At 45.3% G+C, this 45,898-nt stretch carries 44 protein-coding genes and 1 other annotated feature; of the genes, 18 read left to right on the forward strand and 26 right to left on the reverse strand.

The features are described from left to right. Positions 1–244: 244 nt before the first annotated feature. From map to B4F99_RS11485, 5 genes are all read right to left on the reverse strand, one after another. Positions 245–1,006 carry a type I methionyl aminopeptidase gene (gene map, locus B4F99_RS11465; RefSeq protein WP_023467279.1) on the reverse strand — a complete coding sequence of 254 codons (762 nt, stop codon included), beginning with the start codon at positions 1,004–1,006 and terminating at the stop codon, positions 245–247. A 13-nt stretch (positions 1,007–1,019) separates the two neighbouring features. Further along, positions 1,020–2,210, reverse strand: a complete 1,191-nt coding sequence (locus B4F99_RS11470; protein WP_290758039.1) for an EAL-associated domain-containing protein — start codon at positions 2,208–2,210, stop codon at positions 1,020–1,022. A 72-nt stretch (positions 2,211–2,282) separates the two neighbouring features. Beyond that, positions 2,283–2,549, reverse strand: a complete 267-nt coding sequence (locus B4F99_RS11475; RefSeq protein ID WP_035412663.1) for a hypothetical protein — start codon at positions 2,547–2,549, stop codon at positions 2,283–2,285. 106 nt (positions 2,550–2,655) lie between these two features. Next, a complete protein-coding gene (locus B4F99_RS11480) occupies positions 2,656–4,215 on the reverse strand; it encodes a DEAD/DEAH box helicase (protein ID WP_214856487.1) in 1,560 nt (519 codons plus the stop codon). A 332-nt stretch (positions 4,216–4,547) separates the two neighbouring features. Further along, the gene (locus B4F99_RS11485; protein ID WP_214856486.1) at positions 4,548–5,402 is read right to left on the reverse strand and encodes a CvfB family protein; all 855 of its coding nucleotides are present in this window, start codon (positions 5,400–5,402) and stop codon (positions 4,548–4,550) included. A 233-nt stretch (positions 5,403–5,635) separates the two neighbouring features. On the opposite strand from B4F99_RS11485, the gene B4F99_RS11490 reads away from it, so the two are divergent. The 7 genes from B4F99_RS11490 (at position 5,636) to B4F99_RS11520 (ending at position 13,021) form a co-directional block, all read left to right on the forward strand. Next, positions 5,636–5,803 carry a hypothetical protein gene (locus B4F99_RS11490; protein ID WP_290758046.1) on the forward strand — a complete coding sequence of 56 codons (168 nt, stop codon included), beginning with the start codon at positions 5,636–5,638 and terminating at the stop codon, positions 5,801–5,803. Positions 5,804–5,928: 125 nt separating this feature from the next. Further along, positions 5,929–6,234, forward strand: coding sequence for a hypothetical protein (locus tag B4F99_RS11495; protein ID WP_214856484.1), 306 nt, complete (start codon positions 5,929–5,931; stop codon positions 6,232–6,234). Positions 6,235–6,272: 38 nt separating this feature from the next. Continuing rightward, on the forward strand, positions 6,273–6,530 hold the full coding sequence (locus B4F99_RS11500) for a hypothetical protein (RefSeq protein WP_023467272.1): 258 nt from the start codon (positions 6,273–6,275) through the stop codon (positions 6,528–6,530). A 78-nt stretch (positions 6,531–6,608) separates the two neighbouring features. After that, positions 6,609–7,307, forward strand: a complete 699-nt coding sequence (locus B4F99_RS11505) for a lysophospholipid acyltransferase family protein (RefSeq protein ID WP_214856482.1) — start codon at positions 6,609–6,611, stop codon at positions 7,305–7,307. A gap of 1 nt (position 7,308) precedes the next feature. After that, positions 7,309–9,210 carry an ABC-F family ATP-binding cassette domain-containing protein gene (locus tag B4F99_RS11510; RefSeq protein WP_214856481.1) on the forward strand — a complete coding sequence of 634 codons (1,902 nt, stop codon included), beginning with the start codon at positions 7,309–7,311 and terminating at the stop codon, positions 9,208–9,210. A 180-nt stretch (positions 9,211–9,390) separates the two neighbouring features. Then, positions 9,391–11,223 (forward strand): GGDEF domain-containing protein, encoded by a 1,833-nt coding sequence (locus B4F99_RS11515; RefSeq protein ID WP_290758218.1) that lies wholly within the window; start codon positions 9,391–9,393, stop codon positions 11,221–11,223. 10 nt (positions 11,224–11,233) lie between these two features. Then, positions 11,234–13,021: a GGDEF domain-containing protein gene (locus B4F99_RS11520; RefSeq protein WP_290758052.1), complete on the forward strand. Its 1,788-nt coding sequence runs from the start codon at positions 11,234–11,236 to the stop codon at positions 13,019–13,021. 53 nt (positions 13,022–13,074) lie between these two features. Here the strand turns inward: B4F99_RS11520 and B4F99_RS11525 are convergent, their stop codons facing one another. The 3 genes from B4F99_RS11525 to B4F99_RS11535 are packed head-to-tail and all read right to left on the reverse strand — an operon-like array spanning position 13,075 to position 15,345. Continuing rightward, on the reverse strand, positions 13,075–13,719 hold the full coding sequence (locus B4F99_RS11525) for a hypothetical protein (RefSeq protein WP_035412639.1): 645 nt from the start codon (positions 13,717–13,719) through the stop codon (positions 13,075–13,077). After that, positions 13,716–14,888, reverse strand: a complete 1,173-nt coding sequence (locus B4F99_RS11530) for a DEAD/DEAH box helicase (RefSeq protein WP_214856478.1) — start codon at positions 14,886–14,888, stop codon at positions 13,716–13,718. The genes B4F99_RS11525 and B4F99_RS11530 overlap by 4 nt, the downstream gene beginning before the upstream one ends. A gap of 28 nt (positions 14,889–14,916) precedes the next feature. Further along, positions 14,917–15,345: a hypothetical protein gene (locus B4F99_RS11535; protein ID WP_214856477.1), complete on the reverse strand. Its 429-nt coding sequence runs from the start codon at positions 15,343–15,345 to the stop codon at positions 14,917–14,919. Between the two features lie 339 nt (positions 15,346–15,684). Between B4F99_RS11535 and pflB the strand changes: the two genes are divergently transcribed. The 3 genes from pflB to abc-f all read left to right on the forward strand — a co-directional run bounded on the left by pflB (position 15,685) and on the right by abc-f (position 20,660). After that, a complete protein-coding gene (pflB, locus tag B4F99_RS11540; RefSeq protein ID WP_214856475.1) occupies positions 15,685–17,934 on the forward strand; it encodes a formate C-acetyltransferase in 2,250 nt (749 codons plus the stop codon). A gap of 34 nt (positions 17,935–17,968) precedes the next feature. Next, positions 17,969–18,688, forward strand: coding sequence for a pyruvate formate-lyase-activating protein (pflA, locus tag B4F99_RS11545; RefSeq protein WP_214856472.1), 720 nt, complete (start codon positions 17,969–17,971; stop codon positions 18,686–18,688). A 271-nt stretch (positions 18,689–18,959) separates the two neighbouring features. After that, positions 18,960–20,660: a ribosomal protection-like ABC-F family protein gene (gene abc-f, locus B4F99_RS11550; protein WP_214856471.1), complete on the forward strand. Its 1,701-nt coding sequence runs from the start codon at positions 18,960–18,962 to the stop codon at positions 20,658–20,660. A 70-nt stretch (positions 20,661–20,730) separates the two neighbouring features. Here the strand turns inward: abc-f and rsgA are convergent, their stop codons facing one another. After that, positions 20,731–21,780 (reverse strand): ribosome small subunit-dependent GTPase A, encoded by a 1,050-nt coding sequence (gene rsgA / locus B4F99_RS11555; RefSeq protein WP_290758060.1) that lies wholly within the window; start codon positions 21,778–21,780, stop codon positions 20,731–20,733. A gap of 273 nt (positions 21,781–22,053) precedes the next feature. On the opposite strand from rsgA, the gene B4F99_RS11560 reads away from it, so the two are divergent. From B4F99_RS11560 to B4F99_RS11580, 5 genes are read left to right on the forward strand one after another with little or no spacing between them, the layout of a single operon-like run. After that, positions 22,054–22,431 (forward strand): hypothetical protein, encoded by a 378-nt coding sequence (locus B4F99_RS11560; protein ID WP_023467260.1) that lies wholly within the window; start codon positions 22,054–22,056, stop codon positions 22,429–22,431. Positions 22,432–22,481: 50 nt separating this feature from the next. Then, positions 22,482–23,099, forward strand: coding sequence for a hypothetical protein (locus B4F99_RS11565; RefSeq protein WP_290758063.1), 618 nt, complete (start codon positions 22,482–22,484; stop codon positions 23,097–23,099). Positions 23,100–23,159: 60 nt separating this feature from the next. Next, positions 23,160–23,879 (forward strand): cell wall-active antibiotics response protein LiaF, encoded by a 720-nt coding sequence (gene liaF, locus B4F99_RS11570; protein WP_029340864.1) that lies wholly within the window; start codon positions 23,160–23,162, stop codon positions 23,877–23,879. After that, positions 23,876–24,901 carry a sensor histidine kinase gene (locus B4F99_RS11575; protein WP_056063588.1) on the forward strand — a complete coding sequence of 342 codons (1,026 nt, stop codon included), beginning with the start codon at positions 23,876–23,878 and terminating at the stop codon, positions 24,899–24,901. Before liaF ends, B4F99_RS11575 begins: the two co-directional genes overlap by 4 nt. Next, positions 24,898–25,527: a response regulator gene (locus B4F99_RS11580; protein WP_023467256.1), complete on the forward strand. Its 630-nt coding sequence runs from the start codon at positions 24,898–24,900 to the stop codon at positions 25,525–25,527. Before B4F99_RS11575 ends, B4F99_RS11580 begins: the two co-directional genes overlap by 4 nt. 99 nt (positions 25,528–25,626) lie before the next feature. Here B4F99_RS11580 and B4F99_RS11585 read toward each other — a convergent pair whose 3' ends face one another. The 11 genes from B4F99_RS11585 to B4F99_RS11635 form a co-directional block, all read right to left on the reverse strand. Next, positions 25,627–27,318 (reverse strand): b(o/a)3-type cytochrome-c oxidase subunit 1, encoded by a 1,692-nt coding sequence (locus tag B4F99_RS11585; RefSeq protein WP_251137987.1) that lies wholly within the window; start codon positions 27,316–27,318, stop codon positions 25,627–25,629. 1 nt (position 27,319) lies between these two features. Further along, complete coding sequence (locus B4F99_RS11590) at positions 27,320–27,790, reverse strand: cytochrome c oxidase subunit II (RefSeq protein ID WP_035412613.1); 471 nt, start codon at positions 27,788–27,790, stop codon at positions 27,320–27,322. A 12-nt stretch (positions 27,791–27,802) separates the two neighbouring features. After that, complete coding sequence (locus tag B4F99_RS11595) at positions 27,803–27,916, reverse strand: cytochrome C oxidase subunit II (RefSeq protein WP_155960209.1); 114 nt, start codon at positions 27,914–27,916, stop codon at positions 27,803–27,805. A gap of 232 nt (positions 27,917–28,148) precedes the next feature. Continuing rightward, on the reverse strand, positions 28,149–28,856 hold the full coding sequence (locus B4F99_RS11600; RefSeq protein ID WP_214856467.1) for a Crp/Fnr family transcriptional regulator: 708 nt from the start codon (positions 28,854–28,856) through the stop codon (positions 28,149–28,151). 163 nt (positions 28,857–29,019) lie between these two features. After that, entirely contained in the window at positions 29,020–30,174 is a 1,155-nt protein-coding gene (locus B4F99_RS11605) for a CDP-glycerol glycerophosphotransferase family protein (RefSeq protein ID WP_214856466.1), read from the reverse strand. 52 nt (positions 30,175–30,226) lie between these two features. Next, a complete protein-coding gene (gene tagD, locus B4F99_RS11610) occupies positions 30,227–30,616 on the reverse strand; it encodes a glycerol-3-phosphate cytidylyltransferase (RefSeq protein ID WP_035412608.1) in 390 nt (129 codons plus the stop codon). A gap of 16 nt (positions 30,617–30,632) precedes the next feature. Further along, the gene (locus tag B4F99_RS11615; RefSeq protein ID WP_290758222.1) at positions 30,633–31,802 is read right to left on the reverse strand and encodes a CDP-glycerol glycerophosphotransferase family protein; all 1,170 of its coding nucleotides are present in this window, start codon (positions 31,800–31,802) and stop codon (positions 30,633–30,635) included. A gap of 62 nt (positions 31,803–31,864) precedes the next feature. Beyond that, positions 31,865–33,247 carry an aldehyde dehydrogenase gene (locus B4F99_RS11620; RefSeq protein WP_290758070.1) on the reverse strand — a complete coding sequence of 461 codons (1,383 nt, stop codon included), beginning with the start codon at positions 33,245–33,247 and terminating at the stop codon, positions 31,865–31,867. A gap of 100 nt (positions 33,248–33,347) precedes the next feature. Then, on the reverse strand, positions 33,348–34,055 hold the full coding sequence (gene deoD / locus B4F99_RS11625) for a purine-nucleoside phosphorylase (RefSeq protein ID WP_035412602.1): 708 nt from the start codon (positions 34,053–34,055) through the stop codon (positions 33,348–33,350). A gap of 24 nt (positions 34,056–34,079) precedes the next feature. Beyond that, on the reverse strand, positions 34,080–34,784 hold the full coding sequence (locus B4F99_RS11630; protein ID WP_035412600.1) for a response regulator transcription factor: 705 nt from the start codon (positions 34,782–34,784) through the stop codon (positions 34,080–34,082). Then, positions 34,781–36,544: a sensor histidine kinase gene (locus tag B4F99_RS11635; RefSeq protein WP_290758074.1), complete on the reverse strand. Its 1,764-nt coding sequence runs from the start codon at positions 36,542–36,544 to the stop codon at positions 34,781–34,783. Before B4F99_RS11635 ends, B4F99_RS11630 begins: the two co-directional genes overlap by 4 nt. A 197-nt stretch (positions 36,545–36,741) precedes the next feature. Here B4F99_RS11635 and B4F99_RS11640 point away from each other — a divergent pair, with 197 nt between their 5' ends. Beyond that, complete coding sequence (locus tag B4F99_RS11640) at positions 36,742–38,031, forward strand: NCS2 family permease (protein ID WP_035412593.1); 1,290 nt, start codon at positions 36,742–36,744, stop codon at positions 38,029–38,031. A gap of 59 nt (positions 38,032–38,090) precedes the next feature. Here the strand turns inward: B4F99_RS11640 and B4F99_RS11645 are convergent, their stop codons facing one another. Beyond that, the gene (locus B4F99_RS11645; protein WP_056063563.1) at positions 38,091–39,371 is read right to left on the reverse strand and encodes an ABC transporter substrate-binding protein; all 1,281 of its coding nucleotides are present in this window, start codon (positions 39,369–39,371) and stop codon (positions 38,091–38,093) included. Positions 39,372–39,561: 190 nt separating this feature from the next. Between B4F99_RS11645 and B4F99_RS11650 the strand changes: the two genes are divergently transcribed. Continuing rightward, positions 39,562–41,022, forward strand: a complete 1,461-nt coding sequence (locus tag B4F99_RS11650; RefSeq protein ID WP_290758079.1) for a potassium/proton antiporter — start codon at positions 39,562–39,564, stop codon at positions 41,020–41,022. Positions 41,023–41,081: 59 nt separating this feature from the next. Here B4F99_RS11650 and B4F99_RS11655 read toward each other — a convergent pair whose 3' ends face one another. The 5 genes from B4F99_RS11655 to B4F99_RS11675 form a co-directional block, all read right to left on the reverse strand. Beyond that, positions 41,082–41,717, reverse strand: coding sequence for a DedA family protein (locus tag B4F99_RS11655; RefSeq protein ID WP_149426856.1), 636 nt, complete (start codon positions 41,715–41,717; stop codon positions 41,082–41,084). Positions 41,718–41,733: 16 nt separating this feature from the next. Next, positions 41,734–41,955: a hypothetical protein gene (locus B4F99_RS11660; RefSeq protein WP_058703665.1), complete on the reverse strand. Its 222-nt coding sequence runs from the start codon at positions 41,953–41,955 to the stop codon at positions 41,734–41,736. 167 nt (positions 41,956–42,122) lie between these two features. Then, positions 42,123–43,097: an aspartate--ammonia ligase gene (gene asnA, locus B4F99_RS11665; RefSeq protein WP_035412582.1), complete on the reverse strand. Its 975-nt coding sequence runs from the start codon at positions 43,095–43,097 to the stop codon at positions 42,123–42,125. A gap of 66 nt (positions 43,098–43,163) precedes the next feature. After that, positions 43,164–43,411, reverse strand: a binding site (T-box leader). Positions 43,412–43,554: 143 nt separating this feature from the next. Beyond that, positions 43,555–44,442 carry a carbohydrate ABC transporter permease gene (locus B4F99_RS11670; protein WP_035412579.1) on the reverse strand — a complete coding sequence of 296 codons (888 nt, stop codon included), beginning with the start codon at positions 44,440–44,442 and terminating at the stop codon, positions 43,555–43,557. Next, positions 44,439–45,326, reverse strand: a complete 888-nt coding sequence (locus B4F99_RS11675) for a carbohydrate ABC transporter permease (protein ID WP_052019165.1) — start codon at positions 45,324–45,326, stop codon at positions 44,439–44,441. The genes B4F99_RS11670 and B4F99_RS11675 overlap by 4 nt, the downstream gene beginning before the upstream one ends. Positions 45,327–45,491: 165 nt before the next feature. On the opposite strand from B4F99_RS11675, the gene B4F99_RS11680 reads away from it, so the two are divergent. Then, on the forward strand, positions 45,492–45,898 hold a 407-nt coding region (locus B4F99_RS11680; RefSeq protein ID WP_290758082.1), incomplete at its 3' end, for a formate--tetrahydrofolate ligase.

The following is a 45,898-nucleotide window of genomic DNA, read 5'->3' on the forward strand; positions in this document are numbered from 1 at the left end:
GTCTTTTCACGCCCTTTCCTCAGGCGAGACACAAGCCAGCTTTCCTGCCTTATTCAAGCAGGAAAGCGGGTCTTGTTTGTCTCTGACAGCGCAAAGATGCGCTTTTCCTGTAGGAGTTGCGTGAAACGCGTCATTCTTTTTGTTATGAGATAAGGGTGGCAGATTATCATTCTGCCACCCTTACTTTTGTGGAAACTGACTTTTGAGTCAGCCCCCTTCTCGTGTTTTACTATATGAGCTTTTCTTAGAACGATTCTTTGCCTTCGACTTTCGTCAAAATCTCATACCCGTCCTTTAAGACGACGACAGTGTGCTCAAACTGTGAGACAAGGCTCCGATTTGGTGTGTATAACGTCCAGCCATCCCGCTCATCTTCGATACAGAACTCGTCTCCTGTTGAAATGAACGTCTCGACAGCAATGACTTGCCCTTCCTTCAGCAGATCGTTTTCTTCACGATTGAAGTAGTTCGAGATGGATTCCGGCTCACCATGAAGTGTCTTCCCGAGACCATGCCCCGCTAAGTTACGGATGACGGTGAAACCACTCTTACGCGTTTCAGCATAGATCGCTTTTCCGATCTGATTGACCTTCGTTCCGGCTTTGACCTTCTCGAGTCCTTTTTCAAGCGCCGTCAATGATACTTCAACGAGTCGGACATCTTCCGGACGTTTTGCTTCTCCTGCGATGACTGTTTTCCCCGTATCCGAATAGTAGCCATTCTTCACAGCTGAGACATCGACATTAACAATATCCCCTTCTTGAATGACATATTTACCGGGAATACCGTGTGCTGCGATATCGTTGACACTGATACATGTCGCTCCCGGAAAATCATACATGACGATCGGGGCAGATTCTGCTCCCTGCTCCTTCAGAATACGTGCTCCGATGTCATCAAGTTCCTTTGTCGTGATTCCTGGTTTGACGGCATCCGCCATCTCGTCGCGCGCCATCGCGACGATGCGTCCAATTTCTCGTAATGCTTCATAATCATAATCTAACACTTTCATTTCCTCCTCATTCACTCAATCGTTCTTGATATAGATAATCTGCGGAGATATCCGCAAATAAGAACATGCCATTGCTGAGCGGCATACTAAACGTCCGCGTTTGTTCACTCGAGCTGAAGTCGACGTACCGTTCCGACAGATATCCGCTATGCCGTCTCTCCATTGCTACCGTCGTCCGGATAAAGTAAGGACGAAAACTCCAGTTGTATCCCTTGTAGAAGGAATACAGTTTCCACTCGCCACTCTTTTTACTGACATTCGAAGACTGTTGGAAGCCATTCGCGTCCGTGATGTAAAACCGGATGAATTCCGGCTCCATCTTCCGGGCGAGCATTAGCAACCATTGATCGAGATCTTGCTCCGACTTCAAGGACTGACAATACTCATTAAATCGGACTGTCCAGTCTTGCTCCAGTTGGAACAGGCGATTCATCTGTTCCCGATCATATTTATAGAACATTGGGACTTCATGGATCAAGACCTCCATTCCAGGACAAGTCATGACCCATTCCGGCGCAGCCTCTCCTAAAATATTCCCCATGTAATAGCGTCCACCATGCTGCCACGCATATCGAAGTTGACCAAGATGACTGATGTTTTTATACAAAAGTGGCGCTCCAAGCTGATCACAAAGGTGCTCCATCGTCTGTAAGAGATGCGGATATGATGCTGAGACGGTCTTTTTCTCAATCATTGAAGATAGATCGACGATCAACATATCCGGCGACATCGAAAAGACGCGTTCGAGACTCGTTGCTTCCGCGCGATCCAGCGCTACCTTCAGTCCAGAATTCTGATAGTACGCGACGATCCGGCCCAGACGATCAAAATCATCGACTTGAACATCCGTCAAAGTAACATACATCCGTTCTTTTGGAAACGACGAGTCGACCGTACGTAAAACATGCAAGAAATCTTCCCCACCGTTCTCAAACAACCAAGCCGGACGACAACGGATCAGGATGAACGCTTGTGTATCGGAGGGTACTTTTTGGAATGCTTGACGGACGACATGTCCCATGACTTCGAGCTGATACTCGATCGGAACATCATCTTCCTGAAAAAATGGTTTTAACGGTTCTCCACGAAAATGGGACTGGATTTCATACCCTTCCACCTTAAAAGGGGCAGCGCCTACGATCGGTTGAAACCACGCCTCTATCTCTTCGGGATGAACGATGACATCTAATGCGTCCATTCTATTCCCCCCTTGTACTCTTGTTCTATCTTAACAAAAAAGGAGCCTCTCTGTAACGAGAGAGCCCCTGTTTTACGATAACGTCGTATCTTTCCGCATTGCGATATACAAATACACACCGAATGTCGCCGTCAAGTAGATGATACTCAGAACACCGTATTGAATCCCAACAGCTCCGCCCTTACCAATGGCCAGCACAAGAAAGATGATGCCACCAAATAATAAGGTCGCTAACGGAATATAACGAAAATGTCCTTTTGTCGTCCGCTCACAAATCTTTTTCGTCGCGACGATCAGTGCAACGAGACAGACGGATGCTGCTACATAAATGGTATACACGAATGATTCAGCCCTCTCCCTATCGTTCATGGCTCATTTTATCATGACCGCTTAGATAAATCATAAAAAAGAACCGACTTGTCTGTGACAAATCGGTTCGAATCGTTTACTTTTCAAAACGTGGTTTGCGTCCACCACGGTTACGATCGCTTTCGCTACGGTTGCTACGTCCAGCATAACCGCCTTCACGACGATCTGATGAAGAAGATGAACGACCACCTTCACGACGATCGCCACCACGCGGGTTGTTTCCGCGGTATCCGCCACTGCGGTTGCCGCTTCCACTTCCACCTTTGTTTCCGTAAGGACGACGGTTTCCACCACCGTTGCTACCGAAACGTTTCACGCGGATTGGTTCGATTGAAGAGATTTGGACTGGTGTTGCATCCGGCTCTTTCGTCAATCCTTTAAGTGCTGCTGAAAGAAGTTCCACTGCTTCGTACTCTTCTAAGAGTTCTTGTGCAAGTGTCGTATATTCTTTTGAGTCTTTTGCTTCAACACGTTTAATGAGTTCTTGTGCAGCAAGCTTCAAGTTGCCTTCTAAGATTTCATCAAGTGTTGGTGCATGACGACGTGACATTTTTTTGTTCGTGACACGTTCGATTGTTTTAATTTGACCGAATTCACGTGGTGTAACAAATGTGACAGCCGATCCTGTTTTACCAGCACGACCTGTACGACCGATCCGGTGAACGTAGCTTTCTGGATCTTGTGGGACGTCGAAGTTATAGACGTGTGTGACACCAGAGATGTCAAGACCACGTGCTGCAACGTCTGTCGCGACGAGGATATCGATCGTTCCTTTTTTGAAACGACGGATGACTTGGTCACGTTTTGCTTGTGTTAAGTCACCGTGTAAACCGTCAGCTGTATATCCACGTTGGATCAAACCTTCAGTCATTTCGTCAACACGTTTTTTCGTACGACCGAAGATGATTGAAAGTTCCGGAGAATCCGTATCGATCAAACGGCAAAGGACGTCGAATTTTTGGCTTTCTTTCAATTCGATGAATGACTGCTCGATGTTCTCAACTGTCATTTCTTTCGCCTTGACTTTGATGTGTGTCGGAGTCGTCATGAAACGATCTGCGATTTTACGAATTTGTGGTGGCATCGTTGCTGAGAACAAGAGTGTTTGACGAGTTTCAGGAAGTGCACCGAGGATTTTCTCGATGTCTTCGACGAATCCCATGTTCAACATCTCATCTGCCTCGTCAAGGATGACCGTTTGAACGTGATCGAGGTTCAACGTCTTACGGTTCATGTGGTCCATCAAACGTCCTGGTGTTGCAACGACGATTTGTGGATTTTTGCGAAGTGCACGGATTTGACGATCGATTTGCTGACCGCCGTAAACAGGAAGTGCATGAACGCGTTTTACTTCACCGATCCGGTTCAATTCTTCAGCTACTTGGATTGCAAGCTCACGTGTCGGAGCAAGGATCAACGCTTGGATGTTGCGTGATTTTGCGTCAAGACGCTCGATTGTTGGAATACCGAATGCTGCAGTTTTACCAGTACCTGTTTGTGCTTGACCAATTAAGTCAACGCCGCTGAGTCCGACTGGAATTGTTTCTGCTTGGATTGGTGTTGCTTCTTCAAAGCCCATTTTTAGGACACCTTTGATAAGTGCCTCACTAAGATTTAATTCACGAAATGTTGTCAATGCTAAATACTCTCCTTTGTCATATGAAAAGCGTCTGCCACTAAACAGACGCTACCGTAACGAATACAATCGACTACCTATTATAACAGAATCTATCCCATAAAGATAGAGTGGTTTCTCTCATAATAATGTTTAGGGAAGTCACCATCATAATCGTTGCCATAAGGGCGAGGGAAAGGCGAAGTGCCCGGACCGTGCGATGAACGTCATCGCGTGCCCCCACTAGTGATGGGGTATATTCAGTAAATGGTCGCCGGTAATCAAACCAGCCGCAACCACCAAAATGATGAATTCCTTACTATCTATTCGAAACGCAGGCTTACTCGGTTTGATTATTGCGTCAACCGAATACCCGTTTCATTTTTTTCTATTTTTTTATCTTTCAACAGGCGACCGAGCGCTCGTTTGAATGCTGCCTTACTGAGACCGAATACTTCATCGATCGTCTCGGGAGCTGTCTTATCACCATACGGCATCTGACCATCATGTTCAAGTAGATGGTTCAGAATCAACTCCGCGTCTGTATCAATGGCTTCAAAGGCACGTGGTCGTGCTGAAAGTAATACTGTACCATCTGGTTTTACATTTGTCACTCGTAATTTCAAGACTTCTCCAAGACGCGGCCAACGTTCCATCTCGCGTTCATGCAAGAATCCGATTGACTGATCGTTGACCCAGACGTTGACGCCTGGTTCGCGTTGTGAGAAGACGAGACCTTCGACGTCCATGTTGTTCCATTCTTCTGGAGCTGGCTTCGCTCGTAAGTTGAAGTAAGCATATGGTGCAGGGTCTCCGAGTAAACGAAGCTTTTGATCATGTTTTAGACGAATGAAAAGTTGATCGCCTTCTTCCGGCCAGAACATCCGACGTTGCGGCAAATCGTCAAGTGAGACAAGAACATCTTTTTGAATCCCGATATTCGCGAACACTCCTGTGTTATAGCGTGTCCCATTGATCGTCGTCTTGACATAGTCCTCAAATGAAGCTTCTGGAATCGTCATCGATGATGCCAAACGTCCTTCATTATCTTGATACAAGAAGACTTCTACTTCATCATCAAGAGCTACTTTTTGTGTCTGTTCATTGTTATGCAACAACACATCTTCATTTCCATCTGTCAAAAACACTCCGAACTCTGCTTCACGTTCTACTTTTAATGTGACAACCTGTCCTGCGCGTAATCCCATTTCGGGTCATCTCCTCTCTCTATTTGAATTGGTTTAAGTTCATTCGAACCATCCTTCTGTTCTTTCCCTACCATACTATACTCTTTTTCTGTTCACCTCTGAAATCGACCCCACGATGACAGTTGTGACATATTTGTGAACGAAACACATTTGCGTGATTTTTTTGAAAAAAAGATATATGATTAAATAACAGGAAAAAGAAGGTTTAGTTTAGGTAAATATGGGGGATAAAAATGTTTCATAATATTCAATCGCGTTCGTTCGCTCGACGCTTCACGAAAACATTGGTTTTTGCATTTTTTGCTTTCCTTGCTACGATTGGAATCGTTTTTGCAGAAGGATCAAACAGTACAGATATGACTCCGAAGACACCAGCGCTTCAGCAAATCAATCGCCCTTAAAATCTACACCTTCCGTGTGGATTTTTTTATTTTTTCCGGACATTTACAGGACGATAAAGGAAAATCAAGTTCAACCTCGAATTAGATGAACACACCTATATTTTAATTTTGAGGAGGAAACGGACGTGCTCTTCTACTTATTCACGACGATTGCGGGTCTCATCACTACATACTTAAGTTTTGTTACCGGTTATTATACAAGTTCGATTGGTGTTTTCGTCTTTACGTTAGCGATTTGCCTATCGTTATCATCGATTCGACAGTTACTCCGTACGTCCTATCTGACTTACATTGAATACATTCAATACCGTCGCGTCAAAAAACAGTACGAACGCATGAAAAAACGAGAACAGTCTTTTCAAATTGCCTATCCTAATCGAGATTCGAGTACACCACTTGCATTCTCCGGAACAGACCAGCATGATAAATAAAGAACACGATTTCATCACCTAGGAGGAACAGATTCATTATGAACGAAATCCCTTTATCAAACGGTTGGACACTCCGCTACTCACCTGTCATCGACTTATGGTTGAAGGAAGATGGCGTACTGCTCGTAGATCACGAAGATAAGGTCCGCTTGACTCTCATCTTGGATGAAGAGACGATGGAAATCAAACAGATTGACAACACGAACGCTACGTTCTCCGTTGATCCGACGACACGTCGCCTCACTTTCGAACTTGGAGAAAGCGAAGAGGAATCTGAGCCTCGTTACTGGGAATAATCATGGAGACCGGGTGCGACACCTGGTCTTTTTTTGTACAATAACATCAGCAATGAAAAAAGGAGTTGTCACTTTACCATGATCCGCACTGTCATTTGGTTCATTTATTTTGGACTTGTCTTACCCTGTACCTTACCGTTTTTACCAACCGCAAAACGTCGAACACATCTCGTGCGCTACGCATTCGTTCAGCGTGTAGCGAGCGCCTGGGCGAACTCTCTCCTCCGACTCGCTGGCGTTCGTGTCCATGTGACGGGGCATGAACATATCCCGGCAAATGAACCTGTCGTGTTCATCTCGAATCACCAAGGAAACTTCGATGTTCCGATTCTACTTGGAAAAATCGATAAACCAAAAGCATTCATCTCAAAAATCGAAGTGAATAAAATTCCAATCGTTAATGTCTGGATGAATCTGATGGGGTGTGTCATGATTGACCGAAAAGACCGACGCCAATCACTAAAAGCGATCCGCTCTGGTGTCGACACGATCAAGGACGGACAATCAATGATCATCTTCCCAGAAGGAACACGTTCAAAAGGCGGACCGATGGCGGAATTCAAAGCAGGAAGTTTTACCCTTGCGACATCAAGTGGCGCACGCGTCGTACCAGTCGCGATTTCAGGTAGTTATCGTGTCATGGAGGAAACGGGTAAGATCCGTCCGGCTACAGTCGAAGTCACGATTTTGCCGTCGATTGACCCGAGCACGATGACACAGAAAGAACTCGTCCAGACGGTCGAACATCAAATCAAACAGATTGTAGAAGGTGTCTAATATGTTAATGAAAGTAGAAAATCTCAAAAAAGAATTTGCCGATAAAATTGTCTTCGAAGATGTCACGTTTTCCGTCTCTCCTGGTGACCGGATCGGTATCATTGGCGTCAACGGTACCGGTAAATCGACCCTCCTGCACATTCTAGCAGGCAAAGAAACAGCAGATGCTGGTACGATCCATCATCCAAATGATTATCGGATCCGTTTGCTATCGCAAACGACCGATTATCCGGAAGATCGGACTGTCATGGAAGTACTCCTGTCGGGTGACACACCAACGATCAACGCGTTGCGCCACTACGAAACGGCACGACTAGCGCTCGAACACGATCCGACAAGTGAGACGTTACTCAACCGCTTCATCACGGCGCAAACCGAGGTTGATGCCGCGCAAGCGTGGGACACGGAATCGCGTTTAAAAATGATCTTAAACAAACTCGGCATCCTCGACTTGAACGCGTTGATCGGCTCTCTTTCCGGAGGACAACGAAAGCGTGTCGGACTCGCTGAAGCCTTACTCGATGAAGCCGATCTCCTCCTGCTTGATGAGCCGACGAACGAACTTGATGCCGAGACGATCAGCTGGCTTGAGACTCAAATCAAGGAATACCGTGGTGCGATTCTACTAATCACTCATGATCGCTATTTCTTGAATCGTGTCACGAATCATATGATGGAGATCGCAAATGGAACAGCTTATTTCTATGTCGGAAACTATGAATCGTTTCTTGAAAAACGTGCCGAACGTCGTGAACGGACGGCTTCTATGGAGGAAAAACGTCAAAACATCCTCCGTCGCGAACTCGCTTGGTTGCGTCGCGGAGCAAAAGCACGGACGACGAAACAAAAAGCCCGGATCCAGCGCGTGGATGCTTTACAAGACCTTTCGTACGAGGAAGAAGAAGCGACACTTGAAGTACAGGTCGGTTCGACCCGCCTCGGCAAGAAAGTCATTGAAGCATATGACGTCTCGCACCGATTTGGTGAACGGACACTTTTTGAATCGTTTGACGCTCTGATCGGACGCAAAGAGCGGTATGGCATCGTTGGTCGAAACGGTAGTGGAAAATCGACACTTCTTTCAATTCTCGCGAAACGCTTAGAGCCAACAACGGGTGAGATCATTCACGGCGAAACGGTGAAGATTGGTTTTTACGGTCAATTCGCCGAATTCACGCATCCCGAACGCCGCGTCATCGATGAGGTCGAACGGATCGCAAAAGTCATTACGACACTCGCCGGTGAGGAGATCACAGCAAGTCAGATGCTCGAACAATTTCTCTTTAAACCGGAAGCACAATATAAACAAATCGGCAAGCTTTCTGGTGGCGAAAAGCGACGTCTGAAATTGTTAACGATTTTGATGGAAGAACCGAACGTCCTCTTCCTTGATGAGCCGACGAACGACTTGGATACCGAGACCTTATCCGTACTAGAAGATTATTTAGAATCATTCCCAGGTACTGTCATCACAGTCAGTCATGATCGCTACTTCCTCGATCGGGTCGTCGATCGCCTGATTGCATTTGAAGATGGAAAAATCATTTTTTATTACGGACAATATACAGACTATCTTGAGCAAATGGCAGCATCCGTTCCCTCAATCGTCGTTGAAAAAACGGCAGAGGTTGCTACAGCACCAAAAACAGAGACGCCAAAGAAACTAAGTTATCAGGAACAACAAGATTGGGCTATCATTGAGCAACAAATTGAAGAGAGTGAAGTTGAACTAGAGCAATTAGAGGCTGATCTCGCTTCAGCAGGAAGTGATCTCGGAAAGGTCAATGAATTGTATCAAGCCATCGAAAAGACCAAAGCGACGCTTGACGAGCGAATGGAATATTGGACATATCTTTCTGAAAAAATCGAGGCATTTGAAAATCATCGCCAATCTCATCAATAAATCCGATAAGCGGAGTTCTTCACTTAGAAGAGCTCCGCTTTTTTTATGAAATAGAAAACATCTCTTACTTTTATTTTTAATTATGAAAATAAATGTGAATTCATATTAGATATCGGGTAATGTTATAGCATATTTCGTTTTGGAGGAAGGCTTGCGAAAGGAGGAGTTTCGGTGAAACGGATGGTTCAAAACATCTACCCTATCGTCGCATTCTACTTAGTCATTACTTACATACTGCTCTGGCTATTGCCACAAGATCTTTCGTTACAACTCTCGGCAGTCATTAGTTTAAGCGGTTCTTTCATGATTTTCTTATTTAGTCGATCGACGGCTTTCAAACAACCTTCCCTTCCGTACAAGTGGTTATCCATCGCTTTCTTCTCTTATTTTTTGGGCGATTTCCTGAATATGATTGGACGTTTCTTTCAATGGAACGATGTCAATTTGAACGTCTTGCTGGATTTACCTTATACGATTCATTTGACAATGATGGTCCTTTTCTTTTTCCGACAATTAGATTTGACATTATTCAAAAAACAAAAGTTATTGATTCTTGATTCCTTGACTTTATTCGCTGTTTCAATGATTGCTGGATATATCGCTATTTTCCGCTTTGTTCCCTCTTATACGCGAACGACACTCGAGCAAATCAGTTGGACACTTTATGCCTTCTTGACAATTTTGTTGACGCTTTTCTTTTTTTTACTCTACGCGTCTGGGTTAAGACGGAACGTATCACGATCAGGATTTATCTTTCTTGTCCTCGGAACATTCATTCTCGGCATGACGAACTTCGTGTTTTATACCTTGTTATTAAACGGTGAACCGCAAATATCGGGTCTATTGCTTCCGCTATATCCACTTAGCGGTCTGTTCCTCATCGCCTTTCTGAACACACGTACACTTCCCATTAGTCGTGAGGAGCAAGCAAATCTCATTCGAGTCGAGACACTTACGCGTTCTCTGTTGGTTTACATCTTATTATCTGCGCTAATTCTTTATATTACGTTTTTCCCTGTCTCTCGAACCTTCTTCTTATTGTCTATTGGTATTACGTTTTTATTATTTTTAACACGACAGCTTTTTTCATACCGGGAAAATCTTCGGTTGTTACAGGAAACAACGGCATTACAAACGAATCTAGAAGACATCGTTCATCAAAAAACAGAGTTGCTACAGTTGCGTGAAAAAGAACTGACGTCACTTTTTTTGTCTTATCCAGAAATCGTTTTTGAAATCGATGACATGTATCAGATTCGATCCGTCAATCCAGCCGCTGCAGAAGCAGGATGGAATGATTTACCGCTCGGACCGAGTCAACGCCGTCAACTTGATCGGCTCATCCCGTTGCTTCAACAAAAGCAGTCGACCTATCCTGCTCACCTCCTACATGTACCTGCTACGGAGGAACATCCAGAAACCTTTTTGAATACGACAATCATCGATATTCCACATCAGCAACGCTATTTCGTCGTCTTAGCGGATGTCACAGAAGACTATCAACAGGAAGTATGGCTAGAACGTATGGGATACCATGACTCACTCACTCGTTTACCAAACCGGCGTTACTTCGAGGAGCAACTCTATCTAACTCTGCCAACGCTAGATTATGGCTCCTTATTATTCATAGATTTGGACGGATTCAAACAAATCAATGACACTTATGGACATGATGTCGGTGATTTACTGCTACAAGAAACAGCAACGCGTCTTCAATCAATGATGACGTCAACTGATCTCGTCGCACGCCTTGGTGGAGATGAATTCTTGATCTTCATTCAGGCATCTGCCTCGGAAACTCGACAGTTTGCCGAACACGTTCTCGAAATCCTAAATTATCCATTCTATATCAACACGTATACGCTTCGTATCACACCATCTATCGGAATTTCCTTATACCCTGAAGACGGTAAGAGTTCAGAACAGTTATTGATTCGGGCAGACGAAGCCATGTACCAGATCAAGAAGAACGAGAAAAATAACTATATGTTCGCTGTCCACATCAAACGTTAGGAGGGATCCCGTGCTTAAATCAAACTACTTCATCCGTTGGTTCCCTGCCATGCTCGTCATCTCTTTTATTCTAATGATCCTTACTACATGGACTCCTTCCATCTCTAATGGGATTGTCGAACAGGTACTTCAGTATGTATCACTTGGGTTGATCGCTTACTTCATCCTTACGGCTTATCGTAAGGAACAAATATTAGTCGTACCCAGACGAAATTTCTGGCTGATTGCTTTAGGATCACTGGTTTTATCCTATATCGGTTCCATTTTTGAGACATTACGTTTTGTCTATTCAGACTTTCCAATTCCATCTATTTATAGCCTGATTTTATTTTCAATATCCCATTACGTATTCTTATACGCGATTTTTTACCGAATCATCACAAAACGAACACTCGGACAACATGTACTTGCTTTCGTTGATGCCGCGATTATCGTCATTTTCATTGGACTTGTCGCATTCCATGTCCTCAATGAACTGACGAACCCTGGGCTTCAGACTGTTCCTTATGCCATCATCGTCATTACGAACACATCACTCGGTTTGTTCGTTTTTTTCTATTTTACGTTCATCCAAGAAATACATTGGGTATCACGGATGGCCTTATTTCTATTATTCTTATCCATTTTCATTCGTGGTATCTATGAAGTCTCTAGTGTCTACTTCCCTGATTTTTCAGCGAATTATCTGGTGTTCTTCCCGATATTGATTCGTTTGGCGCAAAGCGCAGCTATTCTATGGCATGTTGATCATATTGAAGAAGGAACTGCTCGGACGACGGTCATTCCCCGTTCGTGGCTTCCTTTACTGGCCATCCCTTTGTTCATCCACTACATGGTGGAACAAGAAGGTGGAAAACTCGACATCTTTATCATCTTATTCCTACTAATCGTTCGACAAATCTTGATCGCCCGTCAACATGGGTTGATTGTCGCACAATTACATGAACGAAATGAACAACTCGCTTCACGCATCGAACATCGAAAACAACAAATCCAAGATAGTGAACAACAGGTCATTCCACTCTTCCTCGGTCATCCTGATCCGATGATTCGACTCGATCAGTCCGGCACTGCGCTGTACGCGAATTTAGCTGCCCAACGTCTGTTTCATTTGCCAGATATGACGATTGAACATGTTCCTCGTACGATGCGTCATTTGTTAGAGATGCTCGAAACGAACGTTGATGAGTATGAGGATGAACAAAGTCGACGCTATGAAATCATTGATATTCCAATTCAAATTGCCGCTACCTCGATGGGACGATTCACGATTTTACATGATGTCACGGAAAGCAAAATTCGTCAAAAGAGAATCGAATACCATGCCTATCATGATGCTTTGACTAATATCGGAAACCGTCGTTCCTTAGAACGAGATTTCTCAAATCGACTCTCCGATAAGAATTATCTTGCCTTAGTCGATTTAGATGGATTTAAGCAAGTAAATGATACGTATGGTCACGAGGCAGGAGATTATGTATTAATTGAAGTTGCGAAGCGATTGAGCGAACATACAAGTTCTTCGGAATCCGTGTATCGACTCGGTGGAGATGAATTCGCGATCCTTTTACAAGCCGATGATGAACTCTCCTTACGCCGAAAATGTAAATCCTTTTTACAATTTTTAAGACGTCCCTATGTCTACAAAGGACAATCTTTATTCGTTTCCGCAAGCATCGGAGTGACAGCGTGTCATGAGGCCGATCTTGATACATGTTTAAAGCAAGCCGATCTTGCCATGTATCGCGTGAAACATCGGGATAAGAATGATGTCGCTTTATATCGAGCGGACCCATGAAAAAACCTAGGACATATGACTTTTTGTAGTCAACGTGTCCTAGGTTTTTTGAGTTATTCTTCTGGTCTTGGTGCAATGTTACCTTCTTCGATATCGAGGAGCAAGTCGATTAATTCCGCACAAAACTCTGGATATTGACGAAGTAACGCGTCTTCTCCCACTTCATCCACGAAGTCCGTCAACAAAGCGAGGACTTCTGGTACTAATGCGCGCGCTACCTTCATGTAGGCAATCGCAAAGCGCCACTTACCAGAAATATAGAGCAGTTTCCCAATCAACAGATCCCCCGGTTCGACTTCAATCTCAGCCAAATCCGTTTGATACGTCTGTTTCGACATTAAATCAACAACACCATCTGCATCGACTTGAAACAGCGACGGCATCGGGTCAGCTAATCCACGCAAGGCGCGATAGAGACTAGGTGATAGCTCGTCTTTTATCTGCTCGAGAAAACGACCGTGCGGTGTTTTTCCTTGATCATCCGTTTCATAGAAGATCGCCCAGTCAACGAATAAGTCCCGGAACAATTCAGCATCTTTTAAATACCAACGTCCTTCTGTCGCAATCTCTTCAATGAAAGCGACCCAGTCCGTACTGCGTGCTGTTGCTGCTTCCTGATACATTTTCTTCAAGGCTGCATTCATTTCCGCTTCAGAAACCGTCGTCGGAAATGGAATTACTTTTCGATCGTTCTTCATTTCGATCGCCCTTTCCGGTGAGGAGTAGCCGGTCGCTTAATCGTCTGAGGAGCTGTGAATTCACGTTTCGGAATGACTTCTCCGCGGTAAATTTCCATTGGCTCCATCTCGACGCCCATTTGCTTTGCAAGTGTTTTTAAGTGTTTTAAATCTTGATCCGTGACAAGTGCAAGTACCATCCCATTTGCGTTTCCGCGTCCCGTCCGACCTGAACGGTGTACGAAATCGTCAAGCGACTCCGGTAAATCGTAATGGACGACGTGTGTGACCGCTTCGATATCAAGCCCACGCGCCGCAAGACCTGTCGTGACGAGTAAAGGAAACTCTCCCTTTTTATAAGAACGCAAGGTCTCCATCCGCTCTCGTTTTCCTTTTTCAGCGTCTAAAATCCGGTATTTCAGTGAGAATTTACTCAACTCGCCATTCAATGGTCCAAGGAATGAGCGATTGTTGATGAATGTCAGCACTTTTGATCCTTGCATGTTCGCCAGACGACGTAACAATTCCGGTTTCTGACGACGTGAAGTCTCCAAATAACCGAATGTCACTTGTGTGCTGACGACACGCTCAACACGAATCGTCTCAGGATCATTCGCAAGCGTCCGTCCCCATTCTGCTGTCCGTTCCGGCAATGTCGCTGAGACGAATGCCAGTTGTCGATCGCGTAGCGCACTATTTGCGATTCGCGTCGCCGAGTCACTCATGCCACTTTCATAAATTTGATCCGCTTCATCTAAAACGATCAATTTCACCTTATGCATCTTCAGCTTCTTCGAATCAATCAACTCGACGAGACGTCCCGGTGTTCCGACGATGATTTGCGGCTTTTTCTTCAATCGTTCATATTGTCGCTTTAATTCAACACCACCAATGAATGCACCGGATTTGATACCACTTCCTTGAGCAAATAATTGAATGACTTGATGAATTTGCATGACGAGTTCCCGTGTTGGTGCCGTGATGACGACTTGCACGTGTGGCTCTTCCACTTCAATCTTTTCTAAAGCTGGAATGACATAAGCAAGCGTCTTCCCTGTACCTGTCGGCGCTTCAGCTAGGACATCTTTTCCTTCGCGCAACAACGGAATCGCTTGTTCTTGAACAGGCATCAACTCTGTAAAGCGCGCCCGTTCCCATGCTTCCTGTAAAAATGGTTTTGTAAATTTCATAACGATTTCTCCTACTCTCTTAATTCCATCATGCCGTTACGTATTCGACATGATCTCCTGATGCATCACGGTATCCCCGTAATGTCTGTGTATATTCATTTCCTGCGTCGAGCAATCGGATGTGGAACCGGACTTCTTCTTCACCGGCTTCTTCCTTTAAAATCTCGAAGCCTTGGATGACACGATCCTGTAATTCTGCAGCGAGTGCCGGATACACGGCAAGACTCGCATACATCGCTTTTACGTCCACGGGACGGCGAACAAGCGCAATCCAGTACGATTCATCATAGCCGATAAAGTCTTCATAATCAAAATCATCTTCAAACCGAATCCAGAATCCATCACCTTCAAATTCTGTGATCATCCCAGTTCGCGTCGAACCTTCCGATCCGATTTTCAGCGAGACCCAGTCTCCCGACTGATAATCTCCTTGTTGCGTTAATGACACATACTCCATTTGGCACACCTCCACGTTCTATATTCCCTTTTTCATTGTCAACGATACGTCCTAAAAACACAAGATACCGTAACGTGACATTCCTCACAGTTTCAACTGTGCTAGTGGATCTTTTTCAAATCAGCTCATACAGTTTCGTGAAAATCTTGATTTACCAGACTTCAACTGTTTTTTAATCTTCACTCTTTCATAAGTACAGAAATAAAGAAAACCCCTCATATCAACGTTTGTTCACTTGTTAAATTATTCACATGAACGTAAAGGGAATCTCTATCTCCTTTTGTTACACTATTCACATAAGGAACTGATCATTAGCTCAATTTTAAAGGAGTGGTATCCATGTTATTAGAAAAAACGAGTGCCTGGACAAACTTTACGTCTGGCGAATGGATCAAGACAATCGATGTTGCAGACTTCATCCGGCTCAATCGCACGGAATATACAGGTGATGATCACTTTTTAGTCGGTCCGACGCAAGCGACGCAACGGCTTTGGCAACAAATTCTACAGTTGACGAATGAAGAACGACAACGTGGTGGTGTGTATGCCGTCGATGCCAAGACACCATCAACGATTCTCTCGCATGATGCAGGGTATCTTGATCCCTCTCTTGAAAAAATCGTCGGCTTACAGACAGATGAACCGTTCAAACGTTCAATTCATCCGAACGGCGGGATTCGGATGGTGAATGATGCCTTAGCTGCGTATGGCTTTGAAGCAGACGAGACCGTCACGAAAATTTTCAGCGAGTACCGGAAGACACATAACCAAGGGGTTTTCGATGCCTATACCCCTGAGATGCGCGCTGCACGTAAAGCCGGTATCATCACAGGATTACCAGACGCCTATGGACGTGGGCGGATCATTGGCGACTATCGTCGTGTCGCTTTGTACGGAACAGCACGCTTGATTGAAGAACGTAAGCGAGACTTGAAGGCACGTGGCGGCTTCCTCTCTGAATCGATGATCCGCGACCGCGAAGAGATGAATGAACAATTGCGCGCATTAACGGAATTGACCGAGCTTGGAACTCGCTATGGTTTTGATCTCTCCCGCCCTGCAGAAACAGCACAAGAAGCATTCCAGTGGGTCTATCTTGCTTATCTTGCTGCGATCAAAGAACAAAATGGTGCAGCTATGTCACTCGGTCGAGTCTCGACGTTCCTCGATATTTATGTCGAACGTGATCTTGCGACCGGCCGCTTGACGGAAGAAACAGCACAAGAGCTCGTCGATCATTTTGTCATGAAACTTCGGATCGTCAAATTCTTACGAACACCGGACTATAACGATCTCTTCTCTGGCGACCCGACGTGGGTAACGGAATCGATTGGCGGGATGAGTGAAGATGGTCGATCAAATGTCACGAAAAGTTCATTCCGGTTCCTGCATACGCTCTCGACACTCGGTCCGGCACCTGAACCAAATCTAACTGTTCTCTGGTCCACTCAGCTTCCACGCGGATTCAAGGAATTCTGCGCGAAGATGTCGATCATATCAAGCTCGATTCAGTATGAGAACGATGATTTGATGTTGCCGGTTTATGGGGATGATTACGGCATCGCTTGTTGTGTCTCCGCGATGCGGATCGGGAAACAGATGCAGTTCTTCGGTGCTCGAGCAAACCTTGCAAAAGCATTACTTTATACAATCAATGGCGGAATGGACGAGAAGCTCAAAATTCAAGTCGCCCCAGTCACACCATTGATGCTCGATGAAGTACTCGATTACGAGACAGTCATGGCGGCTTACGATCGTCAACTCGATTGGCTCGCAGAACTGTACGTCAACACACTGAATGTCATCCACTACATGCATGATAAGTACAGTTACGAACGGATTGAAATGGCTTTACACGATCCGGAAATCTTACGGACGATGGCATGCGGCATCGCTGGTTTATCGGTCGTCGCCGACAGTCTATCCGCTATTCGTTATGCAACAGTCCGCCCGATCCGAGATGCGGATGGGATTGCAGTTGATTTCAAGATCGAAGGTGAGTTTCCAAAGTTCGGGAATAACGATGAACGGGTCGATCAGATGGCTGTTGATCTCGTGACATTGTTCATGGAGAAAATCCGTAAACATCCAACGTATCGAAATGCGCTCCCGACACAGTCTGTCCTGACGATTACTTCAAACGTTGTCTATGGTAAGAAGACAGGAAATACACCCGATGGACGCCGTGCGGGTGAACCATTTGCACCGGGTGCTAACCCGATGCATGGACGTGATACCCGTGGTGCTGTCGCTGCTCTGACATCTGTCGGGAAACTACCATATGAACATGCGCTCGATGGTATCTCCTACACGTTCTCGATCGTTCCAAAAGCACTTGGTAAGGATGAAGCAACACGTATTCGCAATACGGTCGGATTACTTGACGGATATATGGGTGGTACGACTTCAAAAGGTCATCACTTGAATGTCAACGTCTTCGACCGTGAGACGTTACTCGATGCCATGGAGCATCCAGAACAATATCCACAGTTAACGATTCGGGTTTCCGGTTATGCCGTCAACTTCATTAAACTGACGCGTGAACAACAGATTGATGTCATCAATCGTACGTTCCACGGTTCTCTCTAAAATGATGTGTAGTATGTGAAAGGAAGTGAGCAGAATGACCTATGGTATGGTCCATTCCGTTGAATCATGTGGAACAGTCGATGGTCCTGGCATTCGATTCATCGTCTTTACGCAAGGATGTCCACTACGGTGTCAATACTGTCATAACGTGGATACATGGGAGTTCGGTTGCGGACAGCGTGTCTCAGCAGACGAAGTCGTAAAAGAAGCGATCAGCTATCGCTCCTTTTTCGAGGCGACGGGTGGCGGAATCACCTTCTCTGGAGGTGAACCGCTCGCTCAGCCAGAGTTCCTAGAGGCTGCTTTAACAGAAGCGAAGCGGCATGGACTGCATACGGTCATCGATACCGCTGGATCTGTCGTCCCAAAAAACATCGACGCCATTCTCGATGCGACGGATTTGGTTCTGCTCGATATCAAGCATATCGACGATGCTGCTTGTCGCGTCTTGACTGGACGGAGTAACGCCAATACACTCGCCTTCGCAAAACGCCTAGCCGAGCGAAACATTCCCGTCTGGATTCGCCACGTCCTCGTTCCAGGTATCACGATGTCGGAACATTTCCTCCGTCAGACCGGCGAGTTCATCCGGACGCTCGGAAACGTCGAGCGCGTCGAGGTACTGCCGTATCATCAACTCGGTGTCTATAAGTGGGAAAACCTCGGTCTTGCTTATCCGTTAACTGATGTGCTTCCCCCTTCATCAGAAGAAACAAACGCTGCGCAAACCCTACTTGAATCGTACTTGTGTTAACGTTTCCGATTTGTTACGATGACATCATAGATTATGAACAGGAGGTACAACACCGAAATGAAGCAATCACTCGTACAGGTCGCTTGATGAATGAAATCATCTCTTTCGCAATGCAGTTGCGGATGTCTGACGCTACGAGTCTGCTCTTTTTCGGTGTGACCATCCTCTGGTCATCGCCTTCTTTGAGTTACTCCTGCACACCATCCGCTCGCTTCGGATGGTGTGTTTTCATTTCATCTTACTGGAAATGAAGCCTAAAGGAGCTGCTTTTATGTCTACTGAAACACTTACGATTCAACACCTATCAATGGATTACGACGAACGACGTCTTTTCTCGGACGTCTCCTTTCATATTCATACTGGTGAACACGTCGCTTTGATTGGTCCGAACGGCATCGGAAAAACGACATTGTTACACTTGATCGCTGATCAACTTCAGCCGACTGACGGTTCGATCAAGCGTCATTTCAAAAAACTCGGTCTACTATCACAACACTTTGTGGCGGGCGATCACACCGTTCTTGATGTCGTCGAACGAGCGGATGCGGTTCGTTATCAACTTCGCGCTAATGCCATGAATGGTGACTTGACGATTTATCAACAAGCAATCGATCAGGACGCCTTCTCGCTGGAAGCAGATGCAGCACGCGTCTTAAAAGAAGTCAAATTAAAGGAAGCACTCTGGACACACAAAGCATCCAGTTTAAGCGGTGGTGAACAGACGCGCCTCCAACTTGCCTGTCTGCTTCTATCACGACCTGATTTCATCATTCTCGATGAACCGACGAATCATCTGGATCAAGAGACACTCGAGTGGCTCACGGAATGGGTCAACATGTCACGGACCTCGATTCTCTATGTCTCACACGAACGATTCTTCATCGACGCAACGGCTGATGCCGTCATTGAATTATCCGAATCAGGGGCAACGCGATACAGCGGAAACTATCAGTCCTATAAAGAACAAAAGGAACATCAAGCTCTGTCGCAACAACGAGCGTACGAAAAACAAGAACGCACCCGTAAAGAGCTGACACGCATGATTCAAGGATACCGGCAATGGCATCAAAAAGCTTCGGATCAAGCTAGTGAACGCGATCCATATGCGAAAAAGAAAGCCGCTAAACACGCAACAAAGGTCAAAGCAAAAGAACAACAGCTTGAGCGCTTACTGGAGAATCGTGTTAAAAAGCCAGAGGTTGCACCGACTATTCACGTCGCATTTGAACATGAAGCGATTCATGCGAAGCGACTCGTTTCGTTCGAACACGTCACGTTTAGATATGAGACGAAAACCATTCTAAACGATGTCTCATTTTCAATCGATCGCGGTGACCGGATTGCTGTCATTGGACCGAATGGAAGTGGGAAAACGACCTTACTGCGTCTCATTGAGGGCGAATATGTTCCTAATCAAGGGACAGTCATCCGCCATCCTCGATTAAAAACCGGCTATTTTTCACAAGCTCTTTCCCATTTACCGACATCCGGTACGTTGTTAGAGGCATTACTTGAGTACGGCACGATGAGTGAAACGGACGCCCGGACGTTGCTCGCCTGTTTTTTATTCCGTCGCGATGATGTTTACCGGTCGATTGCCGACGCTAGTATGGGTGAGAAATGTCGAATCGCCTTTTTACGTCTGTATTTTTCTGGTGCTCACTTGCTTATTCTCGATGAACCGACGAACTATTTGGACCTTGCGACTCGTGAACAAATCGAAGCCGCCCTCGATGTCTTCCCTGGTGAGCTCCTCTTCGTCTCTCACGATCGTTATTTTACCGATCGGCTATCGAACCGGACGTTTGACTTAACGACTGGATTCAACGATCATCCAGACGGAACTGCCGTGGTAAGAAATGCACGCCGAAGTGACCCTGAAGCGACTCAATCCGATCTACATCGTCTTGATGCTTTGACAGGTGATGTGCCGTTCGATACAGAAACAAATGAATCACTTTCAAAAGAATAACAAAAAAAGCATCTGCATAGAAAAAGAGACTCCTGTTTCCGTTGCAGATGCTTTTCATATTTCAGTCGTATTACCGCTTTTGATACTTCAGTTTCGTATGCGCTTGTGCCTGCTTGTGGATTTTTTTCCACTTTTCTTTCTCCGCCGCCTGCAACGCCACGTTTTGCTTACGTTCCGTATAGGCGATTTCTCGTTTTAGCTTGACGAAGCTGTTCCAGCGCTCAGCAGATAGCGTTCCATCTTCTAAAGCTGTCCGAACGGCACATCCTGGTTCCTTCTCATGTTTACAGTCTCGAAAACGACAGTTTTCAGCAAGCTCTTCAATATCGGAAAACGTCGACGATAAACCGTCACTTCCATCCCATAAGGCCAATTCTCGCATACCCGGTGTATCGACGAGTAATAAACCGTTCGCCAGTCGTTTCAGTTCGCGATGTGTCGTCGTGTGACGTCCGCGTTCATCGTCTTCCCGTACGCCACCCGTCTCCATTAACCGTTCTCCAGCTAAAGCGTTGACGAGCGTCGACTTCCCAACGCCGGACGATCCGACTAACACGATTGTTTGCTTGACTTGTAACTGGGCACGTAGTTCCTCTAATCCGTCACCCGTCAAAGAATCAACGGCAAGGATCGGTGTTCCGAACGCGACTGCTTCAACAGCCTGCAGTTCTATTTCGATCGACGGCATCAAACTTTTTTTCGTCAGGACGATGATTGGTATCACCCCTGCATCCCAAGCAACCGTTAAATAACGTTCCAGTCGACGGACGTTGAAGTCATGTCCAAAAGCCATGACGAGCAAGGCAACGTCGACATTCGCGCAGATAATTTGTTCCTCGGTCTCCGTCCCTGCCGCTTTTCGGGAAAATTGAGACGACCGTGGCAAGACCCGTTCGATTCGTCCTTTGCCTGGCTCTCGCTCTGTTTGAATGATCCAGTCTCCAACCGCTGGCAATTCAGCTTTCGTTCCTGATTGAAAACGCAGCTTACCAGACAGTTCGCTCAGCGATTCTCCTGTGTCCGTCATGACACGATAATGCGTTTGGTAGACGGCCGTGATTCGTCCCAGTTGTTCTGTTCCTGTCGTTTCGTAGACAGGTGGTGTACCCCATTCGTTCAAATGGTTTCCTCCTCTGATTTAAGGGAGGGAAACCCCTCCCTGGTTTTCGACACATGTTACTTTTTTAGCGTTGATTGTTGCACTCATCAACATCACTCCTCTCGATTCGATTCCTTTATAGAATATCATATCAATCAATGTTTCTGGTAGCGCTTCCCTCAAAGTCAGACCTTCTCTCCGCCTTAAGCCCGAGAGCAAATACGGTCCAAAGAGCGTCGTACGAACAGAAGGACTTCCGTATTATAAAGGTATCAACACAAGGGAGGCTTCCTCATGAAGCAATCGAAAGGAAAACAATTGGTGATGATTCTTGCCGGACTCGCATTACTCGCCGTTGTCATCGGAACATTACCACATATGATCGGACTTGGTTTAGGGGCATTACTTGCGTTCTATTCGATCAGTAAGTTCATGCAATCGAACAAATGGCCAGCGAAACTCGGTTTCGGATTTCTAGCAGCCATCGGAATCGGACTTGCCCTCTCAAACATCTGGGCAGTCATCGGAATCGCAGCAGCCATCGCATTGTACGTCGGTTACATGCGTATGAAACTACAGCGTGTCAATGTTCAAGATCTCTTTAACCGCCGCCGTACATCAACAACACATTTTGAAGCTGACTGGAAAGACTTAGACGAAAAACGATTCTAAATTTAAAGATAATACCCATACTGTTTACCACTTTCAAGGAGGAATTTTTCATGAAAAACGTGTTTGATCAACTCAACGATTTTGCGACACAAATGATGACAGAAGTCAAAAAAGCCGCTGAACAGGGCGAAGTACCTGCTAAAAAGCTCGTTCGTCATATTCGATCTACAGAAGCTGATTTAAAAGAGATCGATCGACTACTTGAGCGTCAACGGACACTATTGCTGGAACTGACTCAAAAGCAGGAAGAAGCGAAGGATTTAGCCGATAAACGCTTCAAACAAGTTGAAATCGCAAACGAAGCCGGTGAACAGCAACTCGCCGAACGTGCTGCCATCGAATCGAAACATTACGGAGAGCAATACCGGTTCTTCGAAGAACTCGTCGCTGAAACGAAACGTGAGTTAAATGAGCTTGAACGTGAAGCCCTCGAATTGAAGTTGAAGCTCGAAGACCTACAGAACAAACGGTACGAATGGATGATGCGCGAAAACGTTTCGAACTTAAAAAACAAGATGAACCAGGTGCTAGATCGCGAACCAAATGCTACTATAAAAGAAGAAGCGCATCCGTTCACGGCGGAAGAACCTGAAGTAAAACAACCAGCCGTTGATGAAGATGACATCGATGCGCGTATCGCTGAACTCGAACGCCGCATTCACCAATAAGCAGTTCATGACGAAGGAGGCGTAATGCCTCCCTTTGTCATGTTAGAAAGGAGATTGATCGTGCGACGATTAAGTACGAAACAACTGGTCGGTTACGTATCGATCCTGTTCGCCCTTGGTCTATTCTATGACCTATTATCCGGTGCAGGAAATGTATTGTTCGGTGTCTTATTCCCTTTCCTGCTGTATTACGTCGGGATTCATTTCCGGCGGCGCAATCATGAAAAACTAGCGATCCTCTTTTATATCGTCGGTACGATCATTCTTGCTGGCGTCGTTCTCAGTTCGGCTGCCATCGGTTTTGTCATTGCCGGAATTTTGCTCTATCTTGGGATCATTCTTGTGACACGGCATTCTGTCCGTGAATTTTTGTTTTCACGGATTGCCCCCCATCAATATGAAGAGGAAGGCATCAAGATTCAACCCGCTTACTCCTTCTCGACCCAGGCCGATGCACCGTATGTCTTACAGGATTTAAGTGAACAGTTCATCGTCAAGGATTTAGAAATCGATTTGACGCATGCCTATGTCCCGGAAGGTGAAACATTGATCGTCGTCAGTGGCGTCGTCGGGGACGTCCGGATTCTTTTACCGTCCGGTTATGATTATACGCTCGACACGTCGATCGGCTTCGGAAGCGTCAAGACGGACATCCGCCGTATTCCGACCTTCTTCAATCGACGCATTCAATTCCGAGCGCCAGAATATGGTGAAGCGACGCGGAAGGTTCGTATTCATGTCATGCTCGGTATTGGCAACGTGGAGGTGTCTTCGATATGAAGCGTGATCAATTTCCGCTTGGTGTCATCGCTCTGCAAGTCATGACGGGCTTTTTGACAGCCGTCATGACGACGTTGTTATTCTTAAGTACACGTCAAGTCGATTGGCATGTTCTGTTCGTCCGTCAACAAGACTTTCCTGTCCTTTTACTCGTCATCGGACTCTCATTACTACTGCCGCTTGCTATCGGTAGCATGCATTATTTTTTCTTGCGTCGTGACTTCAAGCGTGTCACGACTGCCATCATCGAACTGGAGCAAGGAAAAGATGTCACAATTGTTCCCGGCCCCTATTTTCATACGCTGACACGCCTGTCACGAATTGGAAAACGTATTGACGAGCAAGTCGAGACCGTTCAAAAGATCAGCACGCGTCCGCAGCACGTCGAACAGGTACGAATTCAAGCTGTCACCGAAGAACGCAAGCGACTCGCACGTGATTTACACGACTCCGTTTCACAACAACTTTATGCCATCTCGATGATGACGACAGCAGCCAAACAGACGATTTTGTCTCAACCTGAAGCTGCTGCCAAACAAATCGAAATGGTCGAGACGATGGCACAAACGGCACAGTCTGAAATGCGTTCGCTCTTACTTCAACTTCGCCCCGTCGAACTCGAAGGGATGACGTTACAACAAGGACTTTCTCAACTGCTCGAAGAATTATCTAGAAAGCAGTCCACACAATTGAGTTGGAAGTTAGAAGAGATGTCACTCCCACGACAAATCGAAAACGAGTTGTTCCGGATCGTTCAAGAAGGATTAACGAATGCCTTACGTCACGCGAAAGCGTCCCATATGGATATCGAGCTCCGAGAATTCAACGAAACAATTATCCTGAGCATGAATGATGATGGTGTTGGATTTGTTGTGGATGAAAAAAAACTTGCCTCTTATGGCATCAATTCGATGCGAGAACGAACGGCTGAGATGGGTGGAACGATTCGTCTCGTCAGTGTTCCTGGACAAGGAACCCAAATCGAAGTAAAACTTAGAAAAGATCGGATGGTGCAAGTATGATACGCGTATTATTAGTAGATGACCACGAGATGGTCCGGGCCGGTGTGTCTGCTTTCCTTTCCACACAACCAGACATCGAGGTCGTCGCTGAAGCTTCGGATGGTCAAGCGGGAGCCTTGCTGGCGCTCGAACACCGACCGGATGTCATCTTGATGGATTTAGTGATGGAGCCAGTTGATGGCGTCGAAGGAACCCGGTTGATCCGCAAAGACTGGCCGGAAGCAAAAATTCTCGTCGTGACGAGTTTTCTTGATGACGAGAAAGTCTATCCTGTCATTGAAGCGGGTGCGATGAGTTACGTTTTAAAGACAGCTAGCGCCTTTGACATCGCAGAAGCGATTCGCAAGACAGCAAACGGTCAATCTGTCATGGCAGCACAAGTGACCGGTAAAATGATGGAACGTCTTCGTCGTCCTACGACACACTTACATGATGATTTAACGGAACGTGAGCAGGAAGTTCTTCAATTGATGGCTCGTGGTATGGCGAACCAAGAGATTGCGGACGAATTATTCATTTCCTTAAAAACCGTCAAAACACATGTCTCGAACATCTTATCAAAACTAGATGTCGTAGACCGTACACAAGCTGTCGTCTATGCCTTCAAGCATAATCTCGTCAAATAAGATTTAGCCCTTCATTACTTATTCTTTAAGCGCATGCCAAAAACCCCGAATCGTCTCTTAGTCAGAGACCGTTCGGGGTTTTGATGTTGTACGAAACGATTACCAAAGCTTCCATCCCGGAGCGCCTGGAGGGGCGTTTTCAATCATATGCCAAATCGGTACTGTGTACGCAAACGCAATCAAAGCGAACGTTACAAAAATCCATAGCTTCCAATTTTCAAAGAAGAGTGGCGTTGCCATCGCCTCTTCTTCCGTTTCAGCAATCGGAAATTCTTCCGTTCCTTTTGGTGTACGAAATGCAAGTTGGAACATCGCATACAAGAACAATAGAATCGAGATGAATAAAATCGTCCCACCAATTGCCATGGCGACATGATATGGAATCCAGTCAGCGACGATCGAATCTTTGAAGTAGGCGGCAGGACCCGTCCGTCGTGGATTACCGAGTAGACCTGAGATATGCATTGCTGTCGACATGAAGAGCATTCCGATCGTCCAGGCAGCCGTTTGAATAAGCCCAAGACGATTCATTGCCGCTGTTAACGTTCGACCACGTAAGAGCGGGACAAGCCAATAGGCTGTTCCGAAGAACGTCAGTGCGACAGCAGCACCGACCGTGATATGAAAGTGTCCTGTGACCCATAACGTATTGTGAACGATGATGTTCAGCTGATGCGATGCGTTGATGACACCACCTGCACCTGCAGGAATGAAGAACAACATCCCGATGAACGGTGCAAGGAACCGGACATCGCGATACGGCATTTTTTTCACCCAACCAAATACCCCGGTCGCCCCTTTCCGACGACCCGCCAACTCAAAAGTCGCAAACATCGAGAAGGCTGTCATCAATGATGGAATGATGACGAGGAACGTCAAAACGACTTGGACATACTTCCAAAAAGCAGAAATCCCCGGCTCTAACAATTGATGGTGAAAACCAACCGGGAACGAAAAGAGGAGGAACAATAAAAATGACATACGTGCTAACGCGTCAGAAAAAACCTTTCCACCAACGATTTTCGGGATGACTGTATACCAGACGATGTAGGCAGGTAACAACCAGAAATAGACGAGTGGATGACCAAAGTACCAAAATAGCGTCCGGGATAGCTCGATTCCGACCTTATCCGTCCAACCAAGGGATAAGGGAAGGAGCTGAAAGAGAATCGTCGCTGCTACTCCGAGTGTCGCAACCACCCATAATAAGGCAGTCATAATACTCATGTATGCTTGAAGTGGTGGATGAACGCCAGGGTGTTCCCGTTTATAATCAGCATACATACGGAACATGGCACCAGAAGCAATCCACGTTCCGACGACGAAGATGACGAGTCCAATATAAAATACTGGATGTGCCTTGAGTGGTGCATAGAATGTATAGAGGACGGAAGCTTCTCCTGCAAGTACCATCCATGTGACGAGGATGACACCAAGGATCATGAACCAGAATCCAACCCACCCGAGACGTCGAGGAAAGTCTTCGAACCGTCCAAAGGATTGACCTAAAAATGAAAACAGTAATCCAAATATGAATAATGTCGTAAAGACGATCGCAAGCATTAACCCGTGGGCAGTGAGAAGCTCATAGTAGCCGACTCCAGCAATTTCTGGAATGACACCTGTCCGCACCATCGTTTGCAACAATCCACATAAACCACCAATCAATAAGGCAACGAGTGAAAAACTAACATGTGCGAAAGCGAGCTTCGCTTCCTTAATTCCGATGACGGTAGCAGGCAGACCACGCTCCATCTCGAACTGTCTTAATTTTTTTGAAATGGCATTCATCTTATTCCACCACCTTGATTTTGGTTGCCATCATATGATGACCCGATCCACAGTATTCATTACAGACGACCAAATACTCGCCAGCTTCCTTGAATGTATATTCAATGGAATTGATATGACCAGGAACGACCATCATATTGACATTCGTCTTGACAATTTCAAAGCCATGGACGACATCTTTTGATGTCACCAAAAAATCAACCGTTGCCCCTTTGGGAATGACCATATCTTTTGGTGTGAATTGGAACGCTTGTGCGACGATGATCGCTTCGTATCGGTCGTCATCGATTTTTTTTAGTCCTGGCTTGTCGAATGGTTTCGTTTGATCAACTTTCGTCGGATCAATCAATGTTGCATCGGATGGCGGTTGATTTCCGGATGCAAAAGCGGATACGCCGATGATGGTTAAAAAGACGCCAAGCATCACTGCTCCAAAAATCAGCCAGATTTTTTCTAGACGATGAATATGCATTGTGACTCCCCCTTACCGTGATAAGAATAATAGAAAGATTGAGCTCCACATCCCAATGATGATACCTGCTACGATCAGGACGGCAATAAATGTTCCTTTGAGGTTTGATTCTGATTTTTGGTCCATGGTGATTACTCCTCTCCTGCTTTGAACTTGTCTTTATTGTAAGAATTCAGCAAGTTTGAAAACTGTGATATATATCACTTCAAATGTGAAGAATCCGCACTTTTCTTTCTAAAAACACACAGAAAGTTCACATCTGAACAAGAGAAGGAGGCACGACTCATCTACAAAAAAAACAATCCATACACGAGACAGAAAATTCTGCTTCACGTTTGAATTGTTTGTACACTATCTATTAAATTCGACAAACACCTGCTGGGCATCCTTCACAATGACACAGATCACGCAGATATTGTGCATCATGAATGATGATTTCTTTTGGCGTCATCGAAATGACACCTTCTTTTTTCCACTGGGAGAACATCCGGTTGACCGTTTCACGCGGTGCGCCAATCAATTGACCAAACTCCCCATCGGATGGACGTTTTGCAAGACGGTAGGTTTCTCCTACTTGTTCCCCTTCCATCGCGATGAGACGAAGTAACGTCGAAGCTAACGCGCCCGGTTTTCCGAACAATAGCAAGTCGCGCAATTTAGTCTCCGTCTGTTTCCGCATCAATGCTTGCCACCGCATGATCTCAAGCGCAAAAGTACCATCCTTTCTCATGAGTTCCTCTAATTTTTCTTTTGTGAGGAAACCGATGATACTATCCTCCATCGTCTCGATACTGTATGAACTCGGAAAAGCTTCTCCTACATCAAATTCACCAAATAGATCCCCTTTGAAATATAAGAACATGAGTAATGGACTGCCTTTTTTCGTCAACTTCGATAGTTTGACGCCTCCTTGTTTCACATAAAACAACTTGTCGTTCATTTCCCCTTCCCAACAGACGATGGAATCCTTTTTGAACGTCGTTTCCGTCATGAAGCTTTCTAGTAACGTTCTTGTCTCAGGTGATAAGATGAACGTATTCGCTTCAGTCGTTCCACAAGTCAGCATATCCATTTCTCCTCTCCTTTTCTTCTGCTTTTAGTATAGAACATCACAGTTCAAAAGAATGGATTTTCAAAAGATTGTCAAACTTTGTTCAATGTTTCACATTAATTTTAAAAAAGTATCTGACGACCGCTTTCTAAAACTAAAGCAATCGTCAGATATAGTATCACATACCTGTTCCGTAATAATGATGAACGATTCGTTCAACTGCTTGACCTGGTGGGTGATCATACCAACTTGTTTGGAATTCCTGCATGTGCTGACGGCACTCTTCAAGTATCGCGTCAGACACGATCCACTCCATCAATTGCGCCATCTGCTCCGTCTGTCGCACCGGTAATGGTTTCGGATACTGATCGACAAGTCCTGGTAGTTGTCGATATGTGTCGATGTCCGGTGTGTATAAGAACGTTGGAATCTCAAGAAGACAGCTTTCAAATGGAATCGACGAATAGTCGGTCACCAGAACATCCGTGATGAGCAAATAATCATTAATCTGATACGTGTCATCCACAAGATGTATATGGGCGGAACGATAGGTCGAAAGCGCTCGGATCGTCGGATGTAACTTAACAAGAATCGTCCATCCCGCTTGAGCAAGTCGTTCGAACTGTTGAATCGTGTGATCTTCCGTTCCTTTATATTCGCGGTAAGTCGGGGCATACAATAGAATCCGGCGGTCGGGTTTTACATAACGTTCTTTTAAATCAAGTGCCCGATGTTCCCGCTGAACCTCATCATACCAATAATCCGTCCGCGGCATGCCGAACGGTTTAAAATGAGATCGTTTTAAATCATGCGGTGCCATGAATTGTGTCGCACAACGCATCCCCGGCACGATGAAATCACCATATTCCTGATAGACACGTCGAAAACGATTTCGTACCCGTTCTGATACGAACAGACTTTTGGAGGAGGTCAGTCCAAACTGCTTTAATGTTCCTGCCGCATGCCATAGCTGGATACGTCGTGTTCCTCGTCGCGTTGTTGCGACACTAAATTCTGCGACATAATTATCGACGAAGACCGTCCGGGAGGTCGCAAGCAAATATGCCAACCGAACGAATCGTAAACGACGAAAGCGAAGAGTCCGATCTGACTTCCACAGATCCGGCTGCTTCATGAAATGATGATCGTATACCAGATACCGTTTCTCATTTGGCAATTCCTGCGCCAAGCGATCATTAACAGGTTTTGCGTTATCCCCATATGTCATCCAAAATAAAGTGACGGGTCGAAGCGGTAACCACCGAAAGACACCATAACAAATACGAAACAACAATAAATAGACCCATACGATTCCTTCTCTAACCACTTTCATCCTGCCCTTCTACGAAGAAAGACCGCACGTCGTCGTGTGGTCTCCTCTTCAATCACTTCGAAGCTAATTCCGTTTTAATCTGACTCGTAGAAATACCCTCAGTTCGGCTAAGGTAAACGACCTCACAATGCTCTTTTAAGAAATCAAACTCGCCTTTCCAATCATCACCCATGACGAAGAGGTCGACGTTATGCTTCTTCACATCTTCTACTTTTTGATCCCAGCTGTTTTCCGGAATGACTTCATCCACATAACGGATAGCTTCAAGAATCATCTTCCGATTCTCGAAATTATGGTAGGACTGCTTATGTTTCAAACGATTGAATTCGTCCGTTGAAATCGCAACGATAAGATAATCTCCCATTGCTTTTGCGCGTTTTAAGATGTTGATATGACCCCAGTGTAATAAATCAAATGTTCCGTACGTAATAACCTTCTTCATGATTCTGCTCTCCCTTTTATCCGTGAATTCTCTTTATGATCGTCTTCATCGCCCGTTCTGAAGCCTGTCCATCATCCCATTGACAATACGTCTCTTGGAACGCTCGAAATGCTGACGCATACCGTGTATGCCAATTATCTAACTGGTCCAGCTCTTCAAACAGTGCTGTTTCAGTCGACAACAATGGTCCCGGTGCCTCCTGCTCAAAATCGAAGTAAAACCCACGCAATTGATCTCGATAATGTTCTAAATCATACGTATAGAATAAAATCGGACGAGATAAGTGCGCAAAATCAAACATGACAGAAGAATAATCCGTGATCAAGGCGTCCGATGCCAGATAGAGCTCCGCGATATCCGGGTAGTCCGATGTATTTCGGACGGATGGATAAGCAGTGACGTCGAGACGACTTCCGACTAAATAGTGCATTCGGACAAGCAGAACGTATTCATCCCCAAATCGCTTTTCAAATTCATTTAGCGAAAAAGGTAGCTCAAATGAATATTTCCCTTGACCTTCGAATGCATTATCTCGCCAAGTCGGTGCATACAACAAGACTTTTTTTGAATGATCAATATCATAGTGGCGATATACTGCTTCTTTGATTTTAGCATGTCGCGCCTCTTGATAAAATATATCATTTCGAGGATACCCAATTTCTAGCATCTCACCTTCAAATGCAAATGCCCTTCTAAATATTGAACTGGAATAGGCATTGGGTGAAACTAAGCTAGACCATTTTGCTGCTTCCTGCTTAAATCCTTGTTTATATCGTTCGGTTGTCGTATTCGCCATTTGGACATCATCCATATCAAGCGCTAGTTTCTTGAGCGGTGTGCCGTGCCAAGTTTGGAGATAAAACGTTTTTTCCGGTTTGATCAACCAACTCGGTAACCGACTGTTTGATACCCAGACCCGTGACGTCGCAAGTAAATAAATCCAGCGGAACGTCAACCGATCTACTGTCTTGACATTTGGTGGAAATGCAACACCTCGTTGCTTGCTGAAAATCAACTCACACTCCGGATGCATCGCGCGCATCAATTCGTAAATGGCACGCGGACTGTCACTATATTGTTTTCCGAGAAAACTCTCGAAAAGAATTCGCTTACGTTTTTGTGGCAACCATGTAAAGACTCTCATGACGGTACGAAGACCGCGTTCAATCAAGCCTGTTCGTTTCATCCACTGTTTAACTTGATCTTTCAAGTGAAGAGCTCCTTCTTAAGTCAATTAATCACAGCTCATCATAACAAAAAGCGCATCCATTTGGAATTGCTATTTGTTCGCATGTAGCGGAACGGTAAATCAAATGCCGTCGTATTTTTGACGATTCCTTTCCGATGACTGAACGTCTCGAAACTATATTTGCCATGATATCCACCCATTCCACTCGCTCCGACTCCACCAAATGGTAAGTGGTGCTGTGCGACATGCATCAATGTGTCATTGACGCATCCACCACCAAACGAAATTCGCTCAAGGACGCGATGCTCGATGGCTTTATTCTCTGTGAATAGATAAAGCGCAAGCGGCTTATCACGATCATTGACGAATGTAATAACTTCTTCGATTTCACGGTATGTTAACACCGGTAGGATCGGTCCGAAGATTTCGTCTTGCATCAATGGAGCATCCGTTACTACACCAGTCATGACGGTCGGCGCCATCTTGCGTGTTTCCGGATCCACTTGTCCACCGAATTCGATCGTTCCTTGCGTTAAATAATTTCTTAAACGATTCAAATGATCGTCCGATACGATTTTAACGTATGAAGAGACGCCTACGCCGTTTCCGTACTGTTTGAAGGCTTCTTCTTCTATCAGTTGTAAGAAGCGTTCTTTGACGTCTTCATGAATCAATACATAATCCGGAGCGATACATGTCTGTCCCGCATTCAACCATTTTCCCCATGCGATCCGCTTCGCTGCTAGACGAAGGTCTGCATCCTTGTGCACGATCGTCGGAGATTTTCCACCTAGTTCAAGCGTGACAGGCGTCAGGTGCTTCGCCGCAGCCTGATGTACGATTTTTCCGACGCGTGTGGAACCCGTAAAGAAGATATAGTCAAAACGCTCGTTTAATAAGGCACTGCTGACTTCAGCATCCCCTTCTATGACGATTCCGAATCGTTCATGGAACGCCGTTTCAAAGACTTCTCGTAATACGCGAGAGACATTCGGTGTCAACTCGGATGGTTTAAGGACGACCGTATTCCCGGCTGCAATCGCACCAATGACAGGAGCAAGTGCGAGCTGGAAGGGATAGTTCCATGGTGCAATCACAAGCACATTACCATAAGGTTCGTATTGGATTTCACTTTTCGACCCGATATGCAGAAGCGGTGTTGCGACACGTTTTGGTCTTGCCAGTCGACGGAGTTGTCTCTCCATCCGTTGAATCTCTCCGTAAACGAATCCGATTTCCGTCGTGAACGCATCATGCTGTCCTTTATTGAGATCTTGTTTTAATGCCTCATAAATCGCCGCTTCATGTGTTTCGATTGCTTGGCGTAAGAACGTTAACATACTTAAGCGGAAGGCTAGACTGCGTGTTGCCCCTGTCCGGAAAAAGTGCCGTTGTATTTGCAAGCGTTCTGAAAGAACTGTCTCTGTCATCGTTGTTTCCATCCGAGAATCTCTCCTTTGACTGGTCTATAACACTGCCTTCATCTTACCATATCTCTTTTTCGATATGAAAAAAGACGGAGAGGATTCTCCGTCTTGCTCTTTATAATTGAATCGCTGTCTCGAGCGCGACTTTCATCATGTCGTTGAATGTCGTTTGACGCTCTTCCGATGTCGTTTCTTCACCTGTCAACAGATGATCCGAAATCGTCAAAATCGTCAATGCATTTACCTTATGTTTCGCAGCGAGCGTATACAGTCCTGCTGCTTCCATCTCGATTGCGAGGCATCCGAAATCTGCCCATTTTTTGAAATGATGAAAATCATCTTGATAGAACTGATCCGTCGTGAAGATTTGACCGACTTTTGCATCGATGCCTTGTTCTTTTGCGGCTGTATAGGCTTTATGCAATAGATCAAAAGACGCTGTCGGTGCGTAGTCTAATCCGTTAAAACGAGCGCGGTTTTGTGCCATGTCATGTGAAGCACTCATTGCGATAACGACATCGCGGACTTTAACGTCTGGAGTAATGCCACCAGCAGTACCGACACGAATCAAGTTTTTCGCACCATACGACTGAACGAGTTCGTTCGCATAGATTGACATCGATGGTACACCCATACCTGTTCCTTGAACAGAAACTTTTTTACCCTTATAAGTACCTGTAAAACCATACATTCCTCGAACTTCATTGTAGAGAACAACATCCTCTAAAAACGTTTCGGCGATGTATTTAGCCCGTAACGGATCTCCTGGAAGTAAGACCGTTTCGGCGATTTGTCCTTCAGCTGCGTTAATGTGTACACTCATGTACGATTCCTCCTCGATAGTCGTTTAAATCGACAACAATTCACGAAACTCGTTCGGTGTGACACCGAATTGTTTTTTGAACACTTTCCGAAAATACTTATCGTCCTGATATCCGACTTCAAGCGCAATTTCATAAATACGCGCTTCCGTCTCGCTCAACAATTCCTTCGCCCGATTCAAACGAATTGTTTGAATGTAATCAGATAAGTTAACAGAAAAACGCTGTTTGAAGCGCCGTGATATATACTCTCGGCTCAAGTAAAACCGTTCGCTCATGAATTGTAGTGTCAATTCTTCCGCATAATGCGTTTCGATGTATTTTGCGATTTGATCAATCGCTTCCCCTGATTCCACTACCGGATGGATACATTCCATCGCGCGGGACAAGGCATCATTGAGTACATCTGGATCAACTGGCTTCAATAAATAATCAAAGGATTGATGCAAAATGGCACGCCGCATATACGTATAATCATCATACCCTGTCAGCACGATCGTGACGACCTTTGGATGATGATTTTTTGTCCATTCCAGTAACGTTAATCCGTCCAGTCCAGGCATTTCGACGTCGGTCAGCATTAAATCGATCGTTCCGGTATCCAGTAAACGTTTTGCCTCTTCCCCATGTTCCGCCTCGTATAGGTTTGAAACACGCCATCTGTCCCATTCTCCGAGCAGTTTGACCGCTTCTCGTACATGTCGTTCATCATCTACGATCAATACGTTCATGCCAAATCCCCCTTTTCATATGGAATCCGAATCACGATTTTAAATCCTCCCTCCGTCACTGGAGAAGAGAGGGTCATACTTGCTTCCCCCCCGTAAAATATCAAGAGACGTTCGTAGATATTGTGGAGACCGATCCCGCTCGTCTCGAGATCCTCTGGACTACGATGCATACGCATTTTTCGATCAATTTCTTCAAGTCGTCCTGTTTCAAGGACGGCACCGCTATTCTCGATTTGAATGATGAGACGTCCACCATCCGTCCGTACTTTGTAGGCAAGATAGTTTTCTGTCGCCGCTAATTGTTGACGGAAGCCGTGTTTGAAATAGTTTTCAGCAAACGGTTGTAAGATCATCTTTGGTACTTCAATGTCATTGAGGTGCCAAGGGACGTCGACGATATAACGGAATCGCTCAGGAAAACGTTGCTGTTGCAGACGGATGTATGCTTGAAGATGATCGACTTCTTGTTTTAACGTTACGATCGTTTGTTCATTGTTCATCGAGTAACGCATCATTTGCGATAATCCGGTGATGGAGCGGTACGCGATCTTCCGGTCCCCTTGTAACGTCGTCGTTCCGATCGATTGCAAGGCGTTGAATAAAAAGTGAGGATTGAGTTGAGATTGTAAGGCTCGAAGCTCATTCGTCCGATTTTCGAGCGCCAATCGATATTCCCGTTTAATCAAACGATCGATCCGTTGAATCATGCGTTGGAACTGACGATTGAGTAATCCAATCTCGTCATTCGTCGTGGCAACGAACGGTGCCGATAAATCACCCTGTTCGACTCGCCAGACGTTTGCCGTCAACTGTTTAATCGGTTTCGTGATTTGCATGGCAACCAGACTCGCGGCAATAATCATGACGATAAGAGAAGCGAGACCAATCAGTACGAGAATCAATGCCGTCTCGTTTGCCCCTTGGATGACGGATTCATAAGGAATCCGTTTGATCAGTGTCAACGGGATTCCGTTCGTCATCGTTTTCGAGTAGACGATGAACGATTTTCCGACACGTAGACTTCCACTCTGTCCAGTGAATTGGTCGGTAGGTAGGTCCATCTTTGCTCCAGTCTGTGCCAGAACACGTTGATCGGTCATCAGCCACAGCGACTCATCCGGATCATTCTCGAACAATTTTAATTGCTGTTCAAATACCCGAACCGGAATATCGACTGAGAGGAACCCAAGCGGCTCATCCGTCTCGACACGATCAATCCGATAACGAAAACTGACGACTTGTTTCTCATCGAGAATCATCGTATGCACATTGTACGGTTCGATCGGGTGAGCTCCGTCAATCAACCAACTGTTTTTTTGTTTCATTAATCGAAAATAATCCGTTTCTTGCATCCAATCAAATGTTCCCCGACTCGTCGTTTTCATATTGTAAACCGAATACTCCGAATAGCCATTCAAGATGACGAAATGTAACTGCTCAATATCCTGTCGGGATAAAAATAGACCTAACATCGCCCGCGAGACGACTCCATCGGATTCGTCTAGTTCCTGATCCGCTCCGACACGCATGATGTTCATCAACGAGCGATTCGCATATAAACTCGTTGATAGACGTCGAATATCCTCTATATAATGAGTCACCTGTGTATTTCCCCGAGTCAACACGTTCAGGCTAGAATGTTCTGCCTGTTCGATGTTCTGGTGTCGTACATAAAGATAGGAAATCGAAGTCGCGAGGGCTGTCGGAATTAAGATCGCTAAGACAACGAGACGAATCAAACGTGTCCGGATACTTTTCATAAAAGGCGCCCCCATCCTTTTTCTTGTAATCAATCGTATCATAACCTTGAATTCGCTTACATCATTTCCTGATATTCTCTTTCAGGATTGCAATAATAAATTATTTTTTCTTTCGACTTGATTCCGAATGAATTTTACTATAATATCATCAATGTTCGTCTTTTAATCAATTTGTTATGAAGGTGGTTCTTTTATCCATGTTTAAACTTGCCGCACACCAAACAACCGTAAAACGTGAAATCCAAGCCGGATTTGTAACGTTTATTACGATGGCATACATTTTGCTCGTCAATCCGACGATTTTAGCAGATGCCGGTATCCCTCAAGCCCAAGCTTTTTCTGCGACGATCATCGCTACATTGATCGGTACACTTTTAATGGGGTTCTATGCGAATCTACCGATCGCAGTCGCACCCGGAATGGGACTCAACGCGTACTTCACATATACACTTGTCGTCGGTGAAAAAATTCCATATCAAACAGCACTTTCAGTCGTGTTCGTCGCTGGTGTCATCTTCTTATTGTTGTCACTCTCGCCGATCCGTACGAAACTGATCGAAATCATTCCGATGACCTTAAAGCTTGCCATCACGGGTGGAATCGGTCTCTTCATCGCTTCACTTGGTCTCAAGATGTCAGGAATTCTCATTGGTAGTGAAGATACACTGGTCACGATTGGTGCCTTGACGTCACCAGAAGCGCTGATCACACTCATCGGGTTATTAGTTGCTGCGATCTTGACGATCAAACGGGTACCAGGAGCTATCCTTTACGCCATGATCCTTTCTGGTGTGATCGCATTTTTGACAGGTGAATTAAAGTTCTCAGATTCCTTCGTCGCGTTACCAACGTTACCGGAAGGATTGATCATCACTAATCCGTTCAACGCCATTCAGGACGTATTTCAGTACGGGCTATTCAGCGGCGTCCTCTCCTTCGTGCTCGTAACGATGTTTGACACGACAGGTACGATGGTCGCTGTCGGTGAACAAGCTGGATTGATTGAAGAAGATGGATCATTGAAAAATAGTGAACGCGCACTATTATCTGATTCGACTGCGATGGTTGCCGGTTCCTTGTTCGGAACAAGTCCAACAACTGCTTATGTAGAATCTGCAGCAGGTGTTGCTGCGGGTGGTCGGACTGGACTTACGTCCGTGACGGTCGGGATACTCTTCGCATTATCTGCCATCTTTGGACCGTTCGTTCAATCGATTTCAAGTGTTCCCGCGATTACCGCACCCGCGTTGATTCTAGTCGGTGCCTTTATGATTCAAAACATCAAACAGATTCCATGGGATGATTTCAGTGAAGCTTTCACAGCTTTCCTTGTCATCTTGATCATGCCGTTATCCGGTAGCATCGCAACCGGTATCGCATTCGGCTTCATCGTTTATCCGATCATGAAAGCCATCCAAAAAGAGCGCGTCCATCCACTCATCTATGTATTTGCGCTTCTCTTCTTCATCCAATTATTTTTCCTATAATAAAAAACATGCCTGTTCCGTCAGTTGATCGGAACAAGCATGTTTTTTTGAATCACTTCTTATTTCTTCATTTTGTCCCATGTTTTCGTGAAATCTTGTAGCATCTCGTCAGCTGTTTTTTGCTTACCGACGTATGCCTGCATGATCGCACCAAACTCGTTTACTGCACCATCCGGATACTTGAACCAGTTCCATGAGATCGTTTTATCAGCTTTCGAGTACGCTTGGATATCATCCGCAAGCGGTCCTAAATCTTTTGCTTCGATTGATTTGAAGGCCGGAATAAACTTGAATTTGTTGACCATGTAGTCTTTTCCTGTATCAGATGTCGCCATCCACTCGAGGAATTTTTTCGCTTCTGCTTTATTCTTCGAGTTTTTATTGACGACCCAGTTATTTGGTACGCCAACAGGGAGACGATCCATTTTTTCTTTATCGTCATTGATTGGCATCGGGATGAAGCCCATATTGATATCCGGATTCACATCTGTGATCAATTGCTGTGCCCAGTTCCCTTGTTGAATCATCGCTGTCTTACCTTCAGCGAACTGAGAAACTTGTGTGTTGTAATCCGTCGTTAACGGATTTTTATTCCCGTACTTAATCGTCAAATCAAACAGATTCATGAATTCCTTGAACTGTTTGTTATCTTCGAATTTAGCTTTTCCAGCATTCAAGTCCGCGATGAACTGATCTGGATCATCCTGCTGTGCGACCGGAATGTTCATTAGGTGGTTTCCAAGAATCCACCACTCTCCATATCCGATCGAAAACGGCGTCACACCATCTGCTTTCAACTTTTTAGATGCATCCGTTAATTCCGTTAATGTTTTTGGAAGCTCTGTGATGCCTGCTTTTTTGAAGATATCTTTGTTGTAGATGAAGCCGTATCCTTCAAGGTTCATCGGCATGCCGTATAACTTTCCATCAATCGTCATCGGCTCTTTTGATAGGTCCGTTAGATCACCGACCCATTTTTCGTCTGACAAATCTTCTAATTTATCCTGCCATGTTTTTGCTTCCGTAAAGCCACCGTTGTTAAAGACATCCGGTTCATTCCCAGAGGCAAACTGCGACTTCAAGGCAGCACCATAATCCGATCCACCACCAACTGTTTGTACGACGACTTTCGTCCCCGTCTCCTTCTCATACGCTTTTGCCATTTTTTCCATGTCTTTTGCGATTTCAGCCTTGAATTGGAATACGTTGAGCGTCTTACCATCTTTTGAACCACTATCTTTCGAGTCATCGCTATTCAATGTACCGCCACCACATGCTGCCAAAGCGACGACCATCGCCGTTGTGACGACGGGTAATGCTGCCCATCTTCTTTTACGCATTCGGATTCCCTCCCTGATTTCGTTTCATTTACGTGCTACACCTTCACAATAAATGAAAACGCTTGCAATGAAGAGAGAGAAAGTTGTCCGGTGTGGTGGAAAATATTGAACAATCGTTATCCGAGTCTTTTCATCGGGATTGTTGTATCATGAAACTAGAAGATTCTTTATTGAATAGGAGCTTGATGCCATGTCCTTACAATTCACGATTTTATTGATTGGTATACTATTGTTCGCCGCTGTGTGGACGACGAAGTTATCAAGTCGTCTGAATATTCCTGCTCTATTGATTTTTATCGCTCTTGGTATGATTGCCGGAAGTGATATTACGGGTTTCATTCGTTTTGACGATGCGGAACTTGCCCAGCTTCTTGGAACTGTCGCTCTGATCATCATTCTGTTTGAAGGTGGTCTGCAAACAGCGTGGAAAGAAGTGCGACACGAGCTCGCACCTTCGCTTTCTCTTGCAACGTTCGGAGTCTTCATTGCTACTTCCATCGTTGCAGTTGCCTCCCATTACATTCTTGGCTTCAGTTGGGCGAATGCCTTTTTACTTGGCGCAATCGTAGGATCGACGGATGCTGCTGCCATCTTTTCTGTCTTAAGTGGACAACCGATCCGACGTAAGGTAGGGTCAACACTCGAAGTTGAATCTGGAACGAATGACCCCATGGCTGTCTTTTTGACCGTCTTATTCCTTGAATTCGTGACGAATCCTGAAGAAGCATCACTCTTGATGGGACTCGGTTCACTCGTTTGGGAAATGTCGATGGGGCTTTTAATCGGTCTATTCATTGGATGGACAGCTTCAACCTTGATCAATCGGATTGACTTATCTTCCTCGAGCTTTTATCCGATTTTACTCATGTCGTTTGCTTTCTTGTCTTTCGGGTTAGCTGATACATTTCATGCTAGTGGATTTCTCGCCGTTTATGTGACAGCAATCTATATCAGTAATCATGAACTCGTCTACCGTCAGACGCTCGTCCGCTTTACGATGAGTATGGCACACCTAGCTCAAATCGGAATGTTCATTGTTCTCGGGTTGCTCGTCTTCCCGAAACAATTGCTCGATATCCGGGTTATCCTGTCTTCCGTTGCCCTTGCGTTGATTTTGATTTTCATTGCTCGACCGCTGTCCGTTTGGATTAGCTTATTGCCGTTTCGTTATTCGTGGCAAGAGAAGGTCTTTATTTCTTTTGCTGGTCTAAAAGGAGCGGTACCGATCATTCTTGCGACATACCCACTCGTTGCCGACATCGAGAATGCATCGATGATTTTCAATATCGTGTTCTTTACAGTTCTACTATCGACACTGATTCAAGGGAGCATGTTGACATTCCTTTCCGAACGGTTACGTCTCAACGAGACACAGACTTCTGCTATCCATACGGTCATTGAGTTCATGTCGATCGGTAAACCGAACGCAGAAATCATTGAATTGACGTTACCGATGTCCCATCCATTCATTGGAAAGACGATCTCAGAGATTGATTTGCCTCAGGAATTTTTGATCACAGCCATCATCCGTGATGATCAAATCATTACACCACGTGGGGACACTGCCCTAGAAGGCAATGATCAGTTACTACTCCTTACCCCAAAACATCGGATCAAGACACTGAAGCGATTCCTGTTTCCTCCCGCTTGATCTGTTCATGAAACAACGCAGTGGATCCTGAAGATCCACTGCGTTGTTTTTTTACATATTCATGAATCTTGTTGTTTCGTTTGTGTGTCTTGCTTCTGTTCTTTACGCTTCGCTTTAGCACGACGGTAGAGAACGTATCCACCAAGAATCACGACGATTCCACCTAAGATCCACCATAACTCCTGCTCTAATCCTTTTAGCATGGATTCGGCACGTTCTACTCCGAATCGTTCACCGACCCAGATGTAAAAGAAGGAAACCGGAAAAAGTCCAATACTTGAAGCGAGTAGATAGCGTTTGAACGAAAGACCAAACAAACCACATGGAATCGAGACGACCGAGCGCACGACGGGGAAAAAGCGGCCGAACAAAGCAGACCATGTTCCGTATTTCCCGACGATGCGCTCCCCTTGCTCAATTTCTTTTTCTTTAATCAGTAACCATTTGCCGTACCGGATAAGTATCGGACGACCTGCATAACGACCTAGAAGATAAAAGACCGTCGCGCCCATCAGACTTCCTAAAAAACCGACCAGAACAGCAGCTGTCCAGCTGACCGTTCCGTTCGACACATATAGACCGAGCAACGGTAAGCCCACTTCTGCCGGAATCAATTCTGTTCCAAGACCAACGATCATAATTCCTAAAAACAGCCAGAGATTGGATTCTCCGGCTGAAAACAACCATTCCAACATACGAGTAACCCTCCGTTCATCCTCTCGCTGGACGGAGGAGATAATAAATGATGACGACTAACGTCGTCCAGACGCCTGTGAAGATTCCGATAATCCCGACAATGAAGAAACCGAGTGCAACGATTGAGCCTGTCTGTTTATAATCCCGCCACATCGTCCGTAATCCTTTAATGTTGAACCAAAGGAATACGAGGAATAATACAGGGATGAGTAATCCTACGATCAATAAAGAAGACATGTCTTCACCTCTTTCTTATTTATTGTTATCCCCATTCTATCAGGAATCGACACGTCTTTCCTCCGCCTGAGGTCTTACGAACCTAAAAAAAGAACACGCTTCTGAATCGAAGCATGCCCTTTACTTTATAAAACATCCTGTTTTGACGCTTTCTTACTATATATATGTTAGAGCAAGTGAATACCTTCAGCTTGAAGACTTTTACGAGTCTCTTCCGACCAGACAGAAGCTTGGACTTCGCCGATATGACGTTTCTTCAATAAGAACATCGCCATACGTGATTGACCAATCCCTCCACCCATCGTTAACGGCAGACGCTCTTCGAGCACACCTTGATGGAACGGGAAAGCCAATTTATCCTCTTCTTGAGCGATGGACGTCTGTTTTAATAGCGCTTCACGGTCAACACGAATTCCCATTGAAGACAATTCAAATGCTCCGATTTCTGGGTGATGTACTAAGATGTCACCGTTGAGTGTCCAATCGTCGTAATCTGCCGCTCGACCATCATGCTTCTCTCCCGAAGCAAGCGCGCCACCAATCTGCATCAAGAAAACAGCACCGTATGCCTTCGTGACCTCTGTTTCACGTTCTTTTGTTGAAAGCGTTGGATAGGCATCCTCTAGTTCTTGTGTTGTCATGAAATGAATCGTTTCCGGTAAGATCGCTGAAATGCCATACTCTGCTTCCACTTCTTGCTCGACTTGGCGAATCGTTGCATAAATCGCTTGTACCGTTTCTTTTAGATAGGCACTCGTCCGTTGTTCTTTCGTAATGACCCGTTCCCAATCCCACTGGTCGACGTGGATGGAATGTGTCGCATCAAGTATCTCATCACGACGAATCGCATGCATTAATGTGTATAATCCTTCTCCAGCTTCGAATCCGTATGTGTGAAGCGCTTGACGTTTCCATTTCGCAAGGGATTGGACGATTTCAAGATCTGTCGTGTGATCTAGTGCATCAAAGCGGATGATGCGCTCTACGCCGTTGAGATGGTCGTTGACGCCGAGTGTGCTCTCTACGAACAATGGTGCTTCAACACGTGTTAATCCGAGTGTCGTCGAAAAGCGTTCCTCAAAGCGTTTCTTTACGAGTGTGATTGCTTCCTGTGTGTGTTTCATCGATACGAGTGTTGTCATGGTGATGTTCCTCCTCAATTGTGTTTTGAAAAAGAAGCCATAAAAAAGAGCCCTTCTTTCCCAAGAATATGGGACGAAAGACTCGGTTCCGCGGTACCACCCATGTTAGCAACGATGTTGCTCACTCAAAAGACGAATCACTTCATCTTCGGCCATATGATAACGGACAGGCAACTCCGGCTACGCCTACTGACATTCGGGTTCGGGTAGCGACTCCGGGAGGTTCTTCGCATCTTGCTTCCGACTGGGCTCTCACCATCCCCAGCTCGCTATACGGTCGTACAAGGTGTTACTCTTCCCTTCAACGTCGTTGTTACAATTGAATTGAGAACATCGTACAACAGGTCGCAAGTATTTGAAAAGCCTTTTTTTCAAAAAAATAAAAGTTATCAGATTAATCTGATGCATGAAACATAAAAAAAGCGTTCTCCTAGAATCGAGAACGCGCTTACAAAAATTATTTGATTGATCCACTTGTAATCCCTTGAATGATCTGTTTTTGCAGGGCGAAGAAGAATAGCAACAACGGAATGATCCCAAGCACGAGTCCGGCAAGAGCCAAGTCCCATTGTTTTGTATACTGTCCGAAGAAGTAAAACGTCGCGAGAGGAATCGTCCGTAAATCGACATCTCGTAACATGAGCGAGGGTAATAAGAAATCGTTCCAAATCCACAGCGTGTTCAAGATGATGATCGTCACTGTAATCGGCTTGAGCAATGGGAAGACGATGCGCCAGAACACACCCCATTGTGAACAACCATCAATGATTGCTGCCTCCTCGATTTCTTCAGGAATCGACTTCATGAAACCATGATACAGGAAGATCGATAGTCCAGAACCAAAACCAAGGTACATCAAAATCAGTCCCCAATAACTATTCTGTAATCCAAGATCCCCAGACAGTTTCGATAAAGGAATCATGATTGATTGGAATGGAATGATCATCGCGGCAACGAACAAGAAGAAGATGATCGTCGACAAACGTGTTTTCGTACGGACAAGCTTCCAGGCTGCCATCGAACAAAAGATGATGATGACCGCATTAGCACCGACTGTAATGATGACGGAGTTTAAAAAGACTTTTCCGAAGTTCATGGCTTCCCATGCTTCTGAATAGTTGGAAGTCATCCATTCCTTTGGTAGACCCGATGTGTTCGTAAAGATATCTCCCTGCGTCTTGAATGAATTCGAGACGACGTAATAAAACGGAATCATATACAGAAGCCCCATCAATAAGGCTGCTAGTTCGACTGTTCCAAGACGGAGTGAATAACGACCTCTCGCCTTTTTAGAGCGCTTTGGTTTCTCCTCTTGCGGAGTAGGTAACGGTTGTGCCGTACTCATGCTTCCACCTCCCGTTTTTTCGTCAGATAGACTTGAGTGACTGTAATCGCCGCAACAACAACGAAGAAGATGATTGCTTTCGCTGAACCGAGTCCAAGATTATTATTCGTAAACGATTCCTTGTAAATGTTTAAAGCAAGCATTTCGGTCGATTTGAAGGGTCCACCATTCGTTAGTGACAAGTTCGTATCGAATAACTTGAAGGACCACGAAATCGTTAAGAACAGACAAATGGTGACGGACGGCATAATCAGTGGCAACGTAATGTTCCGTAACGTCGATAGACGATTGGCCCCATCGATTTTTGCTGCTTCAATCAGCTCTTGAGGAACGTTTTGTAGAGCCGCGATATAGATGACCATGATGTAACCGCCACCTTGCCAAATTGAAACGATGACGATACCCCAGAACCCTGTTCGGGCATCTCCTAACCATGGAAGTTCAAATATGCTCCACCCTGTCAATTCACCGATTGATGCAAAGCCTTTGACGTAGATGAACTGCCAGACGAATCCGAGAATCAATCCACCGATCAAGTTCGGCATAAAGAATATTGTCCGTAAAAAATTACGTGTGCGAATATTTTGTGTCAATAAGAACGCCAAGATGAAACCGACGACATTCGTTAAGACGACGGCGACGACCGTATATTTCGTAGTCAACCAAAATGACTGCTGAAACTGCTCGTCACTCGTAAAGAGACGGACATAGTTATCAAAGCCGATCCAATTTAATTCTCCCGTTACACCATTCCAGTCCGTGAACGAATACATGACGCCATTGAAAAACGGTACAAGCACGATCACTGCGAATACAAGAAAGACCGGTCCGACGAAGAGCCAAAAATCAAGACCGCGTTTCCACTTCTTTTGTCCAGATGTCATTGTTTCATCCCTCCTCCACTCTACAGTACGTCTTTCACTTACACTTGAACACGTCACCATTTGACCCATTGGGTGGAAAATATTGAACGTTTTCTTTTGGCGCGTTCGCACTAGATAGGCTACTATTAAAAAAAGAGAGATCCAATCAAAGAGGGAGTCGATACCATGGAAAAGACCATTTGTTCTGACTTAGAAATCGCACAACAAACTGTCTTACGCCCGATTCGAGAAATCGCGGATCGGATTGGTTTGCAAGAAGAAGATTTTGATACGTACGGAAAGTATAAAGCGAAGTTGACAGACGGGCTGCTGAACCGGTTGGGAACGAAATCTGACGGCAAACTGATTCTTGTCACTGCTATCAATCCAACGGCTGCCGGTGAAGGGAAATCAACCGTCACTGTCGGACTCGGACAAGCACTACACCGAGCAAACCATAAGACGATGATTTGTTTACGGGAACCCTCACTTGGTCCGACGATGGGATTAAAAGGTGGTGCGTGTGGTGGTGGCTATAGCCAAGTCCTGCCGATGGAGGAGATCAATCTCCATTTCACAGGTGATATGCATGC

The organism is Exiguobacterium sp. UBA3491 (genome assembly GCF_002377745.1).
GTDB lineage: Bacteria > Bacillota > Bacilli > Exiguobacteriales > Exiguobacteriaceae > Exiguobacterium_A.

Coding starts and splice junctions, on each gene's coding strand:
- B4F99_RS11470 (WP_290758039.1), bottom strand. CDS start 2,210: ATGGACGCATTAGATGTCATCGTTCATCCCGAAGAGATAGAGGCGTGG.
- B4F99_RS11485 (WP_214856486.1), bottom strand. CDS start 5,402: ATGGGATTACGCGCAGGACAGGTTGTCACATTAAAAGTAGAACGTGAA.
- B4F99_RS11490 (WP_290758046.1), top strand. CDS start 5,636: ATGTTTCATAATATTCAATCGCGTTCGTTCGCTCGACGCTTCACGAAA.
- B4F99_RS11500 (WP_023467272.1), top strand. CDS start 6,273: ATGAACGAAATCCCTTTATCAAACGGTTGGACACTCCGCTACTCACCT.
- B4F99_RS11505 (WP_214856482.1), top strand. CDS start 6,609: ATGATCCGCACTGTCATTTGGTTCATTTATTTTGGACTTGTCTTACCC.
- B4F99_RS11510 (WP_214856481.1), top strand. CDS start 7,309: ATGTTAATGAAAGTAGAAAATCTCAAAAAAGAATTTGCCGATAAAATT.
- B4F99_RS11515 (WP_290758218.1), top strand. CDS start 9,391: ATGGTTCAAAACATCTACCCTATCGTCGCATTCTACTTAGTCATTACT.
- B4F99_RS11525 (WP_035412639.1), bottom strand. CDS start 13,719: ATGAAGAACGATCGAAAAGTAATTCCATTTCCGACGACGGTTTCTGAA.
- B4F99_RS11530 (WP_214856478.1), bottom strand. CDS start 14,888: ATGAAATTTACAAAACCATTTTTACAGGAAGCATGGGAACGGGCGCGC.
- B4F99_RS11535 (WP_214856477.1), bottom strand. CDS start 15,345: ATGGAGTATGTGTCATTAACGCAACAAGGAGATTATCAGTCGGGAGAC.
- pflB (WP_214856475.1), top strand. CDS start 15,685: ATGTTATTAGAAAAAACGAGTGCCTGGACAAACTTTACGTCTGGCGAA.
- pflA (WP_214856472.1), top strand. CDS start 17,969: ATGACCTATGGTATGGTCCATTCCGTTGAATCATGTGGAACAGTCGAT.
- abc-f (WP_214856471.1), top strand. CDS start 18,960: ATGTCTACTGAAACACTTACGATTCAACACCTATCAATGGATTACGAC.
- B4F99_RS11560 (WP_023467260.1), top strand. CDS start 22,054: ATGAAGCAATCGAAAGGAAAACAATTGGTGATGATTCTTGCCGGACTC.
- B4F99_RS11565 (WP_290758063.1), top strand. CDS start 22,482: ATGAAAAACGTGTTTGATCAACTCAACGATTTTGCGACACAAATGATG.
- B4F99_RS11575 (WP_056063588.1), top strand. CDS start 23,876: ATGAAGCGTGATCAATTTCCGCTTGGTGTCATCGCTCTGCAAGTCATG.
- B4F99_RS11580 (WP_023467256.1), top strand. CDS start 24,898: ATGATACGCGTATTATTAGTAGATGACCACGAGATGGTCCGGGCCGGT.
- B4F99_RS11585 (WP_251137987.1), bottom strand. CDS start 27,318: ATGAATGCCATTTCAAAAAAATTAAGACAGTTCGAGATGGAGCGTGGT.
- B4F99_RS11590 (WP_035412613.1), bottom strand. CDS start 27,790: ATGCATATTCATCGTCTAGAAAAAATCTGGCTGATTTTTGGAGCAGTG.
- B4F99_RS11595 (WP_155960209.1), bottom strand. CDS start 27,916: ATGGACCAAAAATCAGAATCAAACCTCAAAGGAACATTTATTGCCGTC.
- B4F99_RS11600 (WP_214856467.1), bottom strand. CDS start 28,856: ATGCTGACTTGTGGAACGACTGAAGCGAATACGTTCATCTTATCACCT.
- B4F99_RS11605 (WP_214856466.1), bottom strand. CDS start 30,174: ATGAAAGTGGTTAGAGAAGGAATCGTATGGGTCTATTTATTGTTGTTT.
- tagD (WP_035412608.1), bottom strand. CDS start 30,616: ATGAAGAAGGTTATTACGTACGGAACATTTGATTTATTACACTGGGGT.
- B4F99_RS11615 (WP_290758222.1), bottom strand. CDS start 31,802: ATGAAACGAACAGGCTTGATTGAACGCGGTCTTCGTACCGTCATGAGA.
- B4F99_RS11620 (WP_290758070.1), bottom strand. CDS start 33,247: ATGGAAACAACGATGACAGAGACAGTTCTTTCAGAACGCTTGCAAATA.
- deoD (WP_035412602.1), bottom strand. CDS start 34,055: ATGAGTGTACACATTAACGCAGCTGAAGGACAAATCGCCGAAACGGTC.
- B4F99_RS11630 (WP_035412600.1), bottom strand. CDS start 34,784: ATGAACGTATTGATCGTAGATGATGAACGACATGTACGAGAAGCGGTC.
- B4F99_RS11635 (WP_290758074.1), bottom strand. CDS start 36,544: ATGAAAAGTATCCGGACACGTTTGATTCGTCTCGTTGTCTTAGCGATC.
- B4F99_RS11640 (WP_035412593.1), top strand. CDS start 36,742: ATGTTTAAACTTGCCGCACACCAAACAACCGTAAAACGTGAAATCCAA.
- B4F99_RS11645 (WP_056063563.1), bottom strand. CDS start 39,371: ATGCGTAAAAGAAGATGGGCAGCATTACCCGTCGTCACAACGGCGATG.
- B4F99_RS11650 (WP_290758079.1), top strand. CDS start 39,562: ATGTCCTTACAATTCACGATTTTATTGATTGGTATACTATTGTTCGCC.
- B4F99_RS11655 (WP_149426856.1), bottom strand. CDS start 41,717: ATGTTGGAATGGTTGTTTTCAGCCGGAGAATCCAATCTCTGGCTGTTT.
- B4F99_RS11660 (WP_058703665.1), bottom strand. CDS start 41,955: ATGTCTTCTTTATTGATCGTAGGATTACTCATCCCTGTATTATTCCTC.
- asnA (WP_035412582.1), bottom strand. CDS start 43,097: ATGACAACACTCGTATCGATGAAACACACACAGGAAGCAATCACACTC.
- B4F99_RS11670 (WP_035412579.1), bottom strand. CDS start 44,442: ATGAGTACGGCACAACCGTTACCTACTCCGCAAGAGGAGAAACCAAAG.
- B4F99_RS11675 (WP_052019165.1), bottom strand. CDS start 45,326: ATGACATCTGGACAAAAGAAGTGGAAACGCGGTCTTGATTTTTGGCTC.